This is a genomic window from Flavobacterium sp. GW823-FHT04A11, from assembly GCF_058796535.1.
This window is the reverse complement of the sequence record NZ_CM179503.1, coordinates 403,701-461,371: the sequence shown is the minus strand read 5'-3', so window position 1 is coordinate 461,371 and position 57,671 is coordinate 403,701. Positions and strand designations below refer to the sequence as shown.

Below are 57,671 nucleotides of genomic sequence, written 5' to 3'. Positions count from 1 at the left end.
CTTCTTTATTAGGAATGTAACTTCCTATGCCTATTATCTTTATTTTCATTCTTCCCTTTAATTATGCAATAAATTTATGGCTAAATTATAAATAAAATTATGATAACTATCATAAAAAATACTATGCATGCATATAATTATCAAATAGTAATTTTTTTCTGAATATATTGTTTATTTTCTAATGATTTTGTGATTTTACCGAGATTTCAAACGTTTGCGATTTGTTTGCGAACTGATTTTTATTTCGTTTAATTCTTAAAGTTTTTTTATTTTGTTATAAATGAAACGGAAGATTTGGAATGTGTTAAAGATTGGAAGAGTTTAAAATTTTAAGTTTCAGGTTTCAGGTTTCAAGTTAGTTGGAACCTGAAACATGAAACCTGAAACAAAAAAGAAACCCGACAAGTTTAAGAACCTGTCGGGTTTGGATATTTATTTAAAAGAAAACTTTCTTAATTTTCCATGTAAGCTTCGATAGGAGCACAGCTGCAGATTAAGTTTCTGTCACCGTACGCGTCATCTACACGACGAACAGATGGCCAGAATTTATTTTCAGCAATATACTCTAATGGGTAAGCCGCTTTTTCTCTGGAGTATGGGAAATCCCAAGAATCAGTAGTTAACATTGCCAATGTGTGCGGTGCATTTTTCAATACGTTGTTTTTATCATCGGCAGTTGCAGCTTCGATCTCTTTTCTGATTGAAATAAGAGCATCACAAAAACGATCTAACTCAGCTAAATCTTCAGATTCTGTAGGCTCGATCATTAAAGTTCCTGCCACAGGGAAAGAAACCGTAGGAGCGTGGAAACCATAATCCATCAAACGTTTTGCGATATCACCAACTTCAATTCCGTTTTCTTTAAATGAACGGCAATCTAAAATCATTTCGTGAGCCGCTCTTCCACATTCTCCTGTATAAAGAATTGGGTAGTGACCTTCAAAACGTGATTTCATATAGTTGGCATTCAAAATCGCATGTTCTGTAGCACTTTTTAATCCTTCGGCGCCCATCATTGTGATGTAACCGTAAGAAATTAAACAAACTAAAGCTGATCCGTAAGGAGCAGAAGAAATAGCTGTAATCGCTTGTTCACCACCAACTTTTAAGATTGGGTTTGTTGGTAAAAACGGAACCAGTTTTTCATTCACGCAAATTGGTCCAACTCCAGGTCCGCCACCACCGTGAGGAATAGCGAATGTTTTGTGTAAGTTTAAGTGACAAACGTCAGCACCAATTGTAGCAGGATTTGTTAATCCAACTTGTGCGTTCATGTTGGCACCATCCATATATACTAATCCGCCATTGTCGTGGATTAATTTAGTTATTTCAATAATTGAAGATTCGAAAACTCCGTGAGTAGAAGGATATGTTACCATTAAACAAGATAAATCATCTTTGTGTTCAATCGCTTTTTCTCTTAAATCTTCTACGTCAATATTTCCTTCCGGAGTAGTTTTAGTAACAATGATTTTCATTCCGGCCATCGCTGCAGAAGCAGGATTGGTTCCGTGAGCAGATGAAGGAATCAAACATACATTACGGTGACTTTCGTTTCTTGATAAATGGTAAGCACGAATTGCCATTAAACCGGCATATTCTCCCTGAGCTCCAGAGTTAGGCTGTAATGTTGTTCCGGCAAATCCGGTAATTACATTTAGTTGCTCCTCCAGTTTTTTAAGCATCGTGATATAACCTTCAGCTTGCTCAACTGGTGCAAAAGGGTGAATGCTGTTCCAGTTTGGCATTGATAAAGGCAACATTTCCGAAGCTGCGTTTAATTTCATTGTACAAGAACCTAATGAAATCATCGAATGATTCAATGATAAATCTTTACGCTCTAATTTTTTGATGTAACGCATGATCTGACTTTCTGAATGATGATTGTTGAATACATCATGCGTTAAGAAAGGCGACGTTCTTTCTAATGAAGCAGGTAATTGACTTGCAGTTGCTAATTCAGCAATAGTAAAAGTTTCTTTTCCTAAAGCTTCAGCAAAAATGGCAATAATTTGGTTGATGTCGGCAATTGAAGTTGTTTCATTAAATGAAATAGAAATCGTATCAGCATCAACATAGTAGAAGTTTACTTCGTTTTTCTCTGCAATAGCTTTTACTTTTTGAGCATCTGCTTTTACTAAGATAGTATCAAAGTAAGCCGTATTAGTTTGGAAAACGCCTAGTTTATTTAAAGCTTCAGCAGTAGTAACCGCTGATGCGTGAACTTTGTTTGCAATGTATTGTAACCCTTTTGGTCCGTGGTAAACCGCATACATTCCGGCCATAACCGCTAATAAAACCTGCGCTGTACAAATGTTTGAAGTTGCTTTTTCACGTTTAATGTGCTGCTCACGAGTTCCTAACGCCATACGTAAAGCACGATTTCCGTTTACATCAATCGAAACTCCGATGATACGACCTGGCATAGATCGTTTGTATTCATCTTTAGTGGCAAAAAATGCAGCATGAGGGCCACCATAACCCATTGGTACACCAAAACGCTGTGTAGTTCCAACAACTACTGCAGCTCCCATTTCTCCCGGAGAAGTTAAGGCAGCTAATGATAAAATATCAGCAGCAAAGGCAACTTTTATTTCGTTTTCTTTTGCTTTGGCAACAAAAGCGCTGTAATCGTTTACCTGACCGTATTTACCCGGATATTGCAAAATGGCTCCGAAGAACTCATTTGAAAAATCAAAGTTTTCGTGGTTACCAACAACTAATTCAATTCCGATAGGAGTTGAACGAGTTTGAAGTATCGATAAAGTTTGTGGTAAAATTTCTTCAGAAACGAAGAATTTATTGATATTATTTTTCTTTTGGTCACGTGTACGAACGTCAAATAACAAAGCCATAGCTTCGGCAGCAGCAGTTCCTTCATCAAGTAAAGAAGCGTTTGCAATTTCCATTCCTGTTAATTCAATAACAGTAGTCTGGAAATTTAAAATAGCTTCAAGACGACCTTGAGCAATTTCAGCCTGATAAGGCGTATAAGCCGTATACCATCCCGGGTTTTCGAAGATATTTCTTTGAATCGGAGCCGGAACAATAGTTGGATGATAACCCAAACCAATATACGATTTGAATACTTTGTTCTTCTTTCCTAATTCCTGAATATGATTTGCGAATTCGTATTCCGTCATTGCAGGATCTAAGTTTAAAGGTGCTTTTAAACGAATGTCATCCGGAAGGGTTTCGTAAACAAGTTGTTCGATCGATTCAACCCCAATAGTTTGTAACATGTGTTGAAGATCTGTTTCTCTTGGGCCAATGTGTCTTAAAGCAAAAGCATCTGTTCTCATTTGTAGCTATCTATTTTTTAAAAATCAAATGTAATTTTCGGATGTAATATTCGACTTAATCTCATGTTACACAAGGTTTATTACATTTTATAGTAAATGTGTTGTTTTTTTGTGGCGCAAAATTAAGTATTATTAATAATTTAATGGGTATTTTTAACTTCAATTTTTGTCAAATTTTTAACTAAAGAGTTGATTTGTTACCAATTGATTAGATTTGAGCTATGAAACTTCTAAAGCAGATATTCGATTTTTACCTCAACAGCAGTATTCATGTGGCTTTATCGTGCTTTGCTTTGGTTCGGGTTACGTTTCATGTGTTTCATATTCAGTATGATGAGCCAATGGCTTTGTTTGTTTTTTTCGGAACAATTGTGGGGTATAATTTTGTTAAATATGATGCGCTGGTTCGCGTGCAGCAAAAACCAATCGGAAATCAACTAAAAATTATTGCTGTTTTAAGTCTCTTTTCGCTGATTTTAGTCGGATATTATTTTTTTCAATTAAAAAGAATTACTCAAATTGTTTCATTTGGAATCTTTGCGATTACAGCACTTTATACACTTCCGTTTTTTCCAAATCGAAAGAATGCCCGAAACTGGGCGGGCGTTAAAATTTATATCGTCGCGCTTTGTTGGGTTGGAGCGACTTTGGTTCTGCCGTATATAAATGCCGAAGTTCCGTTTACAGGTAATTTTTTCATTAAATGCATTCAGCGTTTTGTATTGGTTTTTGTACTGATTCTGGTTTTTGAAATCTTGGACCTGGCCAATGACGATCCGCATTTAAAAACTGTTCCGCAGACAATTGGAGTTAAGAAAACCAAAATTCTGGGCTTCCTATTATTGATTCCGTTTTGGATCGTAGGTATATTGTCATTCACTTTTCACGAGCTAATTATAAACCTAATAATGGTTGTCATGCTCATGTTATTTATTGCTTTTGCAAACCCAAACCGATCCAAATATTACACCTCTTTCTGGGTCGAAAGCGTCCCGATATTTTGGTGGCTTATGCTTGTGTTTTTTTAAATAAGTTTAAAGTTTTGGGCGTGTCCCTCCGGGTCGGGCTATCCGCTGCAAGTCCTCGCACTTCCTTCGTCAGGCTGTGGGCTTTCCACTTCTATCCCTCACGCAAAATGTAAAACTAGAAAATTTATTTTCAAAAGAAATTTAGAATCACTTTTTTGAATTGCCTTGGCTGCTTTCCGTTTAAAATCTCAATAAATATTTTTTACTATAACAGAATTAAAATATATTTGAAAAAACAACCACATGGAAAAACAAATTACTTTTTTTAGATTCAAATTCACAGACTTACAGTTCATTGTCTTCTTTTTTTGCTGGATGTTTTTTCTGGGTTTTATTTGGCCACTAATTATAGGATCTTACTTTTTTATGTCCGTTTTTGTGTGTGGGTTTTCCGTTATTTTTGCAGGTCTTTTCAATCGATTGGTGGCATTGGTGATTCTGGCATTGGCTTTTATAAATGGATCACTTGTCCGATTCTATCAGAAATTCATGTTGGTTGTTATAGCTATTTTTGCCACATTGATTTACAGTATTTGGATTCCTATGAATTTCTGGATTTATATGGCACATCTTACAATTAATATTTTTTCTATCTTTTTAATGTACAGAATGTTTTATAGAAAAGGAAGTGCAGATGCATTAGATGAAGTTATTATTTTTGATGATCAGGATAATGATTGAGTACTCCAAATTAAAACAAATGTCTTTCTGAAACTTCCTTGAGAATCTTATTTCTTTCCAAAAGAAACTGAGTCATGTGTTTTTCCAAAAATAAAATATCAAATAATTCTCCAAATAACCCAAACGGAGTTTCATATTGCAATTTGTCTTTCATGGTTGTAATTCCGTTTTCTTCTTCAAAAAAATGTTCATGTCTAAAAGATTTGAATTTGCCGCGTTCCATTTCATCCACAAAATAATCGTAAAAATTCATCACCGGAATTTTGGTTTTATGTGTGAGATAAAACCCAAAATGTTTGCCGCGCCACGTTACGGTTTCGTTTAAATTGATCAATCCTGAAGTTACGCCGGCAATTGCTTTTTCGTTTGTTTTACTCGCAGATTGTTGGTGAACATCGATATTTCTTGAAGCATCAAAAACGATTTGTTTGGGTGCTTTTATTTTTGTTGTAAGGTTTATTGTTGTCATAATTAGTGTGCATTATCTTTGCCAAATTTTTAAACTTTGACAAAGATTTTAGGTTAAAAGATCACGAAAAGCAGTATCAATATTTCCATACTTAAATTCAAATCCATTTTCCAAAAGCCTTTTCGGAATTACATTTCTACTTTTCAAAACCAATTCAGGTTCTGTTCGAATAATAAAAGATCCAATTTTAAGAAGGAAAGTATTTATCGGAATTCCGAAAGGAAAACCAACTGCTTTTCGAAGTTTTTGCATAAAATCAGCATTGCGAATCGGTTTCGGAGAAACAATATTAATAACTCCGGTTATTTCTTTTTGAAGAATAAAATCAACTGCATTTGCAAAATCTTCTTCATGAATCCAGCTTATAAACTGATTTCCTTTTCCTTGTTTGCCGCCAAAACCTGTTTTTGCCAAAGTTTTCAACGGAATAAAAGCGCCGCCATTTTTGCCTAAAACAATTGAAGTTCGCAAAGCAGTTTTCAAAGTATTTGGAGTTTCGGTTTTAAAAAATGCTTTTTCCCAGGATAAGGCAACATTTATAGAAAAATCATTTCCAATTTCGCCATCAACCTCATCCATTTCTTTATCCAAAGAAAAACGATAAATGGTAGAAGTTGATGAATTTAGCCAGTGTTTTGGTGGATTAGTACAATTTAAAACCGCTTTATTCAAAATCCTGGTGCTTTGAATTATGGACCACAAAATTGCTTTTTTGTTTTCTGTTGTATAACGGCAATCAACAGATTTTCCGGCAAGATTAATTAAAACTGTCGCATTTTCCAGTTCCTTTTCCCAGCCTGAAAAAGTTTTTGCATTCCAGTTTACATATTTTATTCCGTCAATTGTTTTAGATTTTCCTCGGGTCAGAATTACAATCTCATCAAATTTATCTTTGAAATGATTGACTAAAACCTGTCCTAAAAGTCCTGTTCCGGCTGCTATAATAAGTTTGTTCATCGTTGTTAGGTTTAGTAGTAAACCCAACAGGTTTTTAAAACCTGTCGGGTTTCTGGAGTGTGTAAATTAGGCTTTAAAAACCAATCTTTCTTGTTGTTGTGCTTCTTTGGCTTTTCTTTTTCCTCTAAAGAAGAAATACAAATTGAAGAATAACATGATACCGAGATAAATAGCAAATCCGCCAATTTTGTAGCTCAGTCTTTCAATTAATGCCTGATAAGTGTCTTGATATAAATTAAGTTCTAAAATCATTAAGGCAAAACCAATATTTAAAAGATAAAATCCCGTTTCGAAAAGTTTGTTGGTTGCCTGCGCAATATCTTCACGGCCTTTAAAAATATCCAGCATAAATATTTTTCCGTTTTTGAAAAGTGTTTTAGAAACGTAATAAGTAAGGAATAAAGCGATTGGTAAATAGATTCCGTAACCGATTAAAATTTTTGTAGTTTCCATGGTATTTAAATTTAAGTGTTATTTGATTAATTTGTGAATGTACTTGGTTAGAATAATAATGTTGAAATAATGCAAAATCGAAATGATGAAAATAATGATTGCCGTTTTTGTTCCGATGGTTTCAATTAGCTGTGTGGAAGATGCAATTTTTTCCCACGAAATAAGTGTCATCGCACAGTAACCAATGTTGAGCAGATAATAGGCCATCAGCAAAACCTGATTGATTTTTTGACAGATATCAGCATGATTCGGAATAAGTTCTGCTACGTAAATGTTACCGTTTTTGTAGCATATTTTTCCAACTTTTAAAATGATGAAAATCGTAATGCCGAGGTAGATAAAATATCCAATGATGTTGAGGTTCATAACTATTATTTATTTTTAAACTTTCAGAAAAAAATGAAAGTTTTGATTAAATTTTTTTACTTCATGATTTTCATAACCAGACGCCCTAACCAGTTTTCATTGAATTCTGTTATTTTGTCTAACATATTATCTGCTTTTAAAACAAAATCATATAGTTTGGAAGTTTGATCTACAAAGTGTTTTTCTTCTGCAGAATCCTTTGCTTCAATTGTCGAAACTTCTTTTAATATTTTAAGCGCAGGTTTTATTTCTCTTTTGCTTCTTTCTCTGGATATTTTTACAGCTAATTCGTCTAAGTCTTTTTCGGCAGTAAAAAATTCTCTTCTTTCTCCCGCTTTATATTCTTTATAGACAATTCCCCAATCCATTAAAGCTCTTAGGTTCATACTTGCATTTCCGCGGGAAATTTGCAATTCATCCATAATATCTTCCATCGAAACAGGTTCGTTTGAAATCATTAATAAAGCATGAATCTGTGCCATGGTTTTATTAATTCCCCATTGAGAACCTAATGCTCCCCAGGTTTGTACAAACTTATTTTTTGCTTCTTTGAATTCCATAGATCAAATGTAAGTAAAAGTTTTTAAACTTTCAAAAATAAATGAAAGTTAATTTGAAAAACTTTCAAATTTAATCAAAACAATCTCGTGTCATTTTTTATCTCGCTTACAACTAAGAATTCCTGCCTCATGACATTTTTTAATTTATCTCTATTTATCTGATATAGTTTTGAAGTATAAAATAAAGAAAATCAATCAAATACTTCAGGTTTATTTCCTGAAATATTGAAAACACAACAAATCAAACAGGTGGAGCAGAAACCACTAAAATAAACGAGGCGGTACCGAAAAGCCTTATGAGTAGGAAAACCTTAATCAAAAAAGTTATGTCAGATTTATTAGCAGGTGCTTATTTAGCAAAAGGCACAATAGGAAATGTTGGAACTCCAGGTGCTCCAATTGCAACATTTAGTTTAGTAGTTGTACCATCACAACATACAGTTTCTGGTACAGTAGTGGTTACTCAGGCAATAAGTGGTCCTGATAGTCATATTGTTGTTCCGGTAACAGGAAAAATATATGCAACAGGATTTGGTAAAGTAACTCAGGTAGTTAGTTTACAAGGACAATATGTTCATTCTGTTCCTCCTCCTGCAATTGGTTCTTTTTTGGCCAATTTTGATGCTCATTTAGCAATCGACAATGCATGGAACGGAACTGGAGGTTTTTCATATTATCAACATAATATTGAAAATGTTCCGGTAGCGGCAGCAAAAAATTTGAAAGAGGAATTAGTTTAGGAATTATTTTCTACAACTAATTACAGGAATATTAATAATCTGCATCAATATATTCCTGACTTGATTATAATTTTTACTTAAAAGATCGCCGGGGTGGGCGATCTTTTTGTTTCAGATTATTTCTAAATATTTTAATACCAAAAACAAAATAAACAAACCCAATAACAACAAAACCAAAAAAATGAAAAGAAAACCTATTATTATAATCTTACTAGTTGTCTTTATAATAGCAGCTGTTTCCATATTTTTTCTGAATAAAGAAAAAATAATGGCAAAATTTGGAAGTTCTTCCGGATATACTGCATCTGCAACAGAATCCTGCGATTGCGAAGCAAGTTGGTTTCCGCATGAACAAACTCCGCCACCGGCAGAAGGTGACGGAAGCCCGTTTGATAATGAAAACACAACAAATTGCGATTTTCACCAATGGTCTTGGCAAAAGTTTTTGTGGGTAACAAAACCAGAGTCAAACGGAAATCCATTCTTTTTAGATTCACTGGATTTAGTTACTCCCCAAATGGAAGATGTTGCACCGCAGTTAGGTTTAAAACTAACTTTAAGTTCTATTAATCAGGCAGGTTTTAGCGCCGTTTTACGTTCTAATCCTAAATTTAATAATGCTGCAGATACCGTATATTATTCCATTCACGTAAATGCTCTTTTAAAAGACAAAGCAGTTACAATGGCTTCTTTAATCAATAGCGGAAAATTACCGGTTTCTAATTTAGAGACATTTCCGGTTGGAGCTTTAGAATTAAAAGTTTCCTGGATTAATATAGATGCTATTGCAAAAGCGCAGCAGCCGAATTATTTTACCACTAAAGCCGCTGTTCAAAATAGCAATGGGCAATATGTTCAAAAAACCATGGCATTATTAGGAATGCACGTTGTGGGAGTTGTAAAAAATCACCCTGAATTTATCTGGGCAACTTTTGAACATAAAGATTTGGCGCCTGTTTATGATAAGAAAACCAATTCTGTATCATCAGCAAATGAAATGCTGTTTTATGAAAAAGGAACTTCTACCGGTATTGACGGCATTAAATGGAATAAAAGTACAGCTTCGCCTGTTGTAGCCAATAAAGCATTTATCCTTTATGAATATGGAGTGCCAAAGAATTTAAAAACCGGAGCATTTATGGCAACAAGTCAGGCAGAACCTGCTAATTTTAATAATATAGAAAACATTAATAAATGTGTAGCGTCAAAATTGAAAGATGTTTTTAGAAATTATTTCTATAATGGTTCTATCTGGTTAAATTTTGATGGAGTTTCTCCTGAAAACCAGGCAAAGGCAATCGTAACACGAGATATTTCGAGCGCACTTCCGGATTCATTGGCAAGAGGTTCTGTTAATCTGGCAAACATTACGATGGAAACTTACACGCAGAGTTTTCAAAATGACATTCATGATATTAATAATACAAATGTGATTAGCTGCTTTTATTGTCATCAATCTTCCAATTTTGATAAAAGCAGACCTGGAAATTCACCTCTGTTTTTAAGTCATTTATTTGGAGATTATCTACTGTTTACAAAACCAAAGGTTACGGCTAAAAATGAAAATAATGTAAATTCAAGAGCGAAACGTATTGAAGAAATAGAAAGCTTGAAAACGCAGCAGCTTGAAGAGTTTATCAGAACTAAAAAGTAAAATTATTTGAAGTATAAAATTTCAATAAGAACAAAATACAGAACTTATTAATTACAATAAAAAAACCGAAGTATTTACTTCGGTTTTTTAATATCTAAAATCTAATATTTACAATAATCCCGCTCTTTTTAATAAAGCTTCCGGTTTTGGTTCTTGTCCTCTAAAACGTTTGTACAAAGTCATCGGATGTTCTGTTCCTCCTTTTGAAAGCACATTATCTTTGAATTTTGTCGCCACTTCAGCATTGAAAATGCCATTTTCCTGAAAATATTCAAAAGCATCAGCGTCCAGAACCTCAGCCCATTTGTAACTGTAATATCCTGACGAATATCCTCCTTGAAAAATATGTGAAAAAGCAGTACTCATCGCATTTTCTTTTACATCGGGATACAATTGCGTGTTGGCAAATTGTTCTGTTTCAAAAGCTTTCAAATCAGTAATGTTTGTTGGATCTTGTCCGTGCCACGCCATGTCTAAAAGCCCAAAACTCAACTGGCGTAAAGTGGCCAATCCTTCCTGAAAACTTGCACTTTCCTTGATCTTCTGTACATATTCAATCGGAATAATTTCATCCGTTTCATAGTGATTGGCAAACAATGCTAAAGCTTCCGGCTCGTAACACCAGTTTTCCATAATTTGACTTGGTAATTCTACAAAATCCCAATAAACAGAAGTTCCGGATAAACTTGGATACGTTGTATTGGCTAACATTCCGTGTAAACCGTGGCCAAATTCGTGAAACAAAGTTGTTACTTCATTAAAAGTCAATAACGAAGGTTTTGTTTCTGTTGGTTTTGTAAAATTGCAGACATTCGAAATATGTGGTCTTTCGTTAACGCCGTCTTTTACATATTGAGATTTAAAAGAAGTCATCCAGGCACCGTTTCGTTTTCCTTTTCTTGGGAAAAAGTCGGCGTAGAAAATTGAAACTAAATTATTTTTGGCATCTCTAACTTCATATGTGGTTACTTCTTCATGGTATTTGTCAATGTCAAAAACCTCTGTGAAAGTTAAACCGTATAATTTTTCAGCAACTGTAAAAGCGCCATTTAATACTTTTTCTAATTGAAAATAAGGTTTTAGTTTTTCATCATCTAAATTAAAAAGCTGCTGTTTTAATTTTTCAGAATAATAAGCGCCGTCCCATTTTTCAAGCTGTTCGATTCCGTCCAGTTTTTTGGCGAAAGCCGCTAATTCTGCAAATTCTTTTTGGGCTGCCGGTTTTGCTTTTGCTAATAAATCATTTAGAAATGAAAATACTTTCTCCGGACTTTGCGCCATTCTTTCTTCAAGAACAAAATGTGCGTGTGTTTTATAGCCTAATAAATTGGCTCTTTCAAAACGCAATTTGGCAATTTTCAATACATTTTCCTGATTGTCGAATTCGTTATTCTGAAAAGCTTTTGCTCCAAAAGCGATTGCCATTTTCTTACGTAATTCGCGATTATCCGCATAAGTCAAAAATGGGACATAACTTGGATGATCCAACGTAAAAATCCAGCCTTCTTTTTCTTTTTCCTTTGCTAATAATCTTGCTGCTTCGATTGTTCCTTCCGGTAATCCTGCTAAATCAGTTTTATCAGTTAAATGCAATTCAAAAGCATTGGTTTCTGCCAAAACATTTTCGCCAAACTGCAAACTCAATTTCGATAATTCTTTGTCGATTTCTCTAAGTTTATCTTTTTTATCTTCTGGAAGATTAGCTCCGTTTCTGGAGAAGCTTTTGTATTTTTTATCCAAAAGCGTTGTTTGTTCCGGAGTTAAATTCAGGTTTTCTTTTTGGTCGTAGACCACTTTTACTTTGGCAAATAAAGCAGCGTTTAAAGTAATGTCGTTTCCAAATTCAGATAATAATGGCGAAACTTCCTGAGCGATTTTTTGCATTTCGTCGTTGGTTTCTGCCGAATTCAAATTGAAGAAAACACTTGAAAGGCGATCTAAAATGTCTCCTGCATAATCCATTGCCACAACTGTGTTTTCAAAAGTTGGTGCTTCGGGATTGTTTACGATGGCATCAATTTCGGCTTTAGCCAAAACAATTCCTTCCTGAAAAGCCGGAACATAATCGTCGATTTTAATTTGTGAAAAAGGTGCAGTGTTATGTTTGGTGTTGAATTTTGAAAGTAAAACGTTCATTATGAATATAATTATTTTATTAAGTGAAGCTGAAATTTTTGAATCCCAAAGATAACAATTTATAAAAATCTAATCGTCTATATAAAATCGATTCTCGACATAAAATCCTCTTAAATTGTGTTATAGATATGTTATTTATTGATGCAGGCGGTTTTAAAAGCGTAAATTGAAAAAATAAGATTAGAATTATAAATACTAATCATAATTGTAAAAATAAAAAATGATGAATTATCAAGTTGTTATAAATAATATCGATACTGTTAATGAAGTGGAAGGATATTGGTCAGATGAAGATTTTGTTCAGTTGCTGGAAAAATTTAATTATCCCGATGGAGCAACGGCTGACAAATCAAGTTTACCGGAATTATTAGAAATGGCCATTTCGGATTATGAACCTAATGAAGCCGCCCAAATAGTTTTGGATTATAAATTGGGTGATCAATTGAGTGAAGGACAAATTGAGCAAATATCAAATAATATGCTAATTGACAAAGTTTGCGAAGAATATCCCGAAATACACATGCAAGGCGCTTTGTTTCATACCAATCAATTATTATTTAAGGCCTACAATGGAAAATTTCCAAATGCAAAAGCGTCTGTCGTTCATTTTTCGATGACACCAATTAAGGGAGAACCACAAAAGTTAACTGCCGAAAATGTTTTGAAGTTATTGAACAAAGGTTTATCAGACAGAAATCTGATTAAAAGATTGTTTGAAAATCAAATGTCTCAAAACATTTCGTTTCCGGAAGCTGAAGGAATTGTTTGGGAATTAACAACAGAAGATAATGTAAATTATAATCTGGTAACTTCAGAAAACTGGATAAACAAAGAAGATATAACAGAATATGAATTTGAATCTGTTCTGGAGGAAATTGAAGAGGAAGCTTAATTTTTGTTTTCAATATTCAGTCGCAGTTTACACTAAAAACTGTGACTGAAAACTGAAAACTATTTCAAACCTTCAGCCGCTTTATTAACCGCAGCTTTCAATTCTTCTTTGTATGCGATAATCGTGTCAAGGACTTTTTTATCGTGACTTCCAATGATTTGTGCTGCTAAGATTCCGGCATTTTTTGCTCCGTTTAAAGCAACCGTAGCAACAGGAACTCCGCCCGGCATTTGCAGAATCGATAATACCGAATCCCAACCATCAATTGAATTGCTTGACTTTACCGGAACTCCAATTACAGGAAGCGGTGACATAGAAGCGACCATTCCAGGTAAATGTGCAGCGCCACCAGCTCCGGCAATAATTACCGAGATTCCGCGAGTATGTGCATTTTTACTGAAATCGAATAATTTTTCCGGCGTTCTGTGTGCCGAAACAATATCTACTTCAACTTCAATATTAAATTGTTTTAATATGTCGATAGCATCCTGCATAACTGGCATGTCAGAGATACTTCCCATTATAATGGCTACTTTGCTCATTTGTTTTTTTGTTTTTTTTGTTTCAGGTTTTGTTGACACTGAAAACTGTGACTGTTTATTTTGTTTCAGGTTTCAAGTTTTTCGTGAGACTGAAAACTGCGACTGCAAACTATATACTTATTACCTTAATCGTATTCTTAACCTGCTCTGCAATTCTTCTCGCTTCGTTCATGTCTTCGTTTACGATCGTTACGTGACCCATTTTTCTGAAAGGACGGGTTTGTTTTTTACCGTAAATGTGTGGTGTAACGCCATTCCATCCTAAAATGGTTTCGATATTTTCGTAAACTACATCTCCTGAAAAACCTTCGGCACCAACCAAATTCACCATAACACCGGCAACTTTACTGTCTGTGTCTCCTAACGGAAGATCCAGGATGGCACGCAAATGATTTTCGAATTGTGATGTATAACTGGCTTCTATAGAATAATGACCGGAATTGTGTGGGCGAGGGGCAACTTCGTTTACCAAAATTTCATCTTCATTGGTTTGAAACATTTCAACAGCCAGAAGTCCAACGTGATTGAATTTTTCCGAAACATTCAACGCAATTGCTCTGGCTTTTTCGGCAACTTTTTCGTCGATTCTTGCCGGACAAATTACGTATTCAACCTGATTCGCTTCCGGATGAAATTCCATTTCTACAACCGGATAGGTTTTTATTTCTCCTGATGGATTTCTGCAGACAATTACGGCCAATTCATTTTTGAACGGAACCATGGTTTCTGCAATACATTCTACGTTTGGTAAATCATCCATATCCGAAATCTGGCGAATCACTTTTACGCCGTTTCCATCATAACCAAATTCGGTGCATTTCCAGACAAAGGGAATTGTTATTTCACTGTTTCCAACAGATTTTTGAAGATGTTCCGGTGAATCAAATCGCAAATATGCTGCGGTTGGAATATTACTTTCGGTATAAAAAGCTTTTTGAATTCCTTTATTCTGAATTCCTTTTAAGGTTTTTGGAGACGGATAAACTTTTAAACCTTCGTTTTCTAATTGTGTTAAAGCTTCAAGGTTAACAAGCTCAATTTCAAAAGTTAAAACGTCGACTTGTTTCCCAAAATTATAAACAGTTTCATAATCCATCAAGTCGCCTTTGAAGAATTTATTACAGGCAATTTTACTCGGAGCTTCGTCACTCGGATCTAAAACATAAGTTTGGATGTCAAATTTTCTAGTGTCAGACAACAGCATTTTACCCAATTGTCCGCCGCCTAATATTCCTAATTTAAAATCAGAAGAAAAATAATTCATTTGTAGTGTGTTTGTGCAAAGATAATTGATAAAATAGAAATGCCAATTTATTGTGGATTGAAATGCTGATTTTTCAAATTTTTCAATCAAAAAAGAATTATTCCAATCTCCTGTTTTTTTTAAAGAAGTGATTTAAATGTTTTGTTTTATATACTTGAAATCCTTAGGTTTGACCTTGTTTTTAACTATCATCCATTTCGTAATATAATGACCACAAATAATTGGGCTGACCACATTCAGAAATTTCTTTTTCTTTTGAAAGATGATTTTTTTGAACTGCCTTATCTTTCAAATTCGCCTCAGTTAATGTTAGACAGCCTTGTCAAATTACCTATTACAAAACACACGCCTGCCAAACAATTAATTGTGACAGATAATGCTTTTTGGAAAGGTATAATGCGCTATCGTACCATTGAAGATGGTTTCTGGATTCTGGAAACGAATCTTATAATGAATGAAAATATATTAGCAAAAGCGACCTATACGCAGGATCATATTAAGGATTATTATATTTTATCTTTTTCGGTTTTTGAATACCGATTTCCGATTTCGGGTTCAGAGGATATAGTCCTGCTAAGTACTTGCTGGACTTTTTACAAACCCGATACCGAAGTGGCTACTTATTTTTATAAAGGAACAAAAGGAAAGTTCTTTAATATCGCGATGAATAAAGAATGGGTTGACAAGAATATCAAATCAGATAAATTTTGCGAAAAAGGTGTTTTAGAAAGGTTTTTTAATGGTCAGAAAGGGTTTTATACCTGGCTGGATATTGCTCCAAAAGCACATTCCTTATCTAACAAAATATCGAAAATTTTACTTGAAGAAGATAAAATCCATCAAAATACGACAGAATTGCGCAAATGCTGTATGAAGTTAATTACTGAGTTTTTCTCTAATTCATTTGAAGACAGCCGGATTAAAGATAATATATCGCTGAGCAATCTGGATTATTTTAATGTGGCTAAAGCCGAAAAAATGATTCTGCACAATTTGCAGTCAACATTTTTGGGGATTGATAAAATTGCATTTGAAGTGAATACTTCGCCAACAAAATTAAAAGCAAATTTTAAAACGGTTTTTGGGTTTTCGATGCTGCAATATCATAAAGAAAAAAACATGCTTTTGGCTCAGCAATTACTGCAGCATTCGCAAATCGAAATACAGATTATCGCAGTAATTACCGGATATGAAAGTGGCAGTAAATTTACGGCAGCTTTCAAAAAAAGATTCAATGAATTACCATCTGTTTTTAGAGAAAACTAAGATATGAACGTAGGAAAGTGGGTTAAATTTATAAAAGAGAACATCAACTTTTACAGAGATGGTTTTTTTGAATTGCCTTATTTGTCGAATTCTCCCGCGATTATTGTAAAAAGCATTGTAAATTCTCCGTCGGTTAGACATGTTCCAGAGGAGCAGGCCGTTTACAGAAACAATCCTTTCTCTAAAGGAGTAATGCGTTATCGTGAAATCGAAGAAGATTTTTGGGTGATTGTAACGAGTGTTACTTTTAAGAAAAACGTCATGCTCAAAGCAATTTACGATCACGATTTTCCTATTGATTATTATACACTTACTTTTTCGGTTTTTGAAAGCGAAGTGAAACTGCAAAATACATTTGCGGATAAAACACCATTTTCGAGCAAATATTGGGGTTTTAAAAGACCGGGAACTGAAGTTGGCGCTTATTTTTATAAAGGTTCTGAGTGTGAATTTTATTTGTACGGATTTAGTAAGGAATGGGCAGAACGCAATTTTTCGTTTGAAACACTTCCCGAAGACAATCAGATTAAAAAATTCCTGAATTCAGATAAAGGTTTTATTACGTATCAGGATATTGTGCCAAATGCAGAGGAATTATCTAAGGAGATTTTAGTTATTCTGGAAAATAATAAAAAGGATCTTTTAAGCAAAGAACTTTTAAAAACACAGACGTTTCAGCTGATTTCAACTTTTTTCAAAAATGCATTCCTTGACCAGAGAATTGGAAATTATACACCAACAGAAACTCCTGAATTCAGAAAAATTGCAAAGGTCGAAAAATTACTTTTAGATACGATCACAGATCCTTTTTTAGGCGTAGAATATCTGGCCGAAAAAGTTGGAATGTCTGCCACAAAACTCAAGTTGACTTTTAAATTAGTTCATGGTGTTTCGATGATGCAATTTCATAAAGAAAAGAAATTATTGCTCGCCATGCAGATGATTGAAAATACCGATATGCAGATAAAAAATATTGCCCTGGCGACGGGTTATAAAAGTTCCAGCAAGTTTACGGCAAATTTTAAAAAACGTTTTGGAAAAATGCCTTCAGAAATAAGAGGTTAAACAATGTAAAATTCTTTCTTTTTTGCAATTTCCAGCCTTTGGATTATGTTTTTTTATAATTTATTTAATTTTGATTATGAGATTTATTTTGTTGATTTTCAGTGTATTAAATTTTATAAAGAAATCCATTACTTACAGTTATTTTTTTTGAAATTGAGTTGGTCGTTTCGGGCTATTGATGTGTCCGAATGGGCTATTTAAGCGATTTTAATTCAATATATTTTTGTTGGATAATTTTAACCTAACCAATATGATAATAAAATTACGCTTCAATGCGAATAAGCTTCGCAACTTTCAAAAAACTTCTTATTTCGATTTTGCATATTAAATAATGCAAACTATAATTTCAGGCGGTTTTTAAATTTTCCTTTTAGTAAATAATTTGTCTTCGAGACAAGTAAAGTTCCATTGTTCTTGACAGTTGGAACAGGAAATTTATTGCTTTTAACGAAATAAAAATATAAAGATTCACAAATCAAAATCAAAAAAAACAAAATCATATTTGAATATGAAAAAACACATTTTATTAATAATAATAGTCACATTGCTGCAAACATTTACATCGTTTGCCCAGACTCAGGTTTATGAGCTGTCAGAATCGGACTTTAATGCTTTTCAGTACACTTGTGTCACAGATAAATATAATTACAATTCTGATATGGGGCTTCAATGGACATCGACGGGATCAGGAGTCCCAACGAGTGTTTCGGTACAAGTAAATTATACGGTCAATTGTAGTGCAACAATCAAAAGAGTAAATTTTAATAATATCAGTCAATCGTCGCAAATCACTGTTCCATCTAATTGTTCCTGCCCGATTAACAATGGTACACTCTCCACTTGGAGTTTAAATCCGGCAGATTATAAGGTGGGGCAAATAAATAAATTAATTATTAAAACAACTGGTAATTATGAAGGTTTAAATGTTATTCCGGGACATCCGGGTATTTATGCAATAGTAACTGTCAATTATCCTGCGAGTCCTGATCCTGAAATTAATATTAAGGCAGGTTCTGCTTCTATTGCAAACGGGGATAATACTCCTGCAGCTGGCGATCTTACAGAATTTGGAACTTTGTCTGCCGGATCAGTATTAGACCATACTTTTGAAATTGAAAATAAAGGTACAAATGCATTGACTTTATCAGGCACTCCGCTGGTAGATATTAGTGGCAGTTCGGCATTCTCTATTGAAACTCAGCCGGCATCTAGCACAGTTGCAGGATTGGGCTCACGAACATTTACAGTTCGTTTTAATCCAAGTTGTGCTCAAACAGGCTTGCAGACTGCTGTTGTAAGTATTGCAAGTGATGATGCAGATGAAAATCCCTATACTTTTACAGTTCAGGGAACAGGTTTAGATAATATAAACCCAACTGCAATTGCAAAAAACATCACAGTTCAATTAGATGCAACTGGAAATGTAACGGTAAATGCTGAAGATTTAAATGATAACAGTACTGACAATTGCGTAATTAGCAGTTATAAAATTGCCTCCGCAACTTCAGGTACTGTTTGTAGTGTTGTTAATGAAGGAAGTCTTTTATCACTTGCTGCGCCATCAGGAGTTTTTACAAATGTGGTTTTTGCAAGCTATGGAACGCCGGGTGGAAGTTGTGGCAGTTTTAATTTAGGCTGGTGTGACGCTTTTTTTAGTGTAAGTAAGGTTTCCGCTAATTTTATCGGACAGACAAATGCGAGTATTTACGCTGATAATTTTACTTTTGGAGATCCTTGTGGTGGTACTCCTAAAAGATTAGCAGTTGAGCTTGGTTATGGACCATCAATTGCAACGGCAGGATCCTCAATAACCTATTCTTGTTCAGATCTTGGTACTCACGATGTTATTTTATATGTTACGGATAACAATGGAAATGTTTCTTCAGTAAACGCAACGATAACTGTTGAAGATATCGAAAAACCAACTATTACATGTGCTGTTCCTGCTGCATCTTACAATAATGATTTAGGTGTTTGCAGTTTTGCAGTAACAGACAATAGTTTAGATACTACAGCAACAGATAATTGTTCTACAGTTACCCTTTCAAATGATTTTACTAATTCGGCTACATTAAACGGAGCAATTTTTCCTGTTGGAACTACAACTGTAATCTGGACAGCAACAGATGCTTCCGGAAATAATACAACCTGTACTTATGACATTACTGTGGTTGATGCAGAAAAACCAACTATTACATGTGCTGTTCCTGCTGCATCTTACAACAATGATTTAGGTGTTTGCAGTTTTACAATAACAGACAATAGTTTAGATGCTGCAGCAGCAGATAATTGTTCTATTGTTTCCCTTTTAAATAATTTCAATAATTCGGCTACACTACACGGAGCCATTTTTCCTGTAGGAACAACAACTGTAACCTGGACAGCAACAGATGCCGCCGGAAATACAGAAACCTGTAACTATGATGTTATTGTAGTTGATGCCGAAGCGCCAGTTGCTTCAGCAAAAGATATTACAGTTCAGCTTGATGCTTCAGGAAATGTTACAATTGCTGCCGCAGATGTTGATAATCTTTCGACAGATCTTTGCGGAGCCGTAACTTTAAGTGTTTCACCAGATAGATTTACTTGTGCTACTATTGGAGATAATACGGTGACTTTAACTGTTACGGACGCAAGCGGAAATACCGCAACGGCAACTGCAACAGTAAAAGTTGAAGATAAAACCGCACCAATAGTTGTGGTAAAAAACATCACAGTTCAGCTTGATGCGACAGGAAATGTTACCATTCAGGCTTCTGATGTTGATGATAATTCGACAGACAATTGTGGAATCGATACGAGAGAATTGGATATAACTTCCTTTACTTGTGCTAATATCGGAGCCAATACAGTTCAGTTAAAAGTAACAGACAATAATGGAAATTCAGCTGTAAAAAATGCAATTGTTACAGTTGAAGATAAAATTGCGCCAATTGCTTCAGCAAAAGATATTACAGTTCAGCTTGATGCAGCAGGAAATGTTACAATTGCTGCCGCAGCTGTTGATAATCTATCGACAGATCTTTGCGGAGGTGTAACTTTAAGTGTTTCACCGGATACATTTACTTGTGCTAATATTGGAGATAATACGGTGACTTTAACCGTTACAGATGCAAGCGGAAATACCGCAACGGCAACGGCAATAGTAAAAGTTGAAGATAAAACTGCACCAATAGTTGTGGTAAAAAACATCACAGTTCAGCTTAACGCGGCAGGAAATGTTACCATTCAGGCTGCTGATGTTGATGATAATTCAACAGATAATTGTGGAATTGCTACAATAGAATTGGATATAACTTCCTTTACTTGTGCTAATATCGGAGCAAATACAGTTCAGTTAAAAGTAACAGACAGCAACGGAAATTCAGCTGTTAAAAATGCTATTGTTACAGTTGAGGATAAAATTGCACCAACTGTTTTAGCAAAAAACATTTCCGTTCAGCTTGATGGTTTCGGAAACGCTTTTATAACAGGAACCGATGTTAATAATGGATCCACAGATGTTTGTGGCGGGACATTAACTTTTGCTGTTTCTCCAAACACTTTTAATTGTTCTAATGTTGGGGCTAACAGTGTTACTCTGACAGTTACAGATGCTAGTGGAAATACTGCTTTTGCACCTGCAACAGTAACAATTGTAGACAAAACAGCACCAATCGTGCTAACAAAAAATATTACTATTCCGTTTAATGCTTCAGGAAACGCTTCAATCGTAGCGGCTGATGTTGATAATGGTTCAATAACGGTTTGTGGAGCTGCACCAGTTTTATCAGTTTCTCCATCTTCATTTACTTGTGTTAATGCGGGAGCAAACACTGTAACACTTACTGCAACTGGCGCAAACGGAGAAATTTCTTCTGAAACGGCAATAGTTACTATACTTGAAAATATTGCTCCAATTGTGGTAACGAAAGACATATCAGTTCAGCTTGATGCGGCAGGAAATGTTTCTGTAACTGCAGACCAGATTAATAACGGAAGTTCAGATAATTGTGGAATCGCTACAATAACGCTTAACAAAACTTCTTTTGATTGTACCAATGTTGGAGTAAATACTGTTGTTTTAACGGTAGTTGATAAAAGCGGAAACACGGCATCTGCAAATGCAAAAGTGACCGTTACAAACTCCTTTGGAGATAATGACAAAGATGGAATTTTAGACAATTGTGATACTGATGATGATAATGACGGAATTTCAGATTCAACTGATAATTGCCCGATTACTTCAAATCCATATCAGGAAGACCGTAACAATAATGGTTTAGGAGATGCTTGTGATAAGGATCAGATGAATATTTCTGAAGCATTTACTCCAAACGGAGATGGTATAAACGATACATGGGTTATTTCTAATATCGAAAATTATCCTAATTCAACAGTAAGAGTTTTTAATCGTTGGGGAGCAGAAGTTTTTGTTGCCAAAAATTACCAAAATGATTGGGACGGGCATGCTAAAAGTAATTCAAGCACTTTGCCTGCAGCGAGTTCTTATTTCTATCAAATTGATTTAGATGGCGATGGAACAATTGACAGACAAGGTTGGATCTACATTAACAGGTAATTGTAAAAAAATAAAATTCTAGAAATGAAAATAATTAAAAATATATTGGCGGGAGCATTACTACTTTTTAGTAGTATGCTTTTTGCTCAACAAGAAACCATACTTACAACATATCGTTACCACATGAATTTGGTGAATCCGGCTTATGTAGGCGTAGACGGAGAAACTGCTTTGGCAACTACATTTCGTAAGCAGTGGACAGGAATTGAAAATGCTCCGGAAACTCAGGCTATTTCTTTTGGAACGCCGGTAGGAGGAAATATAGGATTGGGAATTTCTATGGTGTACGATAAAACATTTATCGAAAAACAAACCCAATTAGGAATTGACCTTTCATACAAAATGCAGGTTGGTGAACTTACTGATTTGTATTTCGGAATAAAAGCTGGAGGTAATTTTTATAATGTAAATACTTCCGGTCTTGAGACCTATTCGAACCAGTCTGATCCGGCTTTGACGAATATCAATCAATTTAATCCAAACGTAGGAGTAGGAGCTTTATTAAAAAGTGACAAATATTTTGTATCCCTTTCTGTCCCAAGAATACTAAATACGGAACGTGCAAAAAACAAAGACGGTTATACAGCCGTTGCTACAGACAGACCCCATGTTTATTTAAGCAGTGGTTACAATTTTGATCTTGAAACAACCACACTTTTAATCTTAAAACCATCTTTTATGATGCGTTATGTTAATGGTGCGCCACTTTCTGTAGATCTTAATTTGATGCTTCAAATCCAGGAGTTTTTAGAAATAGGCGGAAGTTACAGAGTAAATAATGCCTATGCAGGAATTGCAGCAGTAACAATCAGCAAACACCTTACATTTGGTTATGCTTATGAAGCCAATACGGGTGAAGTACTGGCAAGTTCAAAAAACTCTAACGAATTTTTTCTTCGCTTTAAATTTTAAATATCCCCCAATAAATAAGGTTTTAAGCGAAGTTTAGTTTTTTTATTTATTGAGTAGTAAAAAAAGAGGGCATCTACCTAACAGATGTCCTCTTTTTGTTTTTTATCATTCTATTTTTCTCAAAACCTCTTTGGCAACAGCTTTATACGCTGCAGAATGATCTCCGAAATCCTTGTTCAGAATAATGCGAAGTTCAGGATGAATCCAGTCGTAATGATTTCCTAAAAGATATAATGTTCTGATGGAATAGGCTTTTGTCGCTACTTTGACATCATTAATGAGCCAGTCAAAAGAAATTTCAATACAATTTTGAAGATTTTCTTCAGAAAGAACAATGCTGTCTTCTGCTTTTTTATAATGGGATTTTACTAAAAGCTGAATCACTTTTGCAATTGGCCGAATGGCGCTTTCATCTTTCAGATATTGTAAATTCGAACAAAAAAAATCAAGATGAGGCTGTAGCCAAAGTAATTCTTCATACGATACAAATTCTAAAACCCAACAAGCCCGGTGATGATTTTTATCAGAAATGGAAAAACATAGAGAAACCAGTTCAGCAAATAAAGACTGATTCTCTAAAATATCCTGAGCAGCCAAAGATCGGTTTGCTCTGCAAGCCGTTACATAATCCAATTTTTCCTGTAGTTCAGAAGGCATTTTTTTAGATTTGATTTGAATCATCTAAAATAAATAATTTAATGAAATACTACCGTAATAATTTACAGGAAGTCCGGGATAATAATATCGAGGAGATGCATTTCCGACAGCAACCGCATTTGGCAAAATTAAAGAAGCATATTTTTCATTCGTTACGTTGTTTATTCCAGCTGCCAAATGAGAAGTTAATTTAGGCAGAATCTCAAATCGATAACCGGTTTTTAAATTGATTATGGAGTAAGAATCTGAAAAAGCAGTATTAGCATCGTTCATCGGAATTTTATCCACATACTGATAATCGGCGTTAAAGTAAATTCCCAAACGAGTATTTAAACTTAAACCAGCATTAATTTTATTTGCCGGAACTCCGGTTAATTTATTTCCCGAATAATCATTGCCCGAATCAACAAATTCCTTAAATTCATAATTGCCCAAAGAAGCTCCAAAATAAGAGTTTAAAGCGAAAAATCTATTTATTTGCCAATTGTGATTTACCGTAATTTCAATTCCTTCATGAAATGTTTTGCCGGCATTTGCGCCCACATATTGATCGTCGCCAACTCTTTTTGCCACCAATAAATCTTTAATTTCCATTCGGTAAACAGCAATTTCCGTGTAAAGTTTCTTGTTGAAAAAATAGAATTTTCCACCAAGTTCAAAGTTATAGCCATTTTCAGGTTTTATATCGGTATTGATTGTGCCTTCACTCGTAAGTGTTTCTTCTGTAGCCGGCAATGAAAAACCCCGGCTTGCTGACAAGTAAATGGTTTGTTGTGAATTTGGCTTAAATAATAAAGACAATTGTGGCGAAAAAATACCGTCATAACTATATTCCTGATTGGATTTTTCGGTATAATTCGTTAGTTCAAATTCTGTTTTGTTATAATTTATTCCTGCCTGAATTTCAAAATGATCCGAAAGTTGTGTTCTAAGCTGTGAGAATATATTATAGAAATGTCTTTTCTGATCTGTCTCCGTAAGTTGATTTCCCTGCAAACTTCCCAAACCATTATTTTGCTGGTATAAATTTTCGAAAGTATTTCCGCTATAAGTATCTGTAAAATATTCCACACCCGCGATAAAATCAATTTTGGTTTCCTTAATATTAAAATTGCCCGAAAATTGCGTTCTTGCTCCGGTTGCAAAAGTATACTGATGCAAAATATCAAAAGGTCTTGGCTCGTTGCTGTCTTTATAATTAATAAAAACCGAAGTCGAATTATTTAAGTTGTCACTGATTTTAAAATCATACGCCAATCCGCCCAAAGTCGATTTGTATTCCTTAAATCCTTTCGAAGCAACCCAAGTTGGCGCACCCAATTGCGGATTATTTTCAAAAACATCTTTATTAATTGAACTCGGAATAAAAGCTTTTAAATGAGTGTAATGGGTAAAATAGGTCAGTTTGCTGTTTTTCTTTCTGAATAATTCTCCAGCAAGCGTAATTCCTTCCCGATTGTACGCGCTATTTTCTCTCCAGCCATCAGTTTTTAAATTGTGATAACTAATGTTTAAACTTCCTTGTTTTTCATTTAAACTATAATTCAAACTATTTTTTAATAAACCATAAGATCCAAAAACAGAACTCACGCCGGCGCTTTGTCCTTTTGCTTTTGAAAGTTGAGGTGAAATTAAAATCGCTCCGCCCAAACCTGCTCCGTAAATACTGGAAAGCGGACCTTTTATAATCTCAATTTGGTTGAGGTTTTCAAGATCAATGTCGTCAATAACGGTTTCGCTGTTTCCTGAAGTCAAAGGAATACTTCCATAAAAAGCCCTGATTTTATTGGTTCCGTAAGTTGTTCTGGCGCCAATTCCACGAATCGAAATTCGACTTGTCGTAAAATTCGACGATTGCATAAACACACCCGGAATTGTATTAATTACTGTTGTAATATCGGTAGAATTATTTTGCAGCAGATCACTTTTGGATAAAATCCCTATAGAAGCCGGCGTATTGAGAATATTAGTATTGATATGAAGCGGACTAATGACAACTTCGTCTAATTTTTCTGTTTTAAGAGAATCAATATTTTTGCTCTCTTTTTTCTGTGCTGTAATGTTTTGAAAAACAAAAAGCACAAAAAGAAGCAAGCAGTATTTATTTTTAATCATAAGAGATTTATAGTTTGGTTGGTGTTATTTTTAGACACATAGAGACATAGACTTATGTTTGCGAAAAAGGCGTTTCACTTGTTTAAACACACATAGCTATGTGAATTGTTGTAAGTGAAACGCCTTTTTTAATACAAAGCAACTATGTTTCTATGTGTTTAAATGATTTACAAAATTTGGAATTTTTAAATTTGGAATTATTTATTAGCCGTAACCTTCCAAATAGTATTTCCGCTATCATCATTAACCAAAAGCGATCCGTCATTCATAACGGTAACGGCAACCGGACGCCCATAAACTTCAGCTTTTTCTTCATCAGAAATAAAACCGGTTAAAAAATCCTCCGGTTTTCCGGAAGGTTTTCCGTTTGCAAAAGGAACAAAAACTACTTTGTAACCGGAAATTTTTGCACGATTCCAGGAACCATGCTGACCAACAAAAGCTCCGTTTTTATATTTTGCCGGAAATTTATCTTTAGTATAAAAAGCCAATCCTAAAGAAGCCGTATGCGCACCAACCGAAACATCAGGGACAATTGCTTTTGCAGCCAGATCTTTGCGTTCGCCTTTCATTCTTGGATCAAGAATATTACCATAATAAGAATAGGGCCATCCGTAAAAACCATCTTTTTTAACGCTTGTAATATAATCCGGAACCAAATCATCTCCCAATTCATCACGCTCATTAACAGCAGTCCAAAGTTCTTTATTTACCGGATTCCAATCCATTCCAACCGGATTTCTAAGTCCCGATGCGTAGATTTTTTCGCCCGTTCCATCAGGGTTAATTTCTAAGATATCAGCTCTACGCACTTCTTTATCCATTCCGTTCTCACCAACGTTACTTCCGGATCCTACAGAAACATAAATTTTTGTCCCGTCAGCATTGGCAAGTAAATTTCTTGTCCAGTGGTTGTTGTAACCTCCGGCAGGAAGTTCAAGGATTTTAACGCCTTTGGTTTCCAGTTTTAGCGGATTATTTTTATATGGATATTTATACAAACCATCTGTATTGGCGATATAAAAAAAGTCTTTAAGAACAAGCATTCCAAAAGGTTTATTTAAATCTGTGATAAAAACCTCGCGGGTTTCAAATTTCCCGTCTTTGTCTTTATCGCGCAAAACCGTAATTTGGTTTTTGCTGCTTCGGGTTCCGCTTTCAACAACAAAAATATCGTTGTTTGGCGCAATATATGTCCAACGCGGATTTTCGAAACCATCGGCAAATTTTGTTACCGTAAAACCTTGTGGCGCAATTGGAGTTTTTCCTTCCGGCCAGCCTATAACTTTACTGTTTTTTGTTTTAGATTCTGTTGCAAAAGGCGGCGGCAAAGTAATTTCGCCTACGGCAGTTTTTACAACATTGGAAGGTTGTTTTGCCAGGGCTTCTTTTTCTTCTTTCTTCACTTGTCCGTTGCAAGCCGTCATTAAGACTAAAAATGATATTGAAAATGTTTGTATTGCTGTTTTCATCATTGTCTGGGGTTAAATATTTATACAACAACAATTTAATAAATTAAAAAATATACTTAAGAAAGGATTTGTAAACATTAACTGATATTTAACATTCATAAAAAAATAAATCAACGTACTATTTTGATACTTAGATTTTAGTTCTAATTCTGTATCTTTGTCGCTTGTTTTAAAACATAAAAAATAATGATACAACTTCACGATAAACAATTTGTTCCGTTTATTTCGGCAAAAGAAATTGATTTTGCCTTAACAAAAATGGTGGCTCAGGTTGAAGATGATTTTGGTGATGATACGCCTATTTTTGTTGGCGTTTTGAATGGCGCATTTATGGTTGTCGCCGATTTTCTTAAAAAATATAAAAGCCCTTGCGAGGTTTCGTTTATCAAAATGGCATCTTATGAAGGTACGGAAAGCACCAATGAAGTCAAACAATTAATTGGTATTAACCAGGATTTGACTGGCAGAACTGTCATTATTATCGAAGATATTATCGACACCGGAAATACAATCGAAGAATTGAAACATTTGTTTAAAGCACAAAACGTTAAGCACTTTAAGATCGCTACTTTGTTTTTTAAACCTGAAGCGTATAAAAAAGACATTAAGATTGATTACGTTGGAATCAGAATTCCAAATAAATTTATTGTGGGTTATGGTTTAGACTACGATGGTTTGGGAAGAAATCTTTCTGAAGTATACAAATTAGCAGAATAATATTAAACAAAAACACAACTATATATTCATTTTAAACTTCCTGCATTACAATCTGGAAGTAAAGAAAAACTAACATTATGATTAACATCGTTTTATTTGGAAAGCCAGGAGCAGGAAAAGGGACTCAGGCAGAATTTTTAAAAGAAAAATACAAATTAACACATCTTTCTACAGGAGATATATTTCGTTTTAACTTAAAAAATGATACCGAATTAGGAAAAAAAGCAAGAGTTTTCATGGACAATGGCGAATTGGTTCCTTGTGAAGTTACAACAGCAATGTTAATCGATGAAGTAAACAAACATTTAGATTCAAATGGTATTTTATTCGATGGTTATCCAAGAACATTAGATCAGGCAGAAGCGTTAGATAAATTTTTACCAACAATTGGTTCAAGCGTTACCGCTACAATTGCTTTAGAAGCAGATGATGAAATTCTGGTAGCACGTTTATTAGAAAGAGGAAAAACAAGCGGAAGAGCTGATGATCAGGACGAAGAAAAAATTCGCGTAAGATATCAGGAATACAACGAAAAAACAGCGCCATTAATTGGTTATTATAAAGCACAAAATAAGTTTCATGCCGTAAACGGTATCGGAACTATTGAAGAAATTACAGAGCGATTAACATCAGTTATAGATAATTTGTAATAAAATCTGTTTGAAGTTTAAAGTTAAATGTTTAGAAAGAAATTTGAAATAAGTTTCCGAAAACATTTAACTTTAAACTTTTAAACTTTAAACTCAAAAATGGAAATACTAATAATATTTTTTCTAATACTATTAAACGGAGTTTTCTCCATGTCTGAAATTGCACTTATTTCAGCAAGAAAAAACAGACTGGAAACAGCCGCTAAAAAAGGAAATAAAAGTGCTAAAACGGCTCTTGACCTTGCTAATTCCCCAAATAAATTTTTATCAACCGTACAAATCGGGATTACCTTAATCGGGATTTTGACGGGTATTTACAGTGGTGACAAAATCACTGTAGATGTAGAAACTTTTGTAAGCGGATTTGCAGTTTTAAAACCTTATGCACATTCAGTTGCAGTGGGAATTGTGGTGGTTGTTTTAACTTTTTTCTCTTTGGTTTTAGGAGAATTACTTCCAAAAAGAATTGGATTAAATTATCCGGAATCAATTGCCAAAATGGTGGCGATGCCAATGAAAGTAGTTTCGATTATTACGGCGCCATTTATCTGGTTACTGACTTCTTCAACAGATTTTTTACTGAATGTGCTTCAGATTAAACCAACTGCTGACGGAAAAGTTACCGAAGAAGAAATTAAAGCGATAATAAAAGAAGGAACAGAAGTTGGAGAAGTTCAGGAAATTGAACAGGATATCGTGGAACGTGTTTTTCATATTGGCGACAGAAAAGTAAATTCGTTAATGACACATCGCAAATCAGTTGATATGCTGCCATTAAACGCTGAAAGAGCTAAAATCAAAGAATTGGTTTTAACGGATTTGCATACTGTTTATCCTGTTTACAGCGACAACTACGATGATATTGTTGGTATTGTAACGCTTAAAAATATATTTGCTAATATCGAAAGCGATCATTTTGATTTATCGGCAATTATGACAGATCCTCCGTATTTAATGGAGCAGACAACGGCTTACAAAGCGTTGGAAAATTTTAAAAGAACAGGCGTACATTATGCTTTAGTTTCTGATGAATATGGGGTTTTTCAGGGTATAATTACTTTGAATGATATTCTGGAAGCTTTGGTGGGAGATGCCTCTGAGTTTTATAAAGATGAATTTCAGCTAATCGAAAGAGAAGATGGTTCTTGGCTGGTTGACGGACATTATTCATTGCACGATTTCTTGACTTATTTCGAGTTAGATGAGTTGACCAACGACTACGAAGTAAACACCGTAAGCGGAATGATTATGACCGAACTTTCACATATTCCAAAAGAAGGTGAAAAATTATATTGGCAAAAATTTGTGCTTGAAGTATTAGATATGGATGGCGTAAAGATTGATAAAGTGTTGGTAAAAGCACTTAAAGAGTAGAGAGAATAAAATAGTTTTCAGTCACAGTATTCAGTCACAGTTTGCACTGAAACGAAGCTGGGAATGCTAAAAACAATAGAGCTTAGTAATACGATTTAGAGCAATCTAAAATCCAAAATCTAAAATCTGAAATTAAAGAAAATGACAGAAGGAAATTTTGTAGATTACGTTAAGATATATGTTTCTTCCGGAAAGGGAGGAAAAGGATCTACGCATTTACATAGAGAGAAATTTATTGAAAAAGGAGGCCCGGACGGTGGTGATGGTGGTCGCGGTGGACACGTATATTTGGTCGGAAATAAAGGTTTATGGACATTATTTCACTTAAAATTTGCCCGTCATATTAAAGCCGGACATGGTGGAGATGGAGGAGGAGACCGTAGTACAGGTGCTGATGGAGAAGATAAATTTATCGAAGTGCCTTTAGGAACTGTCGTAAAAGATAAAGAAACCGGAGAAACTTTATTCGAAATCACCGAAGATGGTGAGAAAAGAATTCTTTCAAAAGGAGGAAAGGGAGGTTTAGGAAACTGGCATTTTAGAAGTTCAACAAATCAAACGCCACGTTATGCACAGCCAGGTTTACCGGGTGTAGAAATGGATGTGATTTTAGAGCTTAAAGTTTTGGCAGATGTTGGTTTAGTAGGTTTTCCAAATGCCGGAAAATCAACTTTATTATCTGTTTTGACTTCTGCAAAACCAAAAATTGCCGATTATCCTTTTACCACTTTAAAACCAAACTTAGGAATTGTTGCTTACAGAGATTACCAATCTTTTGTAATTGCTGATATTCCGGGAATTATTGAAGGTGCTGCAGAAGGAAAAGGTTTAGGACATTACTTCCTGCGTCATATTGAGCGTAATTCTACATTGTTGTTTTTAGTTCCTGTTGACACGCCAGATATTAAGGCCGAATATGATATTTTGGTGAATGAATTAACAAAATATAATCCTGAAATGCTGGATAAAGAGCGTCTTTTGGTAATATCAAAATGTGATATGCTGGATGACGAGCTTAAAGCAGAATTGAAAACAGAATTAGACGTTGCTTTCAAGGATATTCCGTATATGTTTATTTCATCTGTTGCACAACAAGGTTTGACAGATTTAAAAGACAAACTTTGGAAAATGCTAAATGAGTAAATTCTAATTTTATAAATATAAAAAACCCGACAAGTAATTGTCGGGTTTTTGCTTTTTAGCGAATAAACAAAAGCAATCAGGTTATCTTATTAAGATTATAACCCAAAGTTTTTAGAGATCCCGATGTTAAAAGTTTTTCCAAAATCAAAACCTAAACGTTCTTCTCTTGGATCATTTTTACCATCAAGATTATCATAATTAATACCTCCTATAGAAAAGTTTAAACCAAATCCTCTTTTCATATTAATAAACAAAGCAGGAGTAAGACTTGCATACATTCCCTTTGCATTATTTAATGAAGCATTTTGGTAACCGGCTCCTAAATCTGCATAAACTGAAAATAACTCAGAAAGCGGACTGGAATAACGTAAAAATCCTCCCACTTTATATTTTTCTGATTTATCAAATCCTGAAGTTTTAAAAGTCATAACTGAACCTTCAACTCCTGCAGTCCATTTGTCAGCAAACTGATATCCTACTTTTGGTGAGAATTCAAAATTTTCTGATTTAGAATCACCTATTTTTTCAGAAGTAAATCCCACATTACCACCTAATAACATTGAACCTTTTTGTGCATTAGAAATAGTTGCTACTAATAATGCAATTGCTACTAATAATTTTCTCATTTGTGTTTGTTTTTAATATTGGAGCAAATTTATATAATTAGTTATTGTAAGAAATAATTTATATTATTTATTTTTAATTGAAGGTTTATTTTTACAATTAACTTTAGTTTTTAAAACTTTTTTCTTCTTTTAATTAAAGTTTTAGTGAAGGAATTCGTTTTTAATCTTGATATTGGCTTAAAACTTTCGCTTTCATAAATTATGAATTTCGTAAAATCATGGCAAAATACATTTCATATGTTTGGAATCTGATATATAGTTTTGGGTATTGTTACGAAAATGAGCTATATTCGCATGACTTAAACAAAATGACATGAAAAAAATAGTATTATTCTTGACCATGTGTCTGATGGCTTTTCCGGTAAGAGCCGATGAAGGAATGTGGTTTTTGATGTTTATCGAAAGATTGAACCATAGAGATATGGAAAAAATGGGCTTGCAATTAACAGCCGAGGAAATTTACAGTATCAATCACCATAGTTTAAAAGATGCGATTGTTCAATTTAACGGTGGATGTACAGCTGAAATCGTATCTAAAGACGGATTGGTTTTAACTAATCATCACTGTGGATACAATGCCATTGCAGAACTTTCTACAGCAGAACAAAACTATTTGAAAGATGGTTTTTGGGCAAAAGAAAGAACTGCAGAGATGAAACCAAAATCTTTATACGTTCGTTTCTTTGTTCGTATGGATGACGTTTCCAAAAGAATTTTGTCAAAAGTAAATGATACCATGACGGAAACGGAAAGAAACAAAATCATTCAGCAGGAAATTGCTTTAATTGAAAAAGAGAATAATGAAGGCGGAAAATATACCGTTTCTGTTCGTCCTTTCTTTCAGGGAAATGAATATTACTATTTTGTTTATCAGGATTATACAGATGTTCGTTTAGTAGGAACGCCGCCGGAAAGTGTTGGTAAATTTGGTGGGGATACCGATAACTGGGAATGGCCTCGTCAAACAGGAGATTTCTCTATGTTTAGAGTGTATGCTGATAAAGATGGAAATCCGGCAACTTATTCTAAAGAAAATGTGCCTTTGAAACCAAAACACTATTTACCTGTAAGTATAAAAGGTGTAAAAGAAAATGATTTTGCAATGATTCTCGGATATCCGGGAAGAACAAACCGATGGATGCCTGCAGGTGGAATTGAGCAAAATATAAAATATGCTTATCCTGCATGGGTTGAAGGTGCAAAAACCGGAATGGATCAAATGAAAAAGTATATGGATAAAGATGCAACTGTTCGTTTACAATATGCGTCTAAATATGCTTCGACAGCAAATTACTGGAAAAACCGTCAGGGAATGATCGACGCTTTAACAAAAGCGGGAACTGTAGATGCTAAAACGGCACAGGAAGACAAGTTTTATGAATGGGCAACGAAACCTGCAAACAGTCAAAAATACGAAAATGTAATTCCAACTATTAATGATTATTACAGAGAAACGAATTTAAAAGCGCGTCACGATAATTACTTAATGCAGCTTTTACGTACTTCAGCTTATGCTGCGGGACCGGCAAACTTAGGAAACGCATTAATTGCTTATTACAACGAAAACGATGCTAAAAAAGCAGAATTGTTGCCGAAGATTAACACTATGATCGATAACTTGTATGGTGATTTTTATGCACCGCTTGAAAAAGATCTTTTAACTGCACAATTGAATTTGTACGCTTCTAAAGCTTCTGAATATGGATTAGCTCCGCAAGTTGCTAAAATGAAATCAGAGAATAATGGTGATTTTACTGCAGATGTTGCAAAAGCTACTGAAGTAAGTTATTTTACTACTAAAGAAAAAGTATTGGCGTTTATGGCTGATCCAAAACCATTGGCGATTGTACACGATCCTTTGTATATTATTTCGAATGATTTGTTGACTAAATACCGTTCTAAAACAGATGATCAGGCAAAAGCTGATGATGGTTTTGCAACTGCTTACCGCGAATTGGTTGAAGGTTTAAGAGCTTCTAAATTAAATGCAATTCAATATCCGGATGCAAACTCAACTTTGAGACTTACTTACGGAAAAGTTCGTGCTTTGCCTGCTGACCCAAGAAACGATGCTAAAATAAACAATTATACTACTATGGAAAGTATGGTGAAAAAGTATAAAGCAGGAGATCAGGAATTTGATTTGCCAGCACGTTTATTAGAATTAAACAAAGCAAAAGATTTTGGTCAATATGCTGATAAAGCAGGTTACATGCCAGTAAACTTTTTGACTGATAATGATATTACAGGAGGAAATTCCGGGTCACCGGTTCTTAACGGAAAAGGAGAATTAATTGGAATTGCTTTTGACGGAAACATTGAAGCTATGGCCGGAGATGTTATTTTTGATCCAAAATTGCAAAGAACAATTAACGTAGATATTCGTTATGTACTTTGGATTATTGACAAATACGCCGGAGCGAAGAATATTATTGATGAAATGACAATTATTAAATAATCTGGTTTCTTATATAAATCAAACCCGAGAAGTTTTAAAGCTTCTCGGGTTTTTTTATGATTACAAAGGGTTTCGACTTCGCTCACTCTGACATAAAAATCTAGTAACCTGAGAGGTTTTTAAAACCTGTCGGGTTTTGTTGTTTTTAATTCTTATTTTTGAGATATGAAAAAGCTGCTACTTCTTTTCTTATTTGTTCCAATTGTAATTTGGTCACAAACTAATTTTGAAAAAGGAGAGAAATTATTTCAGTCAAAAAAATACGATGAGGCACAAGTTATTTTCGAGGGAATTTTAAAAACAAAACCTTCAGATATAAAAACACTTGAGTATTTAGGAGAGATTCAGGCACATCACAAAGCCTGGGAAAATGCAGCAGTTTATTTCAAAAAACTAAAAGAACTCAAACCAAATACAGCTGATTATTTTTATAAATACGGAGGTTGTCTGGCAATGCGGGCGATGGAAGTAAACAGAATTAAAGCTTTGGGAATGGTTGGCGAAATGAAAGAATCCTTTGAAAAAGCGATTTTTTTAGATCCTAAACATATTCCGGCGAGATGGGCATTAATAGAAATCTATTTGCAATTGCCGGGAATCTTTGGCGGAAGCGAATCAAAAGCGATTTCATATTCAAATCAATTAGCGCAATTATCGCCTGTAGATGGTTATTTGTCAAGAGGAAGAATAGATGTTTATTTTAAGAGATATTCAGCAGCAGAAAAAAACTTTATAAAAGCGCATGAAATTGGTAAATCAAAAATCACATTTCAAAAATTATATAATTTATATTTGAATAATCTTAAAGACGCTAAAAAAGCCAAAGAATTGAAACAAAAATTTGAAGCTTAATAACGATCAAAAATGAGTTCCAATAAAAATTGGAATTGGGAATTTTAAAAAATTGGAATTTAAATGAGAACACATTTCATCGCCATAGGCGGAAGTGCGATGCACAACTTAGCATTAGCATTACATAACAAAGGATATCAGGTTACAGGAAGTGATGATGCTATTTTTGAACCCTCTAAATCAAGATTAGAAAAAAAAGGAATACTGCCAGCTGAAATGGGTTGGTTTCCTGAGAAAATTACCGCGGATATTGATGCTATTATTCTTGGGATGCATGCAAAAGCAGATAATCCTGAATTACTAAAAGCACAGGAATTAGGATTGAAAATTTATTCGTATCCTGAATTTTTATATGAGCAGTCTAAAAATAAAACGCGTGTTGTAATTGGTGGTTCTCACGGAAAAACAACCATCACTTCGATGATTTTGCACGTGATGCATTATCATAACATCGAAGTTGATTATATGGTTGGAGCACAATTGGAAGGTTTCGACACGATGGTTCATCTTACCGAAGAAAATGATTTTGTGGTTTTGGAAGGGGATGAATATTTATCTTCTCCAATTGACAGACGTCCAAAATTTCATTTGTACCAACCGAACATTGCTTTGATTTCTGGGATTGCGTGGGATCATATCAATGTTTTTCCAACGTATGAAAACTATGTAGAACAGTTTGAAATCTTTATTGGAAAAATTACAAATGGGGGAATTTTAGTTTATAACGAAAATGATCCTGAAGTAAAAAGAGTTGCTGAGGCTGCTGTAAATCCAATCCGCAAATTAGCTTATAGCACTCCTGAATATGCTGTTAGTGACGGTGTAACATTACTGAAAACTCCGGAAGGGGATATGCCAATTGAAGTTTTTGGTGCGCATAATTTAAACAATCTCGCGGGAGCAAAATGGATTTGTCAGAATATGGGTGTTGATGAAGCTGATTTTTATGAAGCAATAGCAAGTTTTAAAGGAGCTTCAAAACGATTAGAAAAAATTGCGGAAGGAAAAGGAAAAGTGGCGTATAAAGATTTTGCGCATTCGCCAAGTAAAGTGGCCGCAACTACAAAAGCGGTAAAAGAACAATATCCAAACAGAACTTTGGTTGCTTGTCTCGAGTTGCACACTTACAGCAGTTTGAATGCTGAATTCCTGAAAGAATATGAAGGCGCTCTTGAATATGCTGATGTTGCAGTAGTTTTTTATTCTCCTGATGCTGTGAAAATTAAACAATTAGAAGAAGTAACTTACGAACAAATTGCTACTTCTTTCAATAGAAAAGATTTAATAATTTACACAAATCCTTTAGAGTTTAAAGAATATTTATTCAATTTAAATCTTGAAAATTCTGCTTTGTTATTGATGAGTTCCGGTAATTATGGAGGACTTAACTTTGACGAAGTAAAAAGATTAATTGAATAACTGGAATAATTTAATTTAAAAAGAGAAATCAATGCAAATGGAAAAGCTACGGTTTCTCTTTTTTTATTTTATTGAATTTTATTGAATGATTTTTCTTATTTTTTATATATTAGCCTTTTAAGATTTTATAAATGAATCCAACTATACAAGTTGTCAAAACGACCAGCGAAAATCCTGATTTTTTATTTTTAATTGAAACATTCGATACTTTTTTATGGGAGCGTTATCCTGAATTGAAGAAAGAATATTGGGGCAATAATTTAATTGAATTTAATGCGAATGTTTATATAGTTTATCTCGAAGATGAACCTGTTGCTTGTGGCTGTTTTAAAAAGTACAATGCCAATACTGTCGAATTAAAACGCATGTTCGTTTCGCCAAAAGCGAGAGGTTTAGGCTTGGCACAATTAGTTATTAGCGAATTAGAAACAGAAGCAAAAAATCAAGGTTTTGAAATTATGATTTTAGAAACTTTGTATAAACAAATTGAAGCGATTGGTTTATATCAAAAAGTGGGTTTTAAAATTGTAGATAACTATGAGCCGTATGTGGGCTTATCGAATAGCATTTGCATGAGCAAATTTATTAATTCAGTACAATAATGTCTATAACTTATACGCCAATCTCAAATTGGTCTGAAGAAGATCGTCCTCGTGAAAAATTAAGCTCTAAAGGAAAAGAGGCTTTGAGTAACGCTGAATTAATTGCTATTTTGATTGGTTCAGGAAGCAGAAATGAATCGGCAGTTGATCTGAGCAGGCGTATTTTGGGAAGTGTTGGAAACAATCTGAATTCCTTGTCAAAATTGACCATTGGTGAGCTCATGAACTTTAGAGGAATAGGTGAGGCCAAGGCGATTACAATTATTGCTGCTTTAGAATTAGGCCGTCGCAGAAGGATTGAAAAAACTGTAGAGTTGGTGAAAATCACCTCCAGCAAAATGGTTTTCGATATCATGCAGCCTGTTATTGGTGAATTACCACACGAAGAATTTTGGGTGCTTTTTCTGAATAATTCTAATAAGGTAATTTCTAAATCGAAATTGAGTACAGGTGGTATTACAAGCACAACTGTCGATGTGCGTCTTGTTTTTAAAATGGCACTTCAAAATTCTGCTACAGCCTTGATTTTGTGTCACAATCATCCATCTGGTAAATTGAATCCTAGTGAAGCTGATAAAGAAATTACAAAGAAAGTAAAATTAGCAGGAGATAATTTAGATGTTAAAGTTTTAGATCATTTGATTATTGGTGAAACAAATTATTATAGTTTTGTAGATGAAGGAATTTTTTAAATTATGAATACGCATATAACCGACATTTTTTTTGATTTAGATCATACACTTTGGGATTTTGATAAAAACTCTGAACTCGCCTTTGATCGTATTTTTAAGGAAAGATTTCCAAGTGTAAAGATTACGGATTTTATTGAAAAATATATGCCTATAAATCAGGCTTGCTGGAAATTGTATCAGCATGATAAAATTACACATCAGGAACTTCGTTACAATAGATTAAAGTTTTCGTTTGATGCCTTAAATATTGAGATTTCAGATGAAGATATTGATCAGATTGCAAACGATTATATCGAAACTCTTACAGATAATAATCATTTATTTGATGGTGCGATCGAGCTTTTGGAATATTTAAAACCAAAATACAGATTGCATATTATTACTAATGGTTTTGCAAATGTTCAGGATAAAAAAATAAATAATGCTTTGTTAAGCGGTTATTTTACTTCAATTACAAATTCTGAATTGGCAGGTGTTAAAAAGCCAAATAGTATTATCTTTGATTATGCGGTTAATGTGGCTCAGGCAGCAAAAGAAAATTGTATAATGATTGGAGATTGTCTTGATGCTGACGTTAATGGTGCCTTAAATGCCGGATTAGATGCGATTTTTTTTAATGATAAAAAAATAGAAGCTCCTCAAAATATTAAACAGATAAATCACTTATTAGAACTAAAAAAATATTTATAACCATGAAAGTTAAATTTTTATTGTTTGCCCTTTTAATTTCAGTTGCCGGACTGGCTCAGTCAATTAATGATTATAAAGCCGTTATTGTGCCTTTGAAATATGATTTTACTAAAACAGAAAATCAATACAGATTGTCGACCATGACAAAATCTAATTTGCTAAAAGCCGGTTTTCCTGCTTATTATACCAGTGAAGAAGTTCCGGCAGAATATGGTGATCGTTGCCAGCTTTTATATATTGATGTAAAAAAAGATAGCGGATTTTTAGTGACTAAACTATATTTAGAATTTAAAGATTGCTACGGAAAAGTAATTTATACTTCGGAAATTGGAAAAAGCAAAGAAAAAGATTATGAAGTGGCTTACAAGGAAAGTCTTGACCTGGCTTTTGTGTCTGTAAATAAATTACATTATAAATACAGCGGCAAAGCAATTGCAAGTTCTTCTACTGTAAAACAAAATGTTAGTACTTCGGTTCCTGTTCAAACAGTCGCTGTCGCTACAACACCACTCGCAGATACTACTGATCCAAATTTACTTTATGCACAGCCAACAGAAAACGGATATCAATTAATTGATAAAACACCAAAAGTGGTAATGAAATTGCTAAAAACATCCAGACCAGATTCTTTCATTGCAATCAAAGATGGGGTGCAAGGAACTTTAAATGCAAAAGACAATCAATGGTATTTTGAATATTATCAAAACGACAAATTGGTTTCTGAAAAAGTTTCAGTTAAATTCTAAAATATAAAATATAAAATATAAAATATAAAATATAAAATATAAAATATAAAATATAAAATATAAAATATAAAATATAAAATATAAAATATAAAATAAGGTTTAATAACCATATTTATCTTTCCAGCGGTTCTTTAAAAATTCGCGGTTGCTGTTCTCTCTCGAATTGCTTCCCGGATTGTAAAGAACCGTTTCTTTTATAGCATCTGGCAGAAATTCCTGTTCGGCAAAATTATTAGCGTAATCATGCGAGTATTTATAATCTTCACCATAACCTAATTCTTTCATTAGCTTAGTTGGTGCATTACGCAAATGAATTGGAACGGGTAAATCTCCGGTTTGTTTCACCAATTGCTGAGCATTTCCAATTGCCATATAAGAAGCATTACTTTTTGGAGAAGTAGCTAAATAAATGGCGCATTGACTTAATATAATTCGGCTTTCAGGATATCCAATTGTCGAAACAGCCTGAAAAGTATTATTTGCCATTATAAAAGCAGTTGGATTGGCGTTTCCAATATCTTCACTTGATAAAATAAGCATTCTTCTGGCAATAAACTTTACGTCTTCACCGCCTTCAATCATTCTGGCTAACCAGTAAACGGCTCCATTTGGATCGCTGCCTCGAATAGATTTTATAAATGCAGAAACAATGTCATAATGCTGTTCTCCGGTTTTGTCATATAAAACAGTATTTTGCTGTACTAATTCTAAAACCCGGTCATTTGTAATAATAATTTCATCGCTGGCAGATGCATTTACCACCAGTTCAAAAATATTCAATAATTTACGTCCATCACCGCCGGAAAGTCGCAACAGAGCTTCCGTTTCTTTCAAAATAATATTTTTAGAAACCAATTCTACATCTGTTTTCATGGCACGATGTAATAAAGCTTCCAGATCTTGTTTTGTGAAAGCATTTAGTATATAAACCTGACAACGGGATAATAATGCGGGAATGACTTCAAAACTTGGGTTTTCTGTGGTAGCACCAATAAGGGTGATCCATCCTTTTTCGACTGCTGCCAAAAGAGAGTCTTGTTGGGATTTGCTAAATCTATGAATCTCATCAATAAACAAAATTGGATTTTTAGCAGTAAATAATCCACCGCTTTGCTTTGCTTTTTCGATAACATCACGAATATCTTTCACACCTGAATTTATGGCGCTCAAAATATAAAACGGACGTTTTGACTCTTGTGCAATAATTTGCGCCAGAGTAGTTTTTCCTGTTCCCGGTGGTCCCCAAAATATTAAGGACGGAATAATTCCTTTCGAGATTTGTTGCGTCAATGATCCGTTTGGTCCAACCAAATGACCTTGACTAATATAGTCTTCCAGTTTTTGTGGGCGAATACGCTCGGCTAAAGGTGCTTCCATTTTGTAAAATTACTATTTTTCATTTTAAATCTCTACTTTTAAAAAGTTACAAATCATAACAAAGACTAGCTGACAAATTATCAGTTAATTGTATTTGGATAGTTTTTTGATATTATTTAAGAAAACCAATTGATGATATATGAAAGATATTCATTTTAAATTCTCTACCGCAGTTATTGGATTACCTGTTCTGTTTGTGCTTTTTTTATGGATTATTTATTGGATTCAGATTCGGTTTGACTTTGATTTCTATCAATATGGTATTTATCCTCGTGATGTTTTGGGTTTAAGAGGTATATTATTTAGTCCTTTTATACACGAAAATTTAGGCCACTTATATAATAACTCAATTCCGCTTTTTGTATTACTTGCTGCTTTGCAATTTTTTTATCCCAAACAGTCTTTTGCGGTAATTGTATATGGAATTTTGTTTTCGGGTTTAATTACCTGGATTATTGGTCGATCAAATTATCATATTGGCGCCAGTGGATTGATTTATGTTTTGGTGACTTTTATATTTTTTAAAGGAATACAAACTAAATATTACAGATTAGTGGCGTTATCTTTTTCGGTAGTATTACTTTATGGCGGAATGATTTGGTATGTTTTTCCGGATGTTGATGCGTCTATTTCATGGGAAGGACATTTAGCTGGTTTTATTACCGGATATGCATTAACGTTATTCTACAAAACTCCTGAATATGCAAAACCTATTGTTTATGATTGGCAAAAACCTGATTTTAATCCGCAAGATGATGACTTTATGAAGCATTTTGATGAAAATGGAAATTTTGTTAATACTGAAAAAGCAGAAGATGAATCTGAAATGATTTCTACTTATTTTAATTCAGATGTTTTGGTAAATTATACTGTAACTAAATCAGAATCAGGAGATAAATTGTAAGTCTGATTATTTGGTTAAGATAAATGATTATTTTTGTTAGAAGTAATTTTAAATTTCATTTACTAAATTATGAAAAAGATAAATTTTGCAATTGTATGTTTAGTCGTTCTCATCAGTACAAAAATGATTGCGCAATGCGAAGTTAAAAATAGGGTATTGGCAGATGGAACAATGGTGTATTATTTTGAGCCTGCAGTGTTTTATTTTACGAAATCAAAATCTTTAAAAATTAATATAGTAACTGATAAAGAACATTATTTTATCGCATTACAGCCAACACCATTTCCACCTAAAAAAGAAGGAAAAAAAATTAAGGAAGATCTAATTATTCATTTGGCCGATCAAAAACAATATAAAGTAACCCATTATGACACGCAATACAGACAAAATGATTCTGTAATGCAGGTTCTTTATTTGATTGATGATAAGGATATTGAAGCTTTTTCTAAACTTGAAGCGATTATTGCAGAAATCAATATGGAGGGGACTGAATTTGTGCGTAGCTATAATTTTAAATTGCATAAAGATGCCATTATAGAACAATTGAATTGTTTTTTGAAAAAGGAAGAAGACAAATAATTATTTAATCTTCGTTAGTGTTTGCTTCATTTTTGTGAAGTAATTTTTTGCTTAGAGCAGGAAGAAGATTATTGAAGGTGAGCGTGAGTGATGCAGCGTTTATAATTTGACTTTCACTGTCTCTCGGCAAATATTCATTAGCATACGCTAATTCTATTTGTATATCATCAGTAAATAAATATCCGGCGCCTATAATGAATCGATTACGGTCAAAGAAACTTAAACCTGTTACTTTGGTTCCGGATTTAAAATATAGTTCATCAGATGCAATGCCATAAATAACTCCTTTTCGAAGAATTTTGCTATTAATGGGTTGAATGTATTTTATTTGTTGACGATATCTAAGAACATTTTCATATTCATTATCACTATTTCTCATATGCCGAAGTTCCATTCTCATTCTGGTACTTAGGGTATATCCTGTTTTATGAAAATAGTATATTCCTTGTAAAGCAAATCTCCATTCAGGTGATTTAAATTGACCAATTTCCGGTACATCTTTATTGTCAAAATAGGCTATAAAAGAAGAAATCTTCCAGCGAGGAGACAAGTAGTAATGTCCCCATACTCTGAAAGATCTTTGAATATTGTTTTCAAAAATATTTGATGATGTTTCTGTACTGCTGTACGAACTGCCTAAATTTAATTCTGTAGACCATTTATCATTTATTGTCCTGTTGAATTGTATTTCGTTCCAGGACTGACCAAAAGTTTTTGTTTGAGAATAACTAATGGACGTAAAAAAGAGTGTCGCAAGTATGCAGCAAAGTTTTTTTGATATGTTCTGAACAGATTTGCAAGACATCAATTAAATAAGTTTAAATATATTTATTTTGCCATCTTATCTCTTGATATGCTTAACTTCTTTGGCGTACAGTTTCATATAAAAACGCACCACATGCCACCGAAACATTTAGAGATCCAATTGTGCCAAACATTGGAAGTTTAGCTTTTTCATCAACAATTTTTAACACTGAAGGATTTATACCTCTGTCTTCAGATCCCATAATAATTGCTAATGGCTCATTTAAAGATAGGTCATATATATTCTCCTCAGTTTTTTCAGTAGCTGCTATAGTCTTAATACCAGATCCTTGTAAATAAAAAATAGCATCTTTAATATGTTCAACTTTACAAATAGGAACATTAAAAACCGCACCTGCAGATGTTTTAACTGTATCACCATTTACCGGAGCAGAACCCGCTTTTTGAACAATAATTCCGTTTACACCTGTACATTCAGCAGTACGTATTATGGCGCCAAAATTTCTCGCATCAGAGATTTGGTCTAATATTAAAAATAATGGTTTTTTTCCAGATTCAATAGTTGATTCAACAAGATGTTCTAAATCAATAAATCCAATAGGAGAGATTGTTGCAACAGCACCTTGGTGATTATTTGGAGTTAGTCGATTTAGTTTTTCTACAGGAACATATGAAAAATTGATGTTAGCGCGTTTCATCACTTTCATTAAATCTTTCATTAATTCTCCAGAAATTTCTTTTTGGATGAATACTTTGTCTACTTCTTTTCCTGCCTGAATCGCTTCTATAATGGCTCTGATTCCAAATATTTGATGTTCTTTTTCCATGACGCAAATATAGGTATAATGTTTATATAAAAAAAAACCACTCTGAATGAACAGAGTGGTTTGATGTATATTTGAGAATAAATTAGAATTTATCCCAGAATAATTTTGTTGTCAATAAATCTCCACCGATAGCATCCGAAGCTGCTTTCCAGTTTGAGTTATTAGCTTGTTGTTCAAGAACAGGATAAGCCATTCTAACGGGAACTTTACCGCCAGCATTAGTGATAGCTGTAGGAGGAGCTAATAAAACAGGGAAGTCTAATCTTCTCCAGAAATTCCAAGAAGTTAAACCTTGATTAAACATAGCTACCCAAGCTTGCTCTCCAATTGATTTTTTCCAATTAGCCGCATCGTAAGGGTTAGCTGCAAGGTAAGTTGTAGCTTCCGCTGTTGTACCACCCCATTCTACGATAGAAGCAGTAACAGCTGTATCATATGATGCTGCTGCAGCTCCTGTATTCCAACGAGCATTGGCTTCAGCAATATAGAAAGCAACTTCTGTGTAATTTAAAATTATACCTGGAGTTGTAGGTGTATAAGCAAATGAACCGATATTAGAAAAAGCTCCAAATTCACCACCTTGACCAATAACCTGACCACTGTATCCACCACCTTCGACTTCATCAAAATAGTGACCAATTCTAGGGTCATTAGTTGTATTCATATAATCTACTAACGTCTTACCTGCAAAAAAATCATCTCTACCACTAGCCGCTAGATTTTCATACAAAGGGTTGTAATTCGGAGATGCAGCGACATATTGAAATTGACCATTGTCGGCAGGAGATGTCATTACTCCAGCTGCAATAGCTGCAGTTGCAGTTGTTTCTGCTAAAGTTGGATTAGAATCCGCAATTCCAATTGCAAGTTTTAATTTTAAAGAGTTAGCGAATTTAGTCCATTTTGCAATATTGCCGCTGTAATACTTATCTCCTTCAGAAAAACTTGGAAAACCAGTTCCACTAACATCAAGAGCGGCTATATCCGCATTAATTCTAGCAATTAAATCTTGATAAATTGTAGCTCCATCATCGTATTTTGGTAATGGAAAAGCTGTAAGATTCGCAGCCTGAGTATAAGGAACATTTCCAAAAGTGTCTACTAACATCTGGTAAGTGTAAACTTGTAGAATGTCAATTATTGCTAATTGATTTTTTTTATTAACAGGCCAACCTGCTAACTCACTTGCACTTGGTTGGTAAGCATTAATTATATCTTTGGCTTTGCCTAAGTTGTTTAAAACATTTACATAATTGTCAGTAAAAATGCTATTAGAAACATTTCTATTTGTAAAGTCATAATTACTTTCGTTCACATAGGTTGTTTCTTGCCAATATTGCATCGTCAGTCTAAAGTTGTTTTCGTTTACACTTGGTGTATTTACGTAATCACTTAGTTCTTTTTCTGCATAATTAATTAACGATCCCGGTACAGTGGTGTATGCGCTGTTCGGATCTGTATTTATATCCTCATTAACACAAGCAGTCATAGACAGACCTATTGTTAATATTGCTATTATTTTTTTCATTTTCATTTTTTTTAAAAATTAACTTTGACATTAAAAGAAATATTTCTTGTTGTCGGCATAGGTCCAGATTGGTATCCTTGTGTATTACCTGAAGATAATCCAGCTTCTGGATCAGCATATGGTAAATTTTTATCAATGATCCACAAATTATTACCTATTAAGCTAAATGAAGCTCCTTTTATAGATTTTCCTAATATACTTTCAGGAAGATTATATGTAAATACAACTTCTCTTAATTTTACAAATCCTGCATCGTAAACAAAAGCAGCAGCAGGTGGATCTGTACCTAATACTTGGCTAGATTGTGATCTGTCTAATCTTGTTGTGTTAGTTACATATTGAGGTTGTCCATTACCTGGAGTATAAGCAGGGTTTGCCATAACACCTTGTAAAAGTTCACCACCACCATTTGCTAATGTATTTCTTATAGGATTTCCTAAGTCGTTGTTCCCAACTGAATTAGCATAGATACCTGTTCCGTATCCATAATATTGATCAAGAGAGAAAACACTTCCTCCTTTTTTCACGTCAATTAAGAAGCTGAAAGAAAGATTTTTGTAAGTAAATTTATTGTTAATACCACCTGTCCAATCAGCTTGGTATGTCCCAAGTTTGTTGTCAGTAGTAGTAGAAACGACATATGCACCATTATCACCGATAATTCTGTTTCCAGCGTCGTCTAACACATAAGTAGTACCCCAAATTTGCCCATAATCCTGATTAAGAGGAGCATTGATACTGATTCCGCCTTGAAGTGAGTTAATGTTAATATTTTCAATACCTGGAGCTAATTCTGTAACTTTTGTGTTAGGATTAGACCAGTTTACATTTACATCCCAAGCAAAGTTTGCTGTTTTAAAAGGTGTAAGGTTTAAGGTAACCTCGAATCCTTTTGTTGTTAATGTACCTGCATTAACAGTGTTGAATGCTGATCCAGTAGCTGTTGATACAGGTAATGGTAAAATTTGATCGTAAGCTTTGTTTTGGAACCAAGCTACGTCAAATCCAATTCGGTTGTTTGCAAATTGCATGTTTAAACCTAATTCGACATTGTCTAATTGTTGTGGTTTTAAATTAGCATTTTTTGCAGTTGTGTTGTATGAATACACTGGAGATCCGAAAGGAGTTCTAGCTGTATAAGTGTTTTCTAATTGATTAGGATCTGTATCAGAACCCACCTGAGCATAAGCTGCTCTGAATTTACCAAAATTGATAAATTCAACATCTTTTAACCAATTTGAAAAAACAACACTTCCTGAAACTGCAGAGTACCAGTATGCATTATTATCAGCAGGTAAAGCAGATGATTGATCTCTTCTAACGGAACCTTCAACATAGTAAGTTCCTTTATATCCTAATGTAGCTTGTCCAAATAAACCAAGTACTTCTTTTCTTGTATCTATAATTCTAGGTAAGGCCGGTGCGGATACAGAGTTTGAGATAGTATACAATCCAGGAATATATAACCCTCCAGATGTGCTTTGTTGATTAATGAATCTGCTTTGTACGTTATAGTTGGTACCAACAACAACGTTAAGGTTAAGTTCTTCGGCTAAGTCTTTTTTGTAAGTTGCCAAGAAATCATAGTTTTGTTCACTAAAATCATAAAGATCTAGGGCATAACCAGATGGCTGAGCAGGTAAATTTGCAAGATTTGAGTTTGATCCAAGAGTTGCTGGTACTGAACCTTGAGCTATTCTGTCTTCAGTTTTCATGGTAAATCCGTCAGTTCCCATTCTACCAGTAAAACTAAGTTCTTTAGATACATCATATGTTATACTTGCATTAGCAGCAAATCTTCTTCTGCTATCAGTATTGTAATTTTGATATCTTTGGAAATAAGGGTTATCCCAATACTGAGGAGCTATCTTTGTAGCACTTGCCATGTTCCATGAATAGTTTTGGTTGCTCATGTTATAGTAAGCTTCCTGATCTTTAAGGTCAACATTAGTTGCCCACCATTGTCTAAAGCCTGCAATTTGATTTCCTCCGTAACCAGTTGAATTTCTGTTACGTGTATTTTGCGCAACATAAGTTGCGTTAAATGTAGAGCTTAATTTATCGCTAAATTTGTAAGTAGCTGAAGCATTAAAGTTATTCTTGCTTAATAAAGAATTTGGTAAAATGTCAGTACTATTTGTGTTTGCGTATGTTAATCTGTAAGTTGCTTTGTCAGTACCACCGCTTAATGCAATATTGTTTACTGTTGATACTCCAGTGTCAAAAAACTCAATTGGTCCATTTTTTGCAGCTACCCATGGAGTAGCTTTACCATAATTGGCAGAACCTGGTATAAATGCATCATATTGATAAACTAAAGAACCATCAAATTTTGGCCCGTAAGATGCATCATGTCCAGTTATTGATCTTGGTTGTCCATTATAAGAAGAAAAGGTTTGTCCTAGATATCCTTGACCATATTCACTTTGATATTCAGGAAAAGTTTTTTTGTCTACAGTAGACATAGTGTAAGAAGATGAAAATTCTACGGCCATGTCATTTCTAGCTTTTCCTTTTTTAGTAGTAATGATGATCGCACCATTTTGTGCTCTTGATCCGTAAAGAGCTGTTGCAGCAGCACCTTTTAGTACGTTGATCTCTGCAATGTTATTTGGGTTGATGTCAGATGCAGCATTTCCGTAATCGAATCCACCTCTACCACTCTTTTGATCAGCACTGTTTACGTTGTTGTTCAAAATTGGCACACCATCCACAACAAATAAAGCCTGATTGTCTCCCAAAAGTGATTTAAAACCTCTAAGAACTACGTTTGTTGATCCACCAAAGTTAGTACCATTAGTAACATTAAGACCAGCAACTTTTCCAGATAAGTTATTTACAAAGTTTCCTGTAGGAACTGTTGAAACTTGTTCTGCTGATACTGATTGAGCAGAGTAACCAAGAGATTTTTTCTCTCTTTTAATACCTAAAGCAGTTGTTACTACAACTCCTTCAAGTTCTTGTGCGTCACCTGCTAATTTGACATTAACTGTTGATGAACTTGCTGCTACTTCCTGAGTTTTCATCCCAATGTAGCTAAATACCAAAACTTGGCTTGTTGAGGCTTTGATAGAGAATTTACCATCAAAATCAGTTTGTGTTCCGGATTTTGTTCCTTTCACTAATACACTCACACCTGGCAAAGGCATACCTGCATTATCAGTAACAATTCCTGAAACAGCTCTTTCTTGCGCAAAAGTTAGTTGCGCCACTAGTACTAATAAAAGCACTAAGAATCCATTGAACTTTAGTTTCATTTTTAAATATTTTGAATTAGTATCGCAAAACTCTTAATAATTTGTTAACTTTCCTAATAAATAAAAATCTTTTTTTGTTAAACATTAAAATTTAACATTATAACATATGTTTATGATAGTGTTATATAATTGCAGTTCATTTGTTTTTTCTGCTCCATTTGTAAGAGTAATTTTCAATAAACCATTTGCAGTTTGTATTCCGGTTCCTGCTCCGATTCCTATTAATTTTTTTATTTTATTTTGATCTGTATTGCTCGTTAAGTCTTGATATAAGCCATAATCGAGAATTGAATTGATATATAAGTTTTTTGAGACAAGATATCTGTATTCTGTAAGAATTAGCGAATCAAAATTAGCTTGAAGATTATTTTCTAAAAATCCTCTAATAGAGTTCATTCCGCCAAATCGATATAATTCATTTGAAATATAATTTTTACTGTTAAGATAAAAATTTTGTGAATTTAAGTTAATATAATTCCTTTCGTTCAGCTCAAAGTTGTATGATAAGTTAACATTTAAGTAAAACTGCTTACTTGATTCTGCTGTTTCTGGACTATTATTCGTGTCTCTTTTTCCATAACCAAAAATGAGATTTATAATTGTCTTTTGTGTAAACAGATTGTTTGTTGCATTAAGTTTTTTATAATCATAAGATGTTGTAATATATGAATTTTTATAATCGCTAATTAGAGTATTATTTGTGTTTTGAATATCGCTGGATTCTGTAGATTGATATCCGAGATAAATTCTTGAATTGTATTTTATAAAATAGCCAAGATCAATAGCTGTTTTTGTATTTTGAAAAGTGCTGTCTTGTTTAAAAATGTTTAACTGAGCTTTAATGCCTAGCGCTGAATTAAAAATATAAGGTATTTCTAATTTTGTATTGAAAGTTTTTTGCTGATTGCCGTCGCTTTTCCAGTACAGTGAAAATTCTTCTCCCGAGTGAAGTATGTTTTGAAGTGATATGTCGATGTACCCATTTAGATTTAGTTTTTTGTTTTCGTCATTTGAAAAACCAATATAGCCATCAAATGTATTTGCTTTTCTTTTTTGAATATAGGCATATATTTTTGTGGAATCTTTAGTGAATAGTATTTCGGGATATTTTGTTTGGCTAATAAATTGAAAATTATTTATTTCATTATAAAGTTCTTTTACAATTTCCTGATTAAAAGTTCTGCTTATGTATTTTTTGTTTAGTTGTTTTAGGTGCCCTTTTGGGAATATATCTTTGTTATCGTCTTTAGGGTAATTTAGAATAATGGAATTTAAGTCCCTTTTTTTTTCGGATTTAAAATTTAAGTCGGCATAAATTATTAAATTCTTTCTTCGAATATTTTTCAAATTGACTTTAGTTAAGGCATAACCGGCTTTTTCAGCTTCATTTATTTTTTGATTCAGATAATTTTCAGCCTCTTCGTAAGGTATAATTATAGAGTCATTTGTTGTTTTCTGAAAATCAGAAAATGGATTATTTGTACCTATATATATATGTATCTTTTTTATCTTGTTTTTTAGTGTAATTATAGAAGCGTAAGAGCTGTCATTTATTTTTTTTGTTTCTAATATTTTATTATCTAAATAACCTTTTTTTGAAAGCTTTTCTGAAGTGTTTTTTATTTCGTTAAACAACGATTTTAAATTAGGGTGTGTTATAGAATAATTTAGAGAATCGATAATTTTATTTTCAGTTTTGTCTATTCCATTTATTTGTAAATTAAAATCTTGGGCATAACTTGAAATGCTTATAAAGTAAAATATATAGATTAGGATTAACTGTTTCAAGAGCAATTGTTTCATTTATTAAAAGTATTGCAAATATCTATTGTTTGTTTTAAAAAACATAAGCTTAAATAATGTTATTGAAAATTAATAGATTAACGTTTGTATAGTGAAAAATATTTTATACATTTGCAACCCCGTAAAAAGCGGGAATTTAATATACATAATAAATTTTTAGTATTAATTATGCCAACAATTCAACAATTAGTAAGAACAGGAAGAACTCAGATAACTAAGAAGAGTAAATCGGTTGCTTTAGATTCTTGTCCTCAAAGAAGAGGGGTTTGTACGCGTGTTTACACTACTACACCAAAAAAACCAAACTCTGCAATGCGTAAAGTAGCGCGTGTACGTTTGACAAATGGTAATGAGGTGAATGCTTACATCCCTGGAGAAGGACACAATTTACAAGAGCACTCGATAGTATTAGTTAGAGGCGGAAGGGTAAAAGATTTACCAGGTGTTAGATATCATATCGTTCGTGGAGCGCTTGACACGTCAGGAGTTGCAGGAAGAACGCAAAGAAGATCTAAGTACGGTGCTAAACGCCCAAAAGAAGCAAAAAAGTAATTTAAAACTTTTAAGAAAAAGACATGAGAAAAAGAGCGGCAAAGAAAAGACCACTTTTACCAGATCCGAGGTTTAACGACCAATTGGTAACGCGTTTTGTGAACAACTTAATGTGGGACGGTAAGAAATCTACAGCTTTCAAAGTATTTTATGATGCAATTGACATCATCGAATCTAAAAAGCAAGATTCAGAAAAATCTTCATTAGAAATTTGGAAAGATGCTTTAACAAACGTTATGCCTCACGTAGAAGTACGTAGTCGTAGAGTAGGTGGAGCTACATTTCAAATTCCAATGCAAATTAGACCAGACAGAAAAATTTCTATGGCAATGAAGTGGTTAATACTTTATTCTAGAAGAAGAAATGAAAAATCTATGGCACAACGTTTAGCGTCAGAATGTTTAGCTGCTGCTAAAGAAGAAGGTGCTGCGGTTAAGAAAAGAATGGATACTCACAAGATGGCAGAAGCTAATAAAGCTTTCTCTCACTTTAGATTTTAATTCGTAAGAAATGGCTAGAGATTTAAAATATACAAGAAATATCGGAATTGCTGCTCACATTGATGCTGGTAAAACAACAACAACTGAGCGTATCCTTTTTTATACTGGAAAGTCACACAAAATTGGTGAAGTACACGATGGTGCTGCAACAATGGACTGGATGGCTCAAGAGCAAGAAAGAGGTATTACAATTACTTCAGCTGCAACAACTTGTGAGTGGAATTTTCCAACTGAGCAAGGTAAGCTTTTACCTGAGTCTTTGCCATACCACTTTAATATTATTGATACTCCTGGGCACGTTGACTTTACTGTAGAGGTAAACCGTTCTTTACGTGTACTTGATGGATTGGTTTTCTTGTTTAGTGCTGTTGATGGTGTTGAGCCTCAATCAGAAACTAACTGGAGACTTGCTGATCAGTATAGAGTTCCGCGTATGGGATTCGTGAATAAAATGGACCGTCAAGGATCTAACTTTTTGGCAGTTTGTCAACAAGTTCGTGATATGTTGAAGTCAAATGCTGTTGCGATCACTTTGCCAATTGGTGAAGAAAATGATTTCAAAGGTGTTGTGGATTTGGTAAAAAATCAAGCTATCATTTGGCATGATGCAACTCAAGGGGCAACTTTTGATATTGTTGAAATTCCTGCTGATATGGTTGCAGAGGTTAAAGAATACAGATCTATTCTTATTGAAGCGGTTGCTGATTACGATGAAAATCTTTTAGAAAAATTCATGGAAGACGAAAACTCTATTACAGAGGAAGAAATCAACAATGCTTTAAGAGCTGCTACTATGGATATGGCTATCATCCCGATGATCGCTGGTTCTTCTTTCAAAAACAAAGGAGTTCAGTTCATGTTAGATGCAGTTTGTAAATATTTGCCTTCTCCAATGGATAAAGAAGGTATCGAAGGAATTCATCCTGATGATGCTGAATTATTAGAAGAAGATCAAACTAAAATCTTGCGTAAGCCAGATGTAAAAGAGCCATTCGCTGCTTTGGCATTTAAAATTGCTACTGACCCATTCGTAGGTCGTTTAGCTTTCTTCCGTGCTTACTCTGGTCGTTTAGATGCTGGTTCTTATGTTTTGAACACTCGTTCAGGAAATAAAGAAAGAATTTCTCGTATCTACCAAATGCACGCTAACAAACAAAATCCAATCGAATTTATTGAGGCTGGAGATATTGGAGCTGCCGTTGGATTTAAAGATATCAAAACTGGAGATACATTGTGTGATGAAAAACACCCAATTATTCTTGAGTCAATGAAATTCCCTGCACCGGTAATTGGTATTGCAATTGAGCCTAAAACAAAAGCTGACGTTGATAAAATGGGTATGGCTTTAGCTAAATTAGCTGAAGAAGATCCAACATTTACTGTTAGAACAGATGAGGCTTCAGGGCAGACTATTATCTCAGGTATGGGTGAGCTTCACTTGGATATCTTGGTAGATCGTATGAAACGTGAATTTAAAGTTGAAGTTAACCAAGGTGAGCCTCAAGTTGAATATAAAGAAGCGTTTACAAGAACTGCAACTCATAGAGAAACTTACAAAAAACAATCAGGAGGTCGTGGTAAATTCGGTGATATCGTATTTACACTTGAGCCAGCTGACGAAGTTGATGGTAAAGTTCCTGTAGGATTGCAATTTATTAATGCAGTAAAAGGTGGTAACGTTCCTAAAGAATATATCCCATCTGTAGAAAAAGGTTTCCGTGAAGCTATGAAAACTGGTCCTTTGGCTGGTTATCAAGTGGATAGTTTGAAAGTAACTTTGACAGACGGATCTTTCCACCCTGTCGATTCTGATGCTCTTTCTTTTGAATTAGCTGCAAGAATGGGTTATAGAGAAGTAGCTAAAGCTGCTGGAGCAATTATTCTTGAGCCAATCATGAAAATGGAAGTTATTACTCCTGAAGAAAACATGGGAGATATCGTAGGTGATATCAACCGTCGTAGAGGTCAGGTTAATGACATGGGTGACAGAAACGGTGCTAAAACTATTAAAGCTGATGTGCCTTTGTCAGAAATGTTTGGATATGTAACAACATTAAGAACATTGTCTTCTGGTAGAGCTACTTCAACAATGGAGTTTTCTCACTATGCAGAAACACCTTCTAATATTTCAGAAGCTGTAATTAAAAAAGCAAAAGGTAACGCTTAATTCTTAAGAAAATGAGTCAAAAAATTAGAATAAAACTAAAATCTTACGATCACATGTTGGTAGATAAGTCTGCTGAAAAGATCGTAAAAACAGTAAAAACTACTGGAGCAGTTGTAACAGGTCCAATTCCTTTACCAACTCACAAAAAACTTTTCACTGTACTACGTTCTCCGCACGTTAACAAAAAAGCGAGAGAGCAATTTGAAGTAATGTCATACAAGAGATTGATTGATATTTATTCATCTTCATCTAAAACTATTGATGCTTTAATGAAACTTGAATTGCCAAGTGGGGTTGAAGTTGAAATAAAAGTATAATTTTTATTATATTTTATATATAAAAAGCGAGACAGAAATGTCTCGCTTTTTTTGTTGTTGTTAGATTTTTGTTCGTGCAATTATTAAAGTATTTTGTTCTGATAGATTATTGCTGTTTTGGTTGAGAAGTCTTTTGTTTAGGCTGTTGAGGATGTTTTTTCTTTGCTTGATTAAGTAATTGTTAAGGATGATGATGGTATAAGTTACAAAGGTAAAACTTGATTTTTTTAATAAATAAAATAATGTTGGTGTTAGGTTTGATCCTTGGATTTTGATAATGAGCGATTTAATTTTTGTAACTGTTTGGTATATTCGATTTTAATGTATACTTTTGCACTCCCTGTTTGGAAATTTCTGTTATTTTCAAATTGAAGGGAATTTTAGTAATTAATAATTAATATTTATGTCTGGGTTAATTGGTAAAAAAATCGGCATGACTAGCATTTTTGATGAAAACGGGAAAAACATTCCTTGTACAGTAATCGAAGCTGGGCCGTGTGTTGTTACCCAAGTCAGAACCAAAGGTGTTGACGGGTACGAAGCGTTGCAACTTGGTTTCGATGACAAAAACGAGAAACATTCCACTAAAGCGGCTTTAGGTCACTTTAAAAAAGCTGGAACTGTTGCTAAGAAAAAAGTCGTTGAATTTCAAGATTTTGCAACTGAACAAAAATTAGGGGATCTTATTGATGTTTCTATTTTTGCTGAAGGAGAATTTGTAGATGTACAAGGTGTATCTAAAGGTAAAGGTTTTCAAGGGGTTGTTAAACGTCACGGATTTGGTGGTGTTGGACAAGCAACTCACGGTCAACACAACCGTTTAAGAGCGCCAGGTTCTGTGGGAGCTTCTTCATATCCATCTAGAGTATTCAAAGGAATGCGTATGGCTGGAAGAATGGGAGGAGACAATGTAAAAGTTCAAAACCTTAGAGTTTTAAAAGTAGTTGCTGAAAAGAATCTACTTGTTATTAAAGGATGTGTTCCTGGACATAAAAACTCTTATGTAATCATTCAGAAGTAATGGAAGTAAAAGTATTAGATTTCAACGGAAAAGATACTGGAAGAAAAGTTCAACTTTCTGATTCAGTATTCGCAATTGAACCAAACAATCACGCTGTATACCTTGATGTTAAGCAATATCTTGCTAATCAAAGACAAGGTACTCACAAAGCTAAAGAAAGAGCTGAAGTGACAGGAAGTACACGTAAGATTAAAAAACAAAAAGGAACAGGTACTGCTCGTGCGGGAAGTATTAAAAATCCATTGTTTAAGGGTGGTGGAACAATTTTCGGACCAAGACCAAGAAGTTATTCATTCAAATTGAATAAAAGCTTAAAAAGATTGGCAAGAAAATCAGCTTTCTCAATCAAAGCAAAAGAGTCGAATATCATCGTTCTTGAAGACTTTAATTTTGAAGCGCCAAACACTAAAAATTTCATTAACGTTTTGAAAGCTTTAGGGTTAGAAAATAAAAAATCTCTATTTGTGTTGGGAGAGTCGAATAAAAATGTATATTTGTCCTCACGCAATTTAAAGGCTTCTAATGTCGTAACTAGCTCAGAATTAAGCACTTACGCTATTTTAAACACTAATAATTTAGTGCTTTTAGAAGGTTCTTTGGAGTTAATCGAAGAAAATTTAAGCAAATAATAGGAGTATGAGTATCATAATTAGACCTATAGTAACAGAGAAAGTAACCAAAGAAAGTGAAGTTTTAAACCGCTTCGGATTCGTTGTTGACAAAAAAGCAAACAAAGTTCAGATTAAGAAAGCTGTTGAAGCTGCTTATGGAGTGACTATAGTTTCAGTTAACACGATGAACGTAAGACCGGATAGAACTACAAAATACACTAAAAGTGGTTTGATCAGTGGAAAGACAAATGCAATTAAGAAAGCGATTGTTCAAGTACAAGAAGGAGAAACAATTGATTTTTACAACAATATCTAAGATAGAAAAATGTCAGTAAGAAAATTAAAACCTATTACCCCAGGTCAGCGATTTAGAGTTGTGAATGGTTATGACGCCATTACAACTGATAAGCCGGAACGCTCTTTGATAGCGCCGATAAAAAACTCTGGAGGTAGAAATAGTCAAGGAAAGATGACCATGCGTTATACGGGTGGTGGTCACAAGCAGAGATATCGTATCATTGATTTCAAAAGAACTAAAGACGGAATTCCGGCTACTGTGAAATCAATTGAATATGATCCAAATCGTACTGCATTTATCGCTTTATTAGCTTACGCTGATGGAGAGAAAACATACGTTATTGCTCAAAACGGATTGAAAGTTGGTCAGAAATTAGTTTCTGGTCCAGAATCTCAACCTGAAATTGGTAATACATTGCCTTTAAGCAGAATTCCTTTAGGAACTGTAATTTCTTGTATTGAGTTACGTCCAGGTCAAGGAGCGGTAATCGCTCGTTCAGCTGGTACATTTGCTCAATTAATGGCAAGAGATGGAAAATATGCTACAATTAAAATGCCATCTGGTGAAACAAGATTGATCTTGTTAACTTGTTCGGCTACAATTGGAGCTGTTTCTAATTCAGACCACCAATTAGTTGTATCAGGAAAAGCTGGTAGAACAAGATGGTTAGGAAGAAGACCTAGAACAAGACCTGTTGCAATGAACCCTGTTGATCACCCAATGGGTGGTGGAGAAGGACGTTCTTCTGGTGGACATCCACGTTCAAGAAATGGAATACCAGCAAAAGGTTATAGAACTCGTTCTAAGAAAAACCCGAGTAACAAGTATATCGTAGAACGTAGAAAGAAATAATAAGATATGGCACGTTCATTAAAAAAAGGACCTTTCGTTCATTATAAGTTAGACAAGAAAGTTCAGGAAAACATAGAAAATGGTAATAAAGGAGTAGTAAAGACTTGGTCTAGAGCTTCTATGATTACTCCGGACTTTGTTGGACAAACAATCGCAGTTCATAACGGTCGTCAATTTGTACCAGTTTACGTAACAGAAAACATGGTAGGTCACAAATTAGGAGAGTTTTCACCAACTAGATCTTTTAGAGGTCATGCTGGAGCAAAAAATAAAGGTAAAAAATAAGAAGCAATGGGAGTTCGTAAAAGAGAAACAGCAGATGCGAGAAAAGAGGCTAATAAGTCTATTGCTTTCGCAAAATTGAATAACTGCCCTACTTCACCTAGAAAAATGCGCTTAGTAGCGGACTTGGTAAGAGGTCAGAAGGTAGAAAGAGCACTTAACATCTTAAGATTCAGTTCTAAAGAGGCTTCAAGAAAATTAGAGAAACTATTATTATCTGCAATCAACAACTGGGAGCAAAAAAATAGTGAAGGTAATTTAGAAGAAGCTGGATTATTTGTTAAAGAGATCAGAGTAGATGGTGGAATGATGTTGAAAAGACTTCGTCCAGCTCCACAAGGTCGTGCACACAGAATAAGAAAACGTTCTAACCACGTAACAATCGTGCTTGGAGCTATCAATAACACACAAAGCAATTCTTAAGCAGCATGGGACAAAAGACAAATCCAATTGGAAATAGACTTGGTATCATCAGAGGGTGGGACTCAAACTGGTATGGTGGAAATGATTACGGTGATAAACTTGCCGAAGATCACAAAATCAGAAAGTATATCCACGCTCGTTTATCAAAAGCTAGTGTATCAAAAGTAATCATCGAGAGAACTTTGAAACTTGTAACCGTTACTATCACTACTGCTAGACCTGGTATCATTATCGGAAAAGGCGGACAAGAGGTAGACAAGTTAAAAGAAGAACTTAAGAAAGTTACTGACAAAGAGGTTCAAATCAACATCTTTGAAATCAAAAGACCTGAATTAGATGCTTATCTTGTGGCGACAAGCATCGCTCGTCAAATCGAAAGCCGTATTTCTTACAGACGTGCAATCAAAATGGCTATTGCTGCTTCTATGCGTATGAACGCTGAAGGTATCAAAGTTTTGATTTCTGGTCGTTTGAATGGTGCTGAGATGGCACGTTCAGAAGGTTTCAAAGAAGGTAGAATTCCTCTATCAACTTTCAGAGCTGATAT

At 34.1% G+C, this 57,671-nt stretch carries 53 protein-coding genes (2 of these 53 cut by a window edge); 33 read left to right on the top strand and 20 right to left on the bottom strand.

The genetic code is table 11. The features are described from left to right. Positions 1-49 carry the beginning of a 3-oxoacyl-ACP synthase III family protein gene (locus tag AC3QL1_RS02230; RefSeq protein ID WP_492494727.1) on the bottom strand. The gene continues 1,013 nt to the left of window position 1, outside the view, so 49 of the gene's 1,062 nt are visible here — the first part of the coding sequence; its start codon is at positions 47-49; its stop codon lies beyond the left edge, outside the window. Positions 50-452: 403 nt separating this feature from the next. Continuing rightward, positions 453-3,302: an aminomethyl-transferring glycine dehydrogenase gene (gcvP, locus tag AC3QL1_RS02225; RefSeq protein ID WP_492494726.1), complete on the bottom strand. Its 2,850-nt coding sequence runs from the start codon at positions 3,300-3,302 to the stop codon at positions 453-455. Positions 3,303-3,523: 221 nt separating this feature from the next. Between gcvP and AC3QL1_RS02220 the strand changes: the two genes are divergently transcribed. Together AC3QL1_RS02220 and AC3QL1_RS02215 are read left to right on the top strand one after the other, a co-directional pair. Then, entirely contained in the window at positions 3,524-4,330 is an 807-nt protein-coding gene (locus AC3QL1_RS02220) for a UbiA prenyltransferase family protein (RefSeq protein WP_492494724.1), read from the top strand. Positions 4,331-4,708: 378 nt separating this feature from the next. After that, on the top strand, positions 4,709-5,011 hold the full coding sequence (locus AC3QL1_RS02215) for a hypothetical protein (protein WP_492494722.1): 303 nt from the start codon (positions 4,709-4,711) through the stop codon (positions 5,009-5,011). A 10-nt stretch (positions 5,012-5,021) separates the two neighbouring features. On the opposite strand, the gene AC3QL1_RS02210 is transcribed toward AC3QL1_RS02215, so the two are convergent. The 5 genes from AC3QL1_RS02210 to AC3QL1_RS02190 all read right to left on the bottom strand — a co-directional run bounded on the left by AC3QL1_RS02210 (position 5,022) and on the right by AC3QL1_RS02190 (position 7,816). Continuing rightward, on the bottom strand, positions 5,022-5,480 hold the full coding sequence (locus tag AC3QL1_RS02210; protein WP_492494721.1) for an SRPBCC family protein: 459 nt from the start codon (positions 5,478-5,480) through the stop codon (positions 5,022-5,024). Positions 5,481-5,528: 48 nt separating this feature from the next. After that, the gene (locus tag AC3QL1_RS02205; RefSeq protein ID WP_492494720.1) at positions 5,529-6,437 is read right to left on the bottom strand and encodes a TIGR01777 family oxidoreductase; all 909 of its coding nucleotides are present in this window, start codon (positions 6,435-6,437) and stop codon (positions 5,529-5,531) included. Positions 6,438-6,503: 66 nt separating this feature from the next. Next, positions 6,504-6,890, bottom strand: a complete 387-nt coding sequence (locus AC3QL1_RS02200) for a hypothetical protein (protein WP_492494719.1) — start codon at positions 6,888-6,890, stop codon at positions 6,504-6,506. 18 nt (positions 6,891-6,908) lie between these two features. Beyond that, positions 6,909-7,256, bottom strand: coding sequence for a hypothetical protein (locus AC3QL1_RS02195; protein ID WP_492494718.1), 348 nt, complete (start codon positions 7,254-7,256; stop codon positions 6,909-6,911). 56 nt (positions 7,257-7,312) lie between these two features. Further along, positions 7,313-7,816, bottom strand: a complete 504-nt coding sequence (locus AC3QL1_RS02190) for a GbsR/MarR family transcriptional regulator (protein WP_492494716.1) — start codon at positions 7,814-7,816, stop codon at positions 7,313-7,315. Between the two features lie 326 nt (positions 7,817-8,142). On the opposite strand from AC3QL1_RS02190, the gene AC3QL1_RS02185 reads away from it, so the two are divergent. Beyond that, positions 8,143-8,556: a DUF1842 domain-containing protein gene (locus tag AC3QL1_RS02185; RefSeq protein WP_492494714.1), complete on the top strand. Its 414-nt coding sequence runs from the start codon at positions 8,143-8,145 to the stop codon at positions 8,554-8,556. Positions 8,557-8,737: 181 nt separating this feature from the next. Continuing rightward, a complete protein-coding gene (locus tag AC3QL1_RS02180; RefSeq protein WP_492494713.1) occupies positions 8,738-10,210 on the top strand; it encodes a hypothetical protein in 1,473 nt (490 codons plus the stop codon). A 108-nt stretch (positions 10,211-10,318) separates the two neighbouring features. On the opposite strand, the gene AC3QL1_RS02175 is transcribed toward AC3QL1_RS02180, so the two are convergent. Continuing rightward, entirely contained in the window at positions 10,319-12,346 is a 2,028-nt protein-coding gene (locus tag AC3QL1_RS02175) for a M3 family metallopeptidase (RefSeq protein WP_492494711.1), read from the bottom strand. 220 nt (positions 12,347-12,566) lie between these two features. On the opposite strand from AC3QL1_RS02175, the gene AC3QL1_RS02170 reads away from it, so the two are divergent. After that, positions 12,567-13,238, top strand: a complete 672-nt coding sequence (locus AC3QL1_RS02170) for a hypothetical protein (protein WP_492494709.1) — start codon at positions 12,567-12,569, stop codon at positions 13,236-13,238. A 59-nt stretch (positions 13,239-13,297) separates the two neighbouring features. On the opposite strand, the gene purE is transcribed toward AC3QL1_RS02170, so the two are convergent. Both purE and AC3QL1_RS02160 read right to left on the bottom strand, forming a co-directional pair. Then, complete coding sequence (gene purE / locus AC3QL1_RS02165) at positions 13,298-13,780, bottom strand: 5-(carboxyamino)imidazole ribonucleotide mutase (RefSeq protein WP_026982985.1); 483 nt, start codon at positions 13,778-13,780, stop codon at positions 13,298-13,300. Positions 13,781-13,889: 109 nt separating this feature from the next. Continuing rightward, positions 13,890-15,044, bottom strand: coding sequence for a 5-(carboxyamino)imidazole ribonucleotide synthase (locus AC3QL1_RS02160; RefSeq protein ID WP_492494708.1), 1,155 nt, complete (start codon positions 15,042-15,044; stop codon positions 13,890-13,892). A 207-nt stretch (positions 15,045-15,251) separates the two neighbouring features. Here AC3QL1_RS02160 and AC3QL1_RS02155 point away from each other — a divergent pair, with 207 nt between their 5' ends. The 4 genes from AC3QL1_RS02155 (at position 15,252) to AC3QL1_RS02140 (ending at position 22,848) form a co-directional block, all read left to right on the top strand. Further along, positions 15,252-16,310, top strand: coding sequence for a helix-turn-helix domain-containing protein (locus AC3QL1_RS02155; protein ID WP_492494707.1), 1,059 nt, complete (start codon positions 15,252-15,254; stop codon positions 16,308-16,310). 3 nt (positions 16,311-16,313) lie between these two features. Then, positions 16,314-17,375, top strand: a complete 1,062-nt coding sequence (locus AC3QL1_RS02150; RefSeq protein WP_492494706.1) for a helix-turn-helix domain-containing protein — start codon at positions 16,314-16,316, stop codon at positions 17,373-17,375. Between the two features lie 508 nt (positions 17,376-17,883). Further along, positions 17,884-21,936 carry a T9SS type B sorting domain-containing protein gene (locus AC3QL1_RS02145; protein ID WP_492494705.1) on the top strand — a complete coding sequence of 1,351 codons (4,053 nt, stop codon included), beginning with the start codon at positions 17,884-17,886 and terminating at the stop codon, positions 21,934-21,936. Positions 21,937-21,960: 24 nt separating this feature from the next. Further along, on the top strand, positions 21,961-22,848 hold the full coding sequence (locus tag AC3QL1_RS02140) for a PorP/SprF family type IX secretion system membrane protein (RefSeq protein ID WP_492494704.1): 888 nt from the start codon (positions 21,961-21,963) through the stop codon (positions 22,846-22,848). Between the two features lie 105 nt (positions 22,849-22,953). Here the strand turns inward: AC3QL1_RS02140 and AC3QL1_RS02135 are convergent, their stop codons facing one another. From AC3QL1_RS02135 to AC3QL1_RS02125, 3 genes are all read right to left on the bottom strand, one after another. Further along, positions 22,954-23,505: a HEAT-like fold family protein gene (locus AC3QL1_RS02135; RefSeq protein WP_492494702.1), complete on the bottom strand. Its 552-nt coding sequence runs from the start codon at positions 23,503-23,505 to the stop codon at positions 22,954-22,956. 24 nt (positions 23,506-23,529) lie between these two features. Continuing rightward, positions 23,530-25,620, bottom strand: coding sequence for a TonB-dependent receptor (locus AC3QL1_RS02130; protein ID WP_492494700.1), 2,091 nt, complete (start codon positions 25,618-25,620; stop codon positions 23,530-23,532). A gap of 197 nt (positions 25,621-25,817) precedes the next feature. Beyond that, on the bottom strand, positions 25,818-27,092 hold the full coding sequence (locus tag AC3QL1_RS02125) for a PQQ-dependent sugar dehydrogenase (protein WP_492497526.1): 1,275 nt from the start codon (positions 27,090-27,092) through the stop codon (positions 25,818-25,820). Between the two features lie 186 nt (positions 27,093-27,278). Between AC3QL1_RS02125 and hpt the strand changes: the two genes are divergently transcribed. The 4 genes from hpt to obgE all read left to right on the top strand — a co-directional run bounded on the left by hpt (position 27,279) and on the right by obgE (position 30,976). Further along, on the top strand, positions 27,279-27,809 hold the full coding sequence (gene hpt / locus AC3QL1_RS02120; protein ID WP_492494699.1) for a hypoxanthine phosphoribosyltransferase: 531 nt from the start codon (positions 27,279-27,281) through the stop codon (positions 27,807-27,809). A 77-nt stretch (positions 27,810-27,886) separates the two neighbouring features. Continuing rightward, positions 27,887-28,459: an adenylate kinase gene (locus tag AC3QL1_RS02115; protein WP_492494697.1), complete on the top strand. Its 573-nt coding sequence runs from the start codon at positions 27,887-27,889 to the stop codon at positions 28,457-28,459. 99 nt (positions 28,460-28,558) lie between these two features. Then, on the top strand, positions 28,559-29,833 hold the full coding sequence (locus AC3QL1_RS02110; protein WP_492494696.1) for a hemolysin family protein: 1,275 nt from the start codon (positions 28,559-28,561) through the stop codon (positions 29,831-29,833). A 141-nt stretch (positions 29,834-29,974) separates the two neighbouring features. Further along, positions 29,975-30,976: a GTPase ObgE gene (gene obgE / locus AC3QL1_RS02105; protein ID WP_294925997.1), complete on the top strand. Its 1,002-nt coding sequence runs from the start codon at positions 29,975-29,977 to the stop codon at positions 30,974-30,976. Positions 30,977-31,071: 95 nt separating this feature from the next. Here obgE and AC3QL1_RS02100 read toward each other — a convergent pair whose 3' ends face one another. After that, the gene (locus AC3QL1_RS02100) at positions 31,072-31,602 is read right to left on the bottom strand and encodes an outer membrane beta-barrel protein (RefSeq protein WP_492494694.1); all 531 of its coding nucleotides are present in this window, start codon (positions 31,600-31,602) and stop codon (positions 31,072-31,074) included. Positions 31,603-31,915: 313 nt separating this feature from the next. Between AC3QL1_RS02100 and AC3QL1_RS02095 the strand changes: the two genes are divergently transcribed. The 7 genes from AC3QL1_RS02095 (at position 31,916) to AC3QL1_RS02065 (ending at position 39,061) form a co-directional block, all read left to right on the top strand. Further along, positions 31,916-34,060: a S46 family peptidase gene (locus AC3QL1_RS02095; RefSeq protein ID WP_492494692.1), complete on the top strand. Its 2,145-nt coding sequence runs from the start codon at positions 31,916-31,918 to the stop codon at positions 34,058-34,060. Between the two features lie 165 nt (positions 34,061-34,225). Beyond that, positions 34,226-34,912, top strand: coding sequence for a tetratricopeptide repeat protein (locus tag AC3QL1_RS02090; protein WP_492494690.1), 687 nt, complete (start codon positions 34,226-34,228; stop codon positions 34,910-34,912). A gap of 63 nt (positions 34,913-34,975) precedes the next feature. Beyond that, on the top strand, positions 34,976-36,331 hold the full coding sequence (locus AC3QL1_RS02085; protein ID WP_492494688.1) for a UDP-N-acetylmuramate--L-alanine ligase: 1,356 nt from the start codon (positions 34,976-34,978) through the stop codon (positions 36,329-36,331). A 131-nt stretch (positions 36,332-36,462) separates the two neighbouring features. Then, positions 36,463-36,933, top strand: a complete 471-nt coding sequence (locus tag AC3QL1_RS02080; RefSeq protein ID WP_492494686.1) for a GNAT family N-acetyltransferase — start codon at positions 36,463-36,465, stop codon at positions 36,931-36,933. After that, positions 36,933-37,625 carry a RadC family protein gene (radC, locus tag AC3QL1_RS02075; protein ID WP_492494684.1) on the top strand — a complete coding sequence of 231 codons (693 nt, stop codon included), beginning with the start codon at positions 36,933-36,935 and terminating at the stop codon, positions 37,623-37,625. The genes AC3QL1_RS02080 and radC overlap by 1 nt, the downstream gene beginning before the upstream one ends. Positions 37,626-37,628: 3 nt before the next feature. Continuing rightward, positions 37,629-38,315, top strand: a complete 687-nt coding sequence (locus tag AC3QL1_RS02070) for a YjjG family noncanonical pyrimidine nucleotidase (protein ID WP_492494682.1) — start codon at positions 37,629-37,631, stop codon at positions 38,313-38,315. A gap of 2 nt (positions 38,316-38,317) precedes the next feature. Then, positions 38,318-39,061, top strand: coding sequence for a hypothetical protein (locus tag AC3QL1_RS02065; RefSeq protein WP_492494680.1), 744 nt, complete (start codon positions 38,318-38,320; stop codon positions 39,059-39,061). Positions 39,062-39,160: 99 nt separating this feature from the next. Here the strand turns inward: AC3QL1_RS02065 and AC3QL1_RS02060 are convergent, their stop codons facing one another. Beyond that, positions 39,161-40,438 (bottom strand): replication-associated recombination protein A, encoded by a 1,278-nt coding sequence (locus AC3QL1_RS02060; RefSeq protein ID WP_492494678.1) that lies wholly within the window; start codon positions 40,436-40,438, stop codon positions 39,161-39,163. Positions 40,439-40,577: 139 nt separating this feature from the next. Between AC3QL1_RS02060 and AC3QL1_RS02055 the strand changes: the two genes are divergently transcribed. Further along, positions 40,578-41,342, top strand: coding sequence for a rhomboid family intramembrane serine protease (locus AC3QL1_RS02055; protein WP_492494676.1), 765 nt, complete (start codon positions 40,578-40,580; stop codon positions 41,340-41,342). A gap of 69 nt (positions 41,343-41,411) precedes the next feature. Next, on the top strand, positions 41,412-41,921 hold the full coding sequence (locus tag AC3QL1_RS02050; RefSeq protein WP_492494675.1) for a hypothetical protein: 510 nt from the start codon (positions 41,412-41,414) through the stop codon (positions 41,919-41,921). A gap of 4 nt (positions 41,922-41,925) precedes the next feature. Here AC3QL1_RS02050 and AC3QL1_RS02045 read toward each other — a convergent pair whose 3' ends face one another. The 5 genes from AC3QL1_RS02045 to AC3QL1_RS02025 all read right to left on the bottom strand — a co-directional run bounded on the left by AC3QL1_RS02045 (position 41,926) and on the right by AC3QL1_RS02025 (position 50,101). Continuing rightward, positions 41,926-42,726 carry a DUF2490 domain-containing protein gene (locus AC3QL1_RS02045; RefSeq protein WP_492494673.1) on the bottom strand — a complete coding sequence of 267 codons (801 nt, stop codon included), beginning with the start codon at positions 42,724-42,726 and terminating at the stop codon, positions 41,926-41,928. 52 nt (positions 42,727-42,778) lie between these two features. Beyond that, on the bottom strand, positions 42,779-43,513 hold the full coding sequence (gene rlmB, locus AC3QL1_RS02040; RefSeq protein ID WP_492494671.1) for a 23S rRNA (guanosine(2251)-2'-O)-methyltransferase RlmB: 735 nt from the start codon (positions 43,511-43,513) through the stop codon (positions 42,779-42,781). Between the two features lie 82 nt (positions 43,514-43,595). Beyond that, positions 43,596-45,041: a SusD/RagB family nutrient-binding outer membrane lipoprotein gene (locus AC3QL1_RS02035; protein ID WP_492494669.1), complete on the bottom strand. Its 1,446-nt coding sequence runs from the start codon at positions 45,039-45,041 to the stop codon at positions 43,596-43,598. 11 nt (positions 45,042-45,052) lie between these two features. Continuing rightward, positions 45,053-48,298: a SusC/RagA family TonB-linked outer membrane protein gene (locus tag AC3QL1_RS02030; protein ID WP_492494668.1), complete on the bottom strand. Its 3,246-nt coding sequence runs from the start codon at positions 48,296-48,298 to the stop codon at positions 45,053-45,055. 84 nt (positions 48,299-48,382) lie between these two features. Further along, the gene (locus tag AC3QL1_RS02025) at positions 48,383-50,101 is read right to left on the bottom strand and encodes a BamA/TamA family outer membrane protein (protein ID WP_492494666.1); all 1,719 of its coding nucleotides are present in this window, start codon (positions 50,099-50,101) and stop codon (positions 48,383-48,385) included. A gap of 168 nt (positions 50,102-50,269) precedes the next feature. Between AC3QL1_RS02025 and rpsL the strand changes: the two genes are divergently transcribed. From rpsL to rpsC, 11 genes are all read left to right on the top strand, one after another. Continuing rightward, on the top strand, positions 50,270-50,653 hold the full coding sequence (gene rpsL, locus AC3QL1_RS02020) for a 30S ribosomal protein S12 (RefSeq protein ID WP_007136570.1): 384 nt from the start codon (positions 50,270-50,272) through the stop codon (positions 50,651-50,653). A gap of 23 nt (positions 50,654-50,676) precedes the next feature. Beyond that, positions 50,677-51,153 (top strand): 30S ribosomal protein S7, encoded by a 477-nt coding sequence (gene rpsG, locus AC3QL1_RS02015; RefSeq protein ID WP_007803600.1) that lies wholly within the window; start codon positions 50,677-50,679, stop codon positions 51,151-51,153. Positions 51,154-51,163: 10 nt separating this feature from the next. Beyond that, positions 51,164-53,320, top strand: coding sequence for an elongation factor G (fusA, locus tag AC3QL1_RS02010; protein WP_056245966.1), 2,157 nt, complete (start codon positions 51,164-51,166; stop codon positions 53,318-53,320). Between the two features lie 11 nt (positions 53,321-53,331). Beyond that, positions 53,332-53,637 carry a 30S ribosomal protein S10 gene (gene rpsJ / locus AC3QL1_RS02005; protein WP_007803605.1) on the top strand — a complete coding sequence of 102 codons (306 nt, stop codon included), beginning with the start codon at positions 53,332-53,334 and terminating at the stop codon, positions 53,635-53,637. Positions 53,638-54,040: 403 nt separating this feature from the next. After that, positions 54,041-54,658 (top strand): 50S ribosomal protein L3, encoded by a 618-nt coding sequence (gene rplC / locus AC3QL1_RS02000; RefSeq protein ID WP_007803612.1) that lies wholly within the window; start codon positions 54,041-54,043, stop codon positions 54,656-54,658. Next, entirely contained in the window at positions 54,658-55,287 is a 630-nt protein-coding gene (gene rplD / locus AC3QL1_RS01995) for a 50S ribosomal protein L4 (RefSeq protein WP_065450855.1), read from the top strand. Before rplC ends, rplD begins: the two co-directional genes overlap by 1 nt. A 7-nt stretch (positions 55,288-55,294) precedes the next feature. Further along, positions 55,295-55,585 (top strand): 50S ribosomal protein L23, encoded by a 291-nt coding sequence (gene rplW / locus AC3QL1_RS01990; RefSeq protein ID WP_017495018.1) that lies wholly within the window; start codon positions 55,295-55,297, stop codon positions 55,583-55,585. Positions 55,586-55,594: 9 nt separating this feature from the next. Then, positions 55,595-56,419 carry a 50S ribosomal protein L2 gene (gene rplB, locus AC3QL1_RS01985; protein ID WP_007803623.1) on the top strand — a complete coding sequence of 275 codons (825 nt, stop codon included), beginning with the start codon at positions 55,595-55,597 and terminating at the stop codon, positions 56,417-56,419. 6 nt (positions 56,420-56,425) lie between these two features. Continuing rightward, positions 56,426-56,704, top strand: coding sequence for a 30S ribosomal protein S19 (rpsS, locus tag AC3QL1_RS01980; RefSeq protein ID WP_007803626.1), 279 nt, complete (start codon positions 56,426-56,428; stop codon positions 56,702-56,704). A gap of 6 nt (positions 56,705-56,710) precedes the next feature. After that, entirely contained in the window at positions 56,711-57,124 is a 414-nt protein-coding gene (gene rplV, locus AC3QL1_RS01975; protein WP_007803631.1) for a 50S ribosomal protein L22, read from the top strand. A 5-nt stretch (positions 57,125-57,129) separates the two neighbouring features. After that, a protein-coding gene (gene rpsC / locus AC3QL1_RS01970) for a 30S ribosomal protein S3 (protein ID WP_007803635.1) crosses the window boundary here: on the top strand, positions 57,130-57,671 show its 5' portion. It continues 220 nt past the right edge of the window; only the first 542 of its 762 coding nucleotides appear in the window; the start codon lies at positions 57,130-57,132; its stop codon lies off the right edge, out of view.

Coding starts and splice junctions, on each gene's coding strand:
- gcvP (WP_492494726.1), bottom strand. CDS start 3,302: ATGAGAACAGATGCTTTTGCTTTAAGACACATTGGCCCAAGAGAAACA.
- AC3QL1_RS02220 (WP_492494724.1), top strand. CDS start 3,524: ATGAAACTTCTAAAGCAGATATTCGATTTTTACCTCAACAGCAGTATT.
- AC3QL1_RS02210 (WP_492494721.1), bottom strand. CDS start 5,480: ATGACAACAATAAACCTTACAACAAAAATAAAAGCACCCAAACAAATC.
- AC3QL1_RS02205 (WP_492494720.1), bottom strand. CDS start 6,437: ATGAACAAACTTATTATAGCAGCCGGAACAGGACTTTTAGGACAGGTT.
- AC3QL1_RS02200 (WP_492494719.1), bottom strand. CDS start 6,890: ATGGAAACTACAAAAATTTTAATCGGTTACGGAATCTATTTACCAATC.
- AC3QL1_RS02195 (WP_492494718.1), bottom strand. CDS start 7,256: ATGAACCTCAACATCATTGGATATTTTATCTACCTCGGCATTACGATT.
- AC3QL1_RS02190 (WP_492494716.1), bottom strand. CDS start 7,816: ATGGAATTCAAAGAAGCAAAAAATAAGTTTGTACAAACCTGGGGAGCA.
- AC3QL1_RS02185 (WP_492494714.1), top strand. CDS start 8,143: ATGTCAGATTTATTAGCAGGTGCTTATTTAGCAAAAGGCACAATAGGA.
- AC3QL1_RS02180 (WP_492494713.1), top strand. CDS start 8,738: ATGAAAAGAAAACCTATTATTATAATCTTACTAGTTGTCTTTATAATA.
- AC3QL1_RS02175 (WP_492494711.1), bottom strand. CDS start 12,346: ATGAACGTTTTACTTTCAAAATTCAACACCAAACATAACACTGCACCT.
- AC3QL1_RS02170 (WP_492494709.1), top strand. CDS start 12,567: ATGATGAATTATCAAGTTGTTATAAATAATATCGATACTGTTAATGAA.
- purE (WP_026982985.1), bottom strand. CDS start 13,780: ATGAGCAAAGTAGCCATTATAATGGGAAGTATCTCTGACATGCCAGTT.
- AC3QL1_RS02160 (WP_492494708.1), bottom strand. CDS start 15,044: ATGAATTATTTTTCTTCTGATTTTAAATTAGGAATATTAGGCGGCGGA.
- AC3QL1_RS02155 (WP_492494707.1), top strand. CDS start 15,252: ATGACCACAAATAATTGGGCTGACCACATTCAGAAATTTCTTTTTCTT.
- AC3QL1_RS02150 (WP_492494706.1), top strand. CDS start 16,314: ATGAACGTAGGAAAGTGGGTTAAATTTATAAAAGAGAACATCAACTTT.
- AC3QL1_RS02145 (WP_492494705.1), top strand. CDS start 17,884: ATGAAAAAACACATTTTATTAATAATAATAGTCACATTGCTGCAAACA.
- AC3QL1_RS02140 (WP_492494704.1), top strand. CDS start 21,961: ATGAAAATAATTAAAAATATATTGGCGGGAGCATTACTACTTTTTAGT.
- AC3QL1_RS02135 (WP_492494702.1), bottom strand. CDS start 23,505: ATGCCTTCTGAACTACAGGAAAAATTGGATTATGTAACGGCTTGCAGA.
- AC3QL1_RS02130 (WP_492494700.1), bottom strand. CDS start 25,620: ATGATTAAAAATAAATACTGCTTGCTTCTTTTTGTGCTTTTTGTTTTT.
- AC3QL1_RS02125 (WP_492497526.1), bottom strand. CDS start 27,092: ATGAAAACAGCAATACAAACATTTTCAATATCATTTTTAGTCTTAATG.
- hpt (WP_492494699.1), top strand. CDS start 27,279: ATGATACAACTTCACGATAAACAATTTGTTCCGTTTATTTCGGCAAAA.
- AC3QL1_RS02115 (WP_492494697.1), top strand. CDS start 27,887: ATGATTAACATCGTTTTATTTGGAAAGCCAGGAGCAGGAAAAGGGACT.
- AC3QL1_RS02110 (WP_492494696.1), top strand. CDS start 28,559: ATGGAAATACTAATAATATTTTTTCTAATACTATTAAACGGAGTTTTC.
- obgE (WP_294925997.1), top strand. CDS start 29,975: ATGACAGAAGGAAATTTTGTAGATTACGTTAAGATATATGTTTCTTCC.
- AC3QL1_RS02100 (WP_492494694.1), bottom strand. CDS start 31,602: ATGAGAAAATTATTAGTAGCAATTGCATTATTAGTAGCAACTATTTCT.
- AC3QL1_RS02095 (WP_492494692.1), top strand. CDS start 31,916: ATGAAAAAAATAGTATTATTCTTGACCATGTGTCTGATGGCTTTTCCG.
- AC3QL1_RS02090 (WP_492494690.1), top strand. CDS start 34,226: ATGAAAAAGCTGCTACTTCTTTTCTTATTTGTTCCAATTGTAATTTGG.
- AC3QL1_RS02085 (WP_492494688.1), top strand. CDS start 34,976: ATGAGAACACATTTCATCGCCATAGGCGGAAGTGCGATGCACAACTTA.
- AC3QL1_RS02080 (WP_492494686.1), top strand. CDS start 36,463: ATGAATCCAACTATACAAGTTGTCAAAACGACCAGCGAAAATCCTGAT.
- radC (WP_492494684.1), top strand. CDS start 36,933: ATGTCTATAACTTATACGCCAATCTCAAATTGGTCTGAAGAAGATCGT.
- AC3QL1_RS02070 (WP_492494682.1), top strand. CDS start 37,629: ATGAATACGCATATAACCGACATTTTTTTTGATTTAGATCATACACTT.
- AC3QL1_RS02065 (WP_492494680.1), top strand. CDS start 38,318: ATGAAAGTTAAATTTTTATTGTTTGCCCTTTTAATTTCAGTTGCCGGA.
- AC3QL1_RS02060 (WP_492494678.1), bottom strand. CDS start 40,438: ATGGAAGCACCTTTAGCCGAGCGTATTCGCCCACAAAAACTGGAAGAC.
- AC3QL1_RS02055 (WP_492494676.1), top strand. CDS start 40,578: ATGAAAGATATTCATTTTAAATTCTCTACCGCAGTTATTGGATTACCT.
- AC3QL1_RS02050 (WP_492494675.1), top strand. CDS start 41,412: ATGAAAAAGATAAATTTTGCAATTGTATGTTTAGTCGTTCTCATCAGT.
- AC3QL1_RS02045 (WP_492494673.1), bottom strand. CDS start 42,726: ATGTCTTGCAAATCTGTTCAGAACATATCAAAAAAACTTTGCTGCATA.
- rlmB (WP_492494671.1), bottom strand. CDS start 43,513: ATGGAAAAAGAACATCAAATATTTGGAATCAGAGCCATTATAGAAGCG.
- AC3QL1_RS02035 (WP_492494669.1), bottom strand. CDS start 45,041: ATGAAAAAAATAATAGCAATATTAACAATAGGTCTGTCTATGACTGCT.
- AC3QL1_RS02030 (WP_492494668.1), bottom strand. CDS start 48,298: ATGAAACTAAAGTTCAATGGATTCTTAGTGCTTTTATTAGTACTAGTG.
- AC3QL1_RS02025 (WP_492494666.1), bottom strand. CDS start 50,101: ATGAAACAATTGCTCTTGAAACAGTTAATCCTAATCTATATATTTTAC.
- rpsL (WP_007136570.1), top strand. CDS start 50,270: ATGCCAACAATTCAACAATTAGTAAGAACAGGAAGAACTCAGATAACT.
- rpsG (WP_007803600.1), top strand. CDS start 50,677: ATGAGAAAAAGAGCGGCAAAGAAAAGACCACTTTTACCAGATCCGAGG.
- fusA (WP_056245966.1), top strand. CDS start 51,164: ATGGCTAGAGATTTAAAATATACAAGAAATATCGGAATTGCTGCTCAC.
- rpsJ (WP_007803605.1), top strand. CDS start 53,332: ATGAGTCAAAAAATTAGAATAAAACTAAAATCTTACGATCACATGTTG.
- rplC (WP_007803612.1), top strand. CDS start 54,041: ATGTCTGGGTTAATTGGTAAAAAAATCGGCATGACTAGCATTTTTGAT.
- rplD (WP_065450855.1), top strand. CDS start 54,658: ATGGAAGTAAAAGTATTAGATTTCAACGGAAAAGATACTGGAAGAAAA.
- rplW (WP_017495018.1), top strand. CDS start 55,295: ATGAGTATCATAATTAGACCTATAGTAACAGAGAAAGTAACCAAAGAA.
- rplB (WP_007803623.1), top strand. CDS start 55,595: ATGTCAGTAAGAAAATTAAAACCTATTACCCCAGGTCAGCGATTTAGA.
- rpsS (WP_007803626.1), top strand. CDS start 56,426: ATGGCACGTTCATTAAAAAAAGGACCTTTCGTTCATTATAAGTTAGAC.
- rplV (WP_007803631.1), top strand. CDS start 56,711: ATGGGAGTTCGTAAAAGAGAAACAGCAGATGCGAGAAAAGAGGCTAAT.